This is a genomic window from Faecalicoccus pleomorphus DSM 20574 (assembly GCF_000420345.1).
GTDB classification, from domain to species: Bacteria; Bacillota_I; Bacilli_A; order Erysipelotrichales; family Erysipelotrichaceae; genus Faecalicoccus; species Faecalicoccus pleomorphus.
This window is the reverse complement of the sequence record NZ_ATUT01000011.1, coordinates 1-57,671: the sequence shown is the minus strand read 5'-3', so window position 1 is coordinate 57,671 and position 57,671 is coordinate 1. Positions and strand designations below refer to the sequence as shown.

At 38.9% G+C, this 57,671-nt stretch carries 58 protein-coding genes and 1 pseudogene; 17 read left to right on the top strand and 42 right to left on the bottom strand.

The window, feature by feature from the left end; genetic code table 11:
- Nucleotides 1-48 precede the first annotated feature (48 nt).
- The 5 genes from G413_RS0106240 to G413_RS0106220 all read right to left on the bottom strand — a co-directional run bounded on the left by G413_RS0106240 (nucleotide 49) and on the right by G413_RS0106220 (nucleotide 4,580).
- Nucleotides 49-933, bottom strand: a complete 885-nt coding sequence (locus tag G413_RS0106240; RefSeq protein ID WP_022790062.1) for an ROK family protein — start codon at nucleotides 931-933, stop codon at nucleotides 49-51.
- Between the two features lie 4 nt (nucleotides 934-937).
- Nucleotides 938-1,387, bottom strand: coding sequence for a PTS sugar transporter subunit IIA (locus G413_RS0106235; protein WP_022790061.1), 450 nt, complete (start codon nucleotides 1,385-1,387; stop codon nucleotides 938-940).
- A gap of 15 nt (nucleotides 1,388-1,402) precedes the next feature.
- Nucleotides 1,403-2,065: an HAD family hydrolase gene (locus tag G413_RS0106230; RefSeq protein WP_022790060.1), complete on the bottom strand. Its 663-nt coding sequence runs from the start codon at nucleotides 2,063-2,065 to the stop codon at nucleotides 1,403-1,405.
- A 62-nt stretch (nucleotides 2,066-2,127) separates the two neighbouring features.
- Complete coding sequence (locus G413_RS0106225) at nucleotides 2,128-3,558, bottom strand: PTS transporter subunit EIIC (RefSeq protein ID WP_022790059.1); 1,431 nt, start codon at nucleotides 3,556-3,558, stop codon at nucleotides 2,128-2,130.
- Between the two features lie 20 nt (nucleotides 3,559-3,578).
- Entirely contained in the window at nucleotides 3,579-4,580 is a 1,002-nt protein-coding gene (locus G413_RS0106220; protein WP_022790058.1) for a Gfo/Idh/MocA family protein, read from the bottom strand.
- Between the two features lie 236 nt (nucleotides 4,581-4,816).
- Between G413_RS0106220 and G413_RS0106215 the strand changes: the two genes are divergently transcribed.
- The 8 genes from G413_RS0106215 (at nucleotide 4,817) to G413_RS0106180 (ending at nucleotide 12,711) form a co-directional block, all read left to right on the top strand.
- Nucleotides 4,817-6,736, top strand: a complete 1,920-nt coding sequence (locus G413_RS0106215; protein WP_022790057.1) for a BglG family transcription antiterminator — start codon at nucleotides 4,817-4,819, stop codon at nucleotides 6,734-6,736.
- A gap of 97 nt (nucleotides 6,737-6,833) precedes the next feature.
- Nucleotides 6,834-7,847 carry a 3-dehydroquinate synthase gene (aroB, locus tag G413_RS0106210; protein WP_022790056.1) on the top strand — a complete coding sequence of 338 codons (1,014 nt, stop codon included), beginning with the start codon at nucleotides 6,834-6,836 and terminating at the stop codon, nucleotides 7,845-7,847.
- On the top strand, nucleotides 7,837-8,952 hold the full coding sequence (gene aroC, locus G413_RS0106205) for a chorismate synthase (protein ID WP_022790055.1): 1,116 nt from the start codon (nucleotides 7,837-7,839) through the stop codon (nucleotides 8,950-8,952). Before aroB ends, aroC begins: the two co-directional genes overlap by 11 nt.
- Nucleotides 8,942-10,207 (top strand): 3-phosphoshikimate 1-carboxyvinyltransferase, encoded by a 1,266-nt coding sequence (gene aroA / locus G413_RS0106200; protein ID WP_022790054.1) that lies wholly within the window; start codon nucleotides 8,942-8,944, stop codon nucleotides 10,205-10,207. The genes aroC and aroA overlap by 11 nt, the downstream gene beginning before the upstream one ends.
- Complete coding sequence (locus G413_RS0106195) at nucleotides 10,204-11,040, top strand: prephenate dehydrogenase (protein WP_022790053.1); 837 nt, start codon at nucleotides 10,204-10,206, stop codon at nucleotides 11,038-11,040. Before aroA ends, G413_RS0106195 begins: the two co-directional genes overlap by 4 nt.
- A gap of 17 nt (nucleotides 11,041-11,057) precedes the next feature.
- Nucleotides 11,058-11,369 (top strand): TIGR04076 family protein, encoded by a 312-nt coding sequence (locus G413_RS0106190; RefSeq protein WP_022790052.1) that lies wholly within the window; start codon nucleotides 11,058-11,060, stop codon nucleotides 11,367-11,369.
- Nucleotides 11,366-11,875, top strand: coding sequence for a flavodoxin family protein BilS (gene bilS / locus G413_RS0106185; protein WP_022790051.1), 510 nt, complete (start codon nucleotides 11,366-11,368; stop codon nucleotides 11,873-11,875). The genes G413_RS0106190 and bilS overlap by 4 nt, the downstream gene beginning before the upstream one ends.
- Nucleotides 11,872-12,711: an NAD(P)-dependent oxidoreductase gene (locus G413_RS0106180; RefSeq protein WP_022790050.1), complete on the top strand. Its 840-nt coding sequence runs from the start codon at nucleotides 11,872-11,874 to the stop codon at nucleotides 12,709-12,711. Before bilS ends, G413_RS0106180 begins: the two co-directional genes overlap by 4 nt.
- Nucleotides 12,712-12,736: 25 nt before the next feature.
- On the opposite strand, the gene G413_RS0106175 is transcribed toward G413_RS0106180, so the two are convergent.
- On the bottom strand, nucleotides 12,737-12,988 hold the full coding sequence (locus tag G413_RS0106175) for a hypothetical protein (RefSeq protein ID WP_022790049.1): 252 nt from the start codon (nucleotides 12,986-12,988) through the stop codon (nucleotides 12,737-12,739).
- A 242-nt stretch (nucleotides 12,989-13,230) separates the two neighbouring features.
- On the opposite strand from G413_RS0106175, the gene G413_RS0106170 reads away from it, so the two are divergent.
- Entirely contained in the window at nucleotides 13,231-13,953 is a 723-nt protein-coding gene (locus tag G413_RS0106170) for an Rpn family recombination-promoting nuclease/putative transposase (RefSeq protein ID WP_276329710.1), read from the top strand.
- Between the two features lie 261 nt (nucleotides 13,954-14,214).
- Nucleotides 14,215-16,092 carry an ATP-dependent zinc metalloprotease FtsH gene (gene ftsH, locus G413_RS0106165; protein WP_022790047.1) on the top strand — a complete coding sequence of 626 codons (1,878 nt, stop codon included), beginning with the start codon at nucleotides 14,215-14,217 and terminating at the stop codon, nucleotides 16,090-16,092.
- 34 nt (nucleotides 16,093-16,126) lie between these two features.
- Here the strand turns inward: ftsH and G413_RS0106160 are convergent, their stop codons facing one another.
- From G413_RS0106160 to G413_RS0106135, 6 genes are all read right to left on the bottom strand, one after another.
- Nucleotides 16,127-17,074, bottom strand: a complete 948-nt coding sequence (locus tag G413_RS0106160) for a type I phosphomannose isomerase catalytic subunit (RefSeq protein WP_022790046.1) — start codon at nucleotides 17,072-17,074, stop codon at nucleotides 16,127-16,129.
- Nucleotides 17,075-17,204: 130 nt separating this feature from the next.
- Nucleotides 17,205-17,858 carry a potassium channel family protein gene (locus G413_RS0106155; protein ID WP_022790045.1) on the bottom strand — a complete coding sequence of 218 codons (654 nt, stop codon included), beginning with the start codon at nucleotides 17,856-17,858 and terminating at the stop codon, nucleotides 17,205-17,207.
- A 1-nt stretch (nucleotide 17,859) separates the two neighbouring features.
- Nucleotides 17,860-19,206 (bottom strand): TrkH family potassium uptake protein, encoded by a 1,347-nt coding sequence (locus tag G413_RS0106150; protein WP_022790044.1) that lies wholly within the window; start codon nucleotides 19,204-19,206, stop codon nucleotides 17,860-17,862.
- Nucleotides 19,207-19,402: 196 nt separating this feature from the next.
- Complete coding sequence (locus G413_RS0106145) at nucleotides 19,403-21,037, bottom strand: putative manganese-dependent inorganic diphosphatase (protein ID WP_027969086.1); 1,635 nt, start codon at nucleotides 21,035-21,037, stop codon at nucleotides 19,403-19,405.
- Nucleotides 21,038-21,094: 57 nt separating this feature from the next.
- Nucleotides 21,095-21,799 carry a YoaK family protein gene (locus G413_RS11100; RefSeq protein ID WP_022790042.1) on the bottom strand — a complete coding sequence of 235 codons (705 nt, stop codon included), beginning with the start codon at nucleotides 21,797-21,799 and terminating at the stop codon, nucleotides 21,095-21,097.
- Entirely contained in the window at nucleotides 21,800-22,303 is a 504-nt protein-coding gene (locus G413_RS0106135) for a GNAT family N-acetyltransferase (RefSeq protein ID WP_022790041.1), read from the bottom strand.
- 319 nt (nucleotides 22,304-22,622) lie between these two features.
- Here G413_RS0106135 and G413_RS0106130 point away from each other — a divergent pair, with 319 nt between their 5' ends.
- Together G413_RS0106130 and G413_RS0106125 are read left to right on the top strand one after the other, a co-directional pair.
- Nucleotides 22,623-23,345 (top strand): ABC transporter ATP-binding protein, encoded by a 723-nt coding sequence (locus G413_RS0106130; protein WP_022790040.1) that lies wholly within the window; start codon nucleotides 22,623-22,625, stop codon nucleotides 23,343-23,345.
- The gene (locus G413_RS0106125) at nucleotides 23,338-24,978 is read left to right on the top strand and encodes a hypothetical protein (RefSeq protein ID WP_022790039.1); all 1,641 of its coding nucleotides are present in this window, start codon (nucleotides 23,338-23,340) and stop codon (nucleotides 24,976-24,978) included. Before G413_RS0106130 ends, G413_RS0106125 begins: the two co-directional genes overlap by 8 nt.
- A gap of 60 nt (nucleotides 24,979-25,038) precedes the next feature.
- On the opposite strand, the gene trxA is transcribed toward G413_RS0106125, so the two are convergent.
- Both trxA and G413_RS11095 read right to left on the bottom strand, forming a co-directional pair.
- The gene (trxA, locus tag G413_RS0106120; RefSeq protein ID WP_022790038.1) at nucleotides 25,039-25,347 is read right to left on the bottom strand and encodes a thioredoxin; all 309 of its coding nucleotides are present in this window, start codon (nucleotides 25,345-25,347) and stop codon (nucleotides 25,039-25,041) included.
- A gap of 31 nt (nucleotides 25,348-25,378) precedes the next feature.
- Nucleotides 25,379-26,260: a Cof-type HAD-IIB family hydrolase gene (locus G413_RS11095; protein WP_022790037.1), complete on the bottom strand. Its 882-nt coding sequence runs from the start codon at nucleotides 26,258-26,260 to the stop codon at nucleotides 25,379-25,381.
- A 167-nt stretch (nucleotides 26,261-26,427) separates the two neighbouring features.
- On the opposite strand from G413_RS11095, the gene G413_RS0106110 reads away from it, so the two are divergent.
- Nucleotides 26,428-26,805 carry an SdpI family protein gene (locus G413_RS0106110; protein WP_022790036.1) on the top strand — a complete coding sequence of 126 codons (378 nt, stop codon included), beginning with the start codon at nucleotides 26,428-26,430 and terminating at the stop codon, nucleotides 26,803-26,805.
- A 140-nt stretch (nucleotides 26,806-26,945) separates the two neighbouring features.
- On the opposite strand, the gene purF is transcribed toward G413_RS0106110, so the two are convergent.
- A complete protein-coding gene (gene purF, locus G413_RS0106105; protein WP_027969085.1) occupies nucleotides 26,946-28,325 on the bottom strand; it encodes an amidophosphoribosyltransferase in 1,380 nt (459 codons plus the stop codon).
- Between the two features lie 125 nt (nucleotides 28,326-28,450).
- Here purF and G413_RS11090 point away from each other — a divergent pair, with 125 nt between their 5' ends.
- The gene (locus G413_RS11090) at nucleotides 28,451-29,584 is read left to right on the top strand and encodes a PTS sugar transporter subunit IIC (protein ID WP_022790034.1); all 1,134 of its coding nucleotides are present in this window, start codon (nucleotides 28,451-28,453) and stop codon (nucleotides 29,582-29,584) included.
- Nucleotides 29,585-29,663: 79 nt separating this feature from the next.
- Here the strand turns inward: G413_RS11090 and G413_RS12310 are convergent, their stop codons facing one another.
- From G413_RS12310 to G413_RS0106020, 18 genes and pseudogenes are all read right to left on the bottom strand, one after another.
- Entirely contained in the window at nucleotides 29,664-30,248 is a 585-nt protein-coding gene (locus G413_RS12310; protein ID WP_276329715.1) for a Fic family protein, read from the bottom strand.
- 12 nt (nucleotides 30,249-30,260) lie between these two features.
- Nucleotides 30,261-30,734 (bottom strand): Fic family protein, encoded by a 474-nt coding sequence (locus G413_RS12305; RefSeq protein ID WP_211210463.1) that lies wholly within the window; start codon nucleotides 30,732-30,734, stop codon nucleotides 30,261-30,263.
- Nucleotides 30,735-30,856: 122 nt separating this feature from the next.
- Complete coding sequence (locus G413_RS12300) at nucleotides 30,857-31,192, bottom strand: AEC family transporter (RefSeq protein ID WP_276329716.1); 336 nt, start codon at nucleotides 31,190-31,192, stop codon at nucleotides 30,857-30,859.
- Nucleotides 31,166-31,303, bottom strand: a pseudogene (locus tag G413_RS12480) (helix-turn-helix domain-containing protein); the annotation flags it as partial. The gene G413_RS12300 and the pseudogene G413_RS12480, both read right to left, overlap by 27 nt.
- A gap of 220 nt (nucleotides 31,304-31,523) precedes the next feature.
- A complete protein-coding gene (locus tag G413_RS0106085; protein ID WP_022790032.1) occupies nucleotides 31,524-32,183 on the bottom strand; it encodes a hypothetical protein in 660 nt (219 codons plus the stop codon).
- 145 nt (nucleotides 32,184-32,328) lie between these two features.
- The gene (locus G413_RS0106080; RefSeq protein WP_022790031.1) at nucleotides 32,329-32,997 is read right to left on the bottom strand and encodes a hypothetical protein; all 669 of its coding nucleotides are present in this window, start codon (nucleotides 32,995-32,997) and stop codon (nucleotides 32,329-32,331) included.
- A gap of 82 nt (nucleotides 32,998-33,079) precedes the next feature.
- The gene (locus tag G413_RS0106075; RefSeq protein WP_022790030.1) at nucleotides 33,080-33,943 is read right to left on the bottom strand and encodes a patatin-like phospholipase family protein; all 864 of its coding nucleotides are present in this window, start codon (nucleotides 33,941-33,943) and stop codon (nucleotides 33,080-33,082) included.
- 62 nt (nucleotides 33,944-34,005) lie between these two features.
- Nucleotides 34,006-35,235 (bottom strand): pyridoxal phosphate-dependent aminotransferase, encoded by a 1,230-nt coding sequence (locus G413_RS0106070; protein ID WP_022790029.1) that lies wholly within the window; start codon nucleotides 35,233-35,235, stop codon nucleotides 34,006-34,008.
- Nucleotide 35,236: 1 nt separating this feature from the next.
- The gene (locus tag G413_RS0106065) at nucleotides 35,237-36,307 is read right to left on the bottom strand and encodes a chorismate mutase (RefSeq protein ID WP_022790028.1); all 1,071 of its coding nucleotides are present in this window, start codon (nucleotides 36,305-36,307) and stop codon (nucleotides 35,237-35,239) included.
- Nucleotides 36,308-36,340: 33 nt separating this feature from the next.
- Nucleotides 36,341-38,014, bottom strand: a complete 1,674-nt coding sequence (locus G413_RS0106060; protein WP_022790027.1) for a hypothetical protein — start codon at nucleotides 38,012-38,014, stop codon at nucleotides 36,341-36,343.
- A 48-nt stretch (nucleotides 38,015-38,062) separates the two neighbouring features.
- Complete coding sequence (locus G413_RS0106055) at nucleotides 38,063-38,482, bottom strand: hypothetical protein (protein ID WP_022790026.1); 420 nt, start codon at nucleotides 38,480-38,482, stop codon at nucleotides 38,063-38,065.
- Between the two features lie 92 nt (nucleotides 38,483-38,574).
- Complete coding sequence (gene tsaD / locus G413_RS0106050; protein WP_022790070.1) at nucleotides 38,575-39,576, bottom strand: tRNA (adenosine(37)-N6)-threonylcarbamoyltransferase complex transferase subunit TsaD; 1,002 nt, start codon at nucleotides 39,574-39,576, stop codon at nucleotides 38,575-38,577.
- 12 nt (nucleotides 39,577-39,588) lie between these two features.
- Nucleotides 39,589-40,023 carry a ribosomal protein S18-alanine N-acetyltransferase gene (rimI, locus tag G413_RS0106045; protein WP_081637632.1) on the bottom strand — a complete coding sequence of 145 codons (435 nt, stop codon included), beginning with the start codon at nucleotides 40,021-40,023 and terminating at the stop codon, nucleotides 39,589-39,591.
- On the bottom strand, nucleotides 40,020-40,619 hold the full coding sequence (gene tsaB / locus G413_RS0106040; protein WP_022790025.1) for a tRNA (adenosine(37)-N6)-threonylcarbamoyltransferase complex dimerization subunit type 1 TsaB: 600 nt from the start codon (nucleotides 40,617-40,619) through the stop codon (nucleotides 40,020-40,022). Before tsaB ends, rimI begins: the two co-directional genes overlap by 4 nt.
- Complete coding sequence (gene tsaE, locus G413_RS0106035; protein ID WP_022790024.1) at nucleotides 40,612-41,064, bottom strand: tRNA (adenosine(37)-N6)-threonylcarbamoyltransferase complex ATPase subunit type 1 TsaE; 453 nt, start codon at nucleotides 41,062-41,064, stop codon at nucleotides 40,612-40,614. The genes tsaB and tsaE overlap by 8 nt, the downstream gene beginning before the upstream one ends.
- The gene (locus G413_RS0106030) at nucleotides 41,061-42,407 is read right to left on the bottom strand and encodes a replication-associated recombination protein A (RefSeq protein WP_022790023.1); all 1,347 of its coding nucleotides are present in this window, start codon (nucleotides 42,405-42,407) and stop codon (nucleotides 41,061-41,063) included. Before G413_RS0106030 ends, tsaE begins: the two co-directional genes overlap by 4 nt.
- Nucleotides 42,408-42,538: 131 nt before the next feature.
- Nucleotides 42,539-44,107: a hydroxylamine reductase gene (hcp, locus tag G413_RS0106025; protein WP_022790022.1), complete on the bottom strand. Its 1,569-nt coding sequence runs from the start codon at nucleotides 44,105-44,107 to the stop codon at nucleotides 42,539-42,541.
- Nucleotides 44,108-44,122: 15 nt separating this feature from the next.
- Nucleotides 44,123-44,455 carry a cupin domain-containing protein gene (locus G413_RS0106020; RefSeq protein WP_022790021.1) on the bottom strand — a complete coding sequence of 111 codons (333 nt, stop codon included), beginning with the start codon at nucleotides 44,453-44,455 and terminating at the stop codon, nucleotides 44,123-44,125.
- 85 nt (nucleotides 44,456-44,540) lie between these two features.
- Here G413_RS0106020 and G413_RS0106015 point away from each other — a divergent pair, with 85 nt between their 5' ends.
- Nucleotides 44,541-45,218, top strand: coding sequence for a Crp/Fnr family transcriptional regulator (locus tag G413_RS0106015; protein ID WP_022790020.1), 678 nt, complete (start codon nucleotides 44,541-44,543; stop codon nucleotides 45,216-45,218).
- A gap of 15 nt (nucleotides 45,219-45,233) precedes the next feature.
- On the opposite strand, the gene G413_RS0106010 is transcribed toward G413_RS0106015, so the two are convergent.
- The 5 genes from G413_RS0106010 to G413_RS0105990 form a co-directional block, all read right to left on the bottom strand.
- Nucleotides 45,234-46,640: a DUF438 domain-containing protein gene (locus G413_RS0106010; protein WP_022790019.1), complete on the bottom strand. Its 1,407-nt coding sequence runs from the start codon at nucleotides 46,638-46,640 to the stop codon at nucleotides 45,234-45,236.
- Between the two features lie 98 nt (nucleotides 46,641-46,738).
- Complete coding sequence (gene iadA / locus G413_RS0106005) at nucleotides 46,739-47,869, bottom strand: beta-aspartyl-peptidase (protein WP_022790018.1); 1,131 nt, start codon at nucleotides 47,867-47,869, stop codon at nucleotides 46,739-46,741.
- Nucleotides 47,870-47,900: 31 nt separating this feature from the next.
- Nucleotides 47,901-49,370 carry a 4-alpha-glucanotransferase gene (gene malQ, locus G413_RS0106000; protein ID WP_022790017.1) on the bottom strand — a complete coding sequence of 490 codons (1,470 nt, stop codon included), beginning with the start codon at nucleotides 49,368-49,370 and terminating at the stop codon, nucleotides 47,901-47,903.
- A 329-nt stretch (nucleotides 49,371-49,699) separates the two neighbouring features.
- Nucleotides 49,700-52,237 (bottom strand): heavy metal translocating P-type ATPase, encoded by a 2,538-nt coding sequence (locus tag G413_RS0105995; protein WP_340140031.1) that lies wholly within the window; start codon nucleotides 52,235-52,237, stop codon nucleotides 49,700-49,702.
- A gap of 4 nt (nucleotides 52,238-52,241) precedes the next feature.
- On the bottom strand, nucleotides 52,242-52,538 hold the full coding sequence (locus G413_RS0105990) for a metal-sensing transcriptional repressor (protein WP_022790015.1): 297 nt from the start codon (nucleotides 52,536-52,538) through the stop codon (nucleotides 52,242-52,244).
- A 91-nt stretch (nucleotides 52,539-52,629) separates the two neighbouring features.
- Here G413_RS0105990 and G413_RS0105985 point away from each other — a divergent pair, with 91 nt between their 5' ends.
- The gene (locus G413_RS0105985; RefSeq protein ID WP_022790014.1) at nucleotides 52,630-53,253 is read left to right on the top strand and encodes a lactate utilization protein; all 624 of its coding nucleotides are present in this window, start codon (nucleotides 52,630-52,632) and stop codon (nucleotides 53,251-53,253) included.
- A 320-nt stretch (nucleotides 53,254-53,573) separates the two neighbouring features.
- On the opposite strand, the gene G413_RS0105980 is transcribed toward G413_RS0105985, so the two are convergent.
- Complete coding sequence (locus G413_RS0105980; protein ID WP_022790013.1) at nucleotides 53,574-53,792, bottom strand: cation transporter; 219 nt, start codon at nucleotides 53,790-53,792, stop codon at nucleotides 53,574-53,576.
- Between the two features lie 226 nt (nucleotides 53,793-54,018).
- Here G413_RS0105980 and G413_RS0105975 point away from each other — a divergent pair, with 226 nt between their 5' ends.
- A complete protein-coding gene (locus tag G413_RS0105975) occupies nucleotides 54,019-55,902 on the top strand; it encodes a heavy metal translocating P-type ATPase (protein WP_022790012.1) in 1,884 nt (627 codons plus the stop codon).
- 85 nt (nucleotides 55,903-55,987) lie between these two features.
- Here the strand turns inward: G413_RS0105975 and G413_RS0105970 are convergent, their stop codons facing one another.
- The 3 genes from G413_RS0105970 to G413_RS11080 form a co-directional block, all read right to left on the bottom strand.
- Nucleotides 55,988-56,392, bottom strand: a complete 405-nt coding sequence (locus G413_RS0105970) for a helix-turn-helix transcriptional regulator (RefSeq protein ID WP_162138398.1) — start codon at nucleotides 56,390-56,392, stop codon at nucleotides 55,988-55,990.
- 8 nt (nucleotides 56,393-56,400) lie between these two features.
- Nucleotides 56,401-56,769: a hypothetical protein gene (locus G413_RS0105965; RefSeq protein WP_022790010.1), complete on the bottom strand. Its 369-nt coding sequence runs from the start codon at nucleotides 56,767-56,769 to the stop codon at nucleotides 56,401-56,403.
- Nucleotides 56,770-56,911: 142 nt separating this feature from the next.
- Nucleotides 56,912-57,671 (bottom strand): InlB B-repeat-containing protein (locus G413_RS11080; protein WP_037614439.1); only part of this gene is annotated, 760 nt, incomplete at its 5' end.

The window sequence follows — 57,671 nt, the reverse complement described above, 5'->3', positions numbered from 1 at the left end:
TCAAGCACGGAATTCAAAAAGAACCTGTTTGTTTCAACAGGTCCCATTTTATAGTTCTTGTTTACGCCAATATGCATAAGCTCCAGCCATACCAGCCTGGTTTTGTAGAGTTGCAAATTTCAGAGTTGTATTCCTATACATCTCTTCGTTCAAAAATTTCTGCATATATTTTTGCATAATAGGCTCTAAATACTCTTTTTGAGCCATAATTCCCCCACCAAGAACCACTACCTGAGGATTGAATAAACAAACACAGTTACTGATGCCTTGTATGATGTTTCTACAAAGTACATCAATAGCCTCTACGCACATTAAATCACCCTGCTTGGCTCTTTCAAAGATGATTTTGCCGTTCAGTCCTTTTTGAGATGTCTTTTCCTCTACATAATGCACCAAAGCTGTCGTGCTACCTGTATTTTCAAAATGCTTTCCATTCAGCCACATATACCCAATTTCTCCGGCACTACCACTATAACCATGATATACTTGCTCATCAATGATCAATGCTCCACCTACACCTGTGCCGATTGTTAACATCAACGCACTTTGTGCACCCTTAGCTGCTCCAAAAACTGCTTCTCCTAACGCTGCAGCATTTACATCATTTTCCATCCAGCAAGGAATGCCAAACACACGCTCATAATAGTCTTTTAAGCCCATTCCTGTATATTCCGGTATGTTTTCATTCGCATAAATGATTGAACCTTTCTGCGCATCCACCATACCTGCAGTCGAAATAGCAATTCCTTTGATTTCGTAAGTCTTTTGATTTTCCTGAATGATTGATTCTACTTTTTTTAAAATACCCGGGCCCTTTATAACCTTGGCATCTGTATCTACTTCACCACGTTCTACAAATGTTAATTCACTCTTTTTTTCATCTATAAGTCCATATTTTATAGATGTTCCTCCAATATCAAATGTTATGATCATAAATTTATTCTTCCTTCATTTCATTGAGCAGTCTCAAAAATTCTGAGGCATTTTTTGACTCTACAAGTTTATCAACATTTTCTTCATCCATCAACACATTTGCTAATTCACTGATTAACTCAAGGTGACTATCAGCATCTACTGCTGCTAATGTGATGACCAAAGAAACAGGATCAAATTTTTCACTTCCAAAAGGTACAGGAGGATTTAATGTTGTAAAATGCACAGATAACTGATTTACTCCACATTCCGGTCTAGCATGCGCTAAAGCTACGTGATTGCCTAGTACGATATATGGTCCAATCTTATGTACAGTTTCAATCATTGCATCAATATAACTGTTTTCTATTTTTTTTGTTTCCAGCAAATACTGTGCTGATTTACGTATGGCATCTTCCCAATCTGCTGCATGAACTCCAATACTTATATTTTCTTCTGAAATCTTTTCCAGCATCTGTTTATCCTCCCTTTATTCTTTTTTTAAAAAATCTGATTCAATTTCGCTCAAATCTATATCCTTTAAAGAGTTAACCATTTTATAATAGCCAGTAAACGGACTATCTTTTGTAATCATGTTAGGAACGATCAAACACGGCATAGAAGCTCTTTGCGCCGCAATAAGCCCATTCAAAGAATCTTCAATAGCCAGACATTCCTCCGGCTTACAATCCAATAATTCAGCTGCTTTAAGGAAAATATCAGGTGCCGGCTTTATATTCTCGCTTAATTCAGCAGTCGAAAAAGCATCAAAATAGTCCAATAAGCCTAACCTTTTTAACTGTGTAACAGGCTTTTTCTGCGTTGCCGAAGTTGCAATTGCTAATTTTAATCCCTCTGATTTGGCCCGTATAATCAACTCTTTAACACCTTCCATCGCCGGAAGGCGATTAGTTCTTTCAATATATTCCTGTGTTGCTTCTTTTTCAAATTCTTCAATAGGAACATGATCTCCCAATTCTTTTTTAATAAATCGAAACAGGTTCTGACTGTTGGCTCCCACACACACTAAATAATCATTGACTTTCAAATCATAATCATATGTTTTTTTTAGCCATTCTTTGTATATATAATACCATTCTGCTTCTGTATCTACAATGACACCGTCAAAATCAAAAACAAGTGCTTTTAACATATTTTCCCTGCTTTCTTCAATGAAAGGCAAGAATCCAAAACCGGAGGATCCTTGCCTTTTGTTTATTTATTTCTTGATGAAACGATATTATTCACCAATTCGTCATATTCCGGTGCATTCAGATAGTCTTCAATAGAAATAATTTTGATATCCGGCTGTTTTTCGTGAGCTACATCTTTTAATGAAACATGCGTTACGATAATATCTGCATCCTCTCTAGGAAGATCCATGACACGAGCATGTTCGACACCAATATCAGTTATACCAGCTTTCTTCAACTTTTTCGCAATAACGCTGGCTCCCATAGCTGAAGACCCCAATCCGGCATCACATACATAAAGAACCTTTTTAATAGCACTATAATCAACCTCTTGTTCCTTATCTTCAAAAACAGAAGAGATTCTAGATTTCTTACCTTTCAAAGATTCCATTGTCTTAGCTGCTTCTTTTAAGCTCTTGTTAACTTCCGCTTCATCTACATCTTTAGAGCCTTTTAAAATAATAGAAGCTACAATACCACTGGCAGCAGCCGAGGCAAGAACAGCTAATAAGATTTTTAACTGATCGCCGGCTGCAGACATCATCATGATTGTGATGATACTTCCTGGTGAACTAACCCCTACTAATCCTACTCCAAATAACGTAAACAGGAATGTTCCTACGATACCTCCGGCAATAGCCGCAATAACCAATACCGGTTTCATTAAAATAAATGGGAAATAAATCTCATGAATACCACCAAAGAAATGAATCACCGTGGCTCCATATGCATTTGCTTTGGAATTTCCTTTTCCAAACAGACAGTAGGCTAACAGAATTCCCAAACCTGGTCCCGGATTGGATTCCAATAAGAACAATACAGATTTACCCAATTCATCCAACTGAGTAGTTCCTAATGGTGTCAAAATTCCCTGACCAATCGCATTATTTAAAAATAACACTTTAGCTGGTTCAATAAAGATAGCTGTCAAAGGCAACAGATTGTTGTTTTCCAAAGCCGACACACCAGCTGCAAAGAAACCGGAAAGTGATGTAATGGCTGGTGCTAATACGACACAACCAAATACCGCAATAATGGCACCCAGAATTGCAACTGTCAAGTTCCCAATCAACAACTCAAATCCAACAGGAATGTGCGGTTCAATCACACCATCCACTTTCTTCAATATCCATGCTGCAATTGGAGAAATGATCATCGCTCCTAACAACATCGTAATATTCGCACCAATGACAACTCCCATAGTAGTAAAGGCTCCTATAACAGCTCCTTTTTCACCATAGACCATCTTCCCTCCGGCGACACCGATCAGTACCGGAAGAAGATAAGTCAATACAGGAGTTACAAAACCACTTAATGTATCATTCGCAAGCCAAATTCCTAAAGCAGTTAAGATACCCCATCCCATAAAGGCACCCAGGTTAGGAAGTACCATGGCACTTAACTTACCACCTAGACGCTGCGCTTTCACACGCAACGAGACATCGTTTGACATATACTCTCCCTTCTTGTTAATTATAATTCAACTTCTTTACCTTCTTTGATTGATCTTTCAATTGCATCAACTACACGCAATGCATCATAAGACTGTTTAGGTGTAATAATTGATTTTGTGTTAGAAGCCACATTATTAACAAAAGCCATAACTTCTTCAGCTAAATCTCCACAAACTTCGCCATTGACATAATACCAGTGACGGCTATCCGGATATTCAATTCCTTTTTCGGATACAAAACGTACACCATAATCACAAGAATCAACGTAAGCAACACCCTTTGTTCCCACTAATTCAACTTTATCATCAATGATTGTTGGGGAATTTTCTGGCAATGTCCAACAAGCTTCCATGCATGCAACCGTACCATTTTCATAGGTTACAATGGCATAAATAACATCATTCATACCATTTTCTTTCAACAATACACTACGGTTCTTAGCAAACACTTTTACTGGCTGGCATCCAATCCACCAGTTCAGATAATCAATATCATGAATCATTACATGCATGCTCAAATCACTAGCTCCGATATAACGTCTTGGACCAATGATTGGTGAGTTTCTACGCACATAACAGTGGATGATATCGCCTAATTCGCCGCTATCCAAACGTTCCTTGATCATCGCAAAACGTGGATCAAATCGCAACAAGAAACCTGTTGAAAACACTTTGTCATAGTCTTTTGTGATTTCATATAAAGCTTTTCCATCTTCTAATTCTTTCGCTAATGGTTTTTCCAAAAGAATATGCTTATTTGCTTTTACCGCTAGCTCCACAGCTTCTCTATGTAAATTGTCTGGTAACACAATACTTACAGCTTCAATACTATTGTCTGCTAAAAGATCTTTATAATCCTTATATAAAGCAACACCTGGGAATTCAGTTTTCAACTGCTCTCTTCTTGTATCATTAAATTCACAAAGCGCAACCAGTTCTACCTGTGGCAACTTCTGATAAATCTGCGCATGGTAGGTTCCCATCTGTCCTACTCCGATAACTCCTACTTTAATTGTACTCAACGTAATTCCTCCTCTTTGCAAAATATGCATCTTGCGTTAGATTGAAAGGCCTTTCATTTTCTGATTTCATTCTATTCTGTTTAATGTTTAAATAAAAGACAAGCATTTACCGTTTGAAATGGCAATAATTTATAATATATTCTATTTTAAAATTGCCACTTGAGTTGGCAATGACTTATAATGCTATCTTTTTTCACAAAAGTTATAATAAATATGGATGATTAGGAGGTGTGTCTGTGTTTTCTTATAATCGCTTACAAGAAATTTTTACTTTCCTCGCTTCTCAAAAAGGACCCATTTCCCCTGAAGAACTAGCTAGAAAATTTCAGATTTCCAAGAGAACTTTACGCAATGACATCCGCATCCTCAACGAAGAACTGGCACCATGGAATGCTAAGATTTTGATGAAAAGAGGGAATGGTTATATTTTGGAAATTCCCGAAGATTCATTGATCCTATTGCAGAATGATACAACGCCAGATGGAAGTTTAGATTCCGTAGATAAAAGAATTAATCACATTATCATCTATATGCTTTATTCAGATGATTTCAAAACACAAGACGATCTTGCCAATGAAGTATTTGTAAGCATCAATACGATTATTAGCTATCTAAAGACTGTACGTTTGATTCTTCAAAAATATGATTTAACCCTCAAAAATAAACCCAATGTAGGCTACAAAATTGAAGGCTCTGAAATGAATAAGCGAAATTGCATCATAGATTTGATCACATCCAATTACAATGCTTATGTATCCAAGTTTTCAAATGAGCAACAGGCACTTCTAAAAGATTTAGAATTTGAGCAGATCCAAGAGCTGGTCACAGACTTCAACAAGAAAAATGGCATGCACTTTTCCGACTACAATCTTAGAAACCTGATTCTTCATATTGCCTTATCCGTATCAAGAATTCAGGCAGATCAAAATATGGAGAGCCATGACTTTTCTGTAGATAGTCAGACTCAAAATCTTCTTTCACCATTGATTGAATGTATAGAGTCCACATTTCATACTCGTTTTAGCGAAAGCGAAAAAAACTACATTTATTCGCATTATATATCCAATACCAATGAGCTTTTAAACAACCATGCGAATATTGATTATGTACATCAAATTGTTTCTAGTATCATCAACATGATCTATGAGCTTTATCATTTTGATTTAAGATCTGACTATATTTTGGAAAGAGATTTAAACCATCATCTTCAGTCCATACTCAATACACATTATTTAGATTTACATAAGAAGAATCCTTTATTGAATACGATCAAAAATAACTATATTCTTTCTTATGAAGTTACTGAAACGGTAATTAAACAAGTTTTTAAGAATGAACCTTTTGATCTCAGCGATGATGAAATCGGGTATATTTCCCTTCATATCGGTGCAGCTATTGAACGATATTTTGATTTAAGGAATTCAAAACATAAAAAAGTAATTATTCTCTATGATAATGGCTATGCAACTGGGAGCTTTTTATCCGCCAAAATCAGCAAATTATTTTCAAATAATATTGATATCATCAAGGTGGCACCTTCCAATGAATTGGAAGATATGGATTTAGAATCAGTGGACTGCATAATCTCTACGGTTCCCTTATCTAATACAAAGATTCCATGCGTAACTGTTGAAATGCCCTTATTAAGAAAAGATATTGAGAATATCACTCGCGCTCTTACTATGAGCAATATGCATCCTGTAGATCAAATTCAAAACTTTTTTGATCCTAAGTTATTTGTTCACACACGTGTCCACAATAAAAAAGAAATTATTCATATACTCTGTGAACTCCTTCGAAATGCCGGATATGTAGGTGAACGTTTTGAAAAAAGTGTATTTGAAAGAGAGAACAAGATTTCTACAGTAATGGATGGAGTCATTGCGATTCCCCATCCTTTGGAAATGTGTTCGCTTAAAAGTAAGATAGCTATAGGAATATTGGATGAACCTATTCATTGGTCTGGTAAAGATACAGCACAAATTATTTTAATGTTAGGGTTATCCGATGAATCTAAAAAAGATATTGAAAAGCTCTACGATACCTTTGTAGAAATGATGCACAATCCACAACTTCAGAGTTTATTATTGAAAACTGAAAATCTAAATGATTTTTTACAAATCTTAAAAGACCACATTTCATTAGATAACTTTTAAGGACTCAAGCAGTCCTTTTTTTCATTTGTTTTGAAAATCTTTCATTCTTTACATCATGAATCCATTTTCATGGTATCATAATGCAGAGGTGAAACATATGAAAATGACAGTGAATCTTAAAGATCGCTCTTATCCGATCTTAATTGAAAGTGATGCTCTTTCTCATATAGATACAATACTCGATGTTAATCGAAAACTGGCTTTGATTGCCGATGATGCGATTCCAAAACAATGGATACAAAAGATCAAAGACCAGTGTCCAAACAGCTTTGTGATTCGTTTTCCTCAGGGAGAAGCATCCAAGTGTTTTTTACAATATGAAAATCTATTAAAACAATGTATTGATTATGATATGACAAGAAAAGATGCGATTGTGGCTATCGGTGGTGGTGTGACCGGTGATTTGGCAGGATTTGTGGCCTCCAGTTATATGCGTGGCATCGATTTCTATAATATTCCCACTACTTTATTGGCACAAGTCGATTCCAGTGTAGGCGGTAAGGTAGCCATCGATGTAGCTTCTTATAAAAATATCGTTGGTGCTTTTCATCAACCAAAAGGTGTAATCATTGACCCGGACGTTCTCTCTACGCTGTCTCAAAGACAAATTCATAATGGACTTGTGGAAGCCTTAAAAACCGGGTTGATTCAAGATGAAAAGCTTGTCGAACTTTTTGAACAAGAACCACTTGATATTCCACAGATTATCGAACGTTCCATCAATGTGAAAAGACAAGTTGTTGAACAGGATGAAAAAGAAAGTGGCTTGCGAAAGATCTTAAATTTTGGTCACACTATTGGTCATGCGATCGAAGGTGCCTATGGGCTCGATACCTATCTGCATGGAGAGTGTGTAGCAATGGGAATGTTGTTCTTTATTGAAGATCAGCCATTAAAAGAACGTGTTTTATCGATCTATAAACGACTCGATCTGCCTAAAGTTCCCGATTATGACATTGATACTTTAATGAGCTATATTCAACACGACAAAAAAAGCAGTGCGCAAACGGTCAGTATTGTAAAAGTTAGACAGGCCGGAACTTTTGAGATTGAAGAGATGACATACGAACAAATCCGAAACGTATTAGAAAGAGGTCCCTATGAAAAATAGTATCGGAAACAATATCACAATGACGATCTTTGGTGAAAGTCATGGCCCTTGTGTTGGTGTAACCTTAGATGGACTTCCCAGTGGTTTCAAGATCGACTTAGACTTTTTATATGATGACATGGAAAAACGTAGAGCCGTTGGCTTGATTTCTACGCAACGCCATGAAGAGGATCATCCGGAGATTGTATCTGGTTTTTTCAACGGTTATACAACGGGTACGCCTTTAACTCTGTTGATTGCCAATAAAGACCAACATTCAAAGGATTATGAAAAGATCAAGGGACGATTGCGCCCCGGCCATGCGGATTATACTGCCTTTGAACGATACAATGGTTATCAGGATTATCGTGGTGGTGGTCATTTTTCAGGCCGGTTGACCGCTTGTATGGTAGCTGCGGGAAATATTTGTAAACAAATCTTAATGGCAAAAGGTGTACAGATTGGCTCTCACATGGAACAGTTATACAACTTAAAAGACATTCCTTTCAGTTCAGACATCAACGTTTTAAATGAACAAATTCAACAGGTCAATCAAATGAAGTTTGCCGTATTGGATGCAGCCATGGAAGAGCCGATGAAAGAGGCTGCTTTACAGGCACAAAAAGAAGGCGATTCAATTGGCGGTATTTTAGAAACAGCCATCACCGGTTATCCGGCAGGAATCGGTGATCCAATCTTTGGAGCATTAGAAAGCACATTGACACAGATTTTATATTCTATTCCCGCCGTCAAAGGCGTCAGCTTTGGTTTAGGCTTTGGCTTTGCGAATTTAAAAGGAAGTCAGGCAAACGATCCTTTTTATTTCGATGGCCAGATTCGTACAACAACGAACAACAATGCCGGAATCAATGGAGGAATCTCCAACGGAATGCCAATCCTCATTCATACTTGTGTCAAACCGACTTCTTCCATTTATAAAGTACAAAATTCCGTCGATTACTCAACCAAGCAAAATGTAAAGCTGCAGATCGTCGGTCGTCACGACCCCTGCATCATTCATCGCGCCCGTATCGTCGTTGATAACATGTTAAGCTTTGGTTTATTAGATGCCTGGATGTCAAAAGCGGCCCTGACACCCTTTGAAGGAGAACAGTATGAAAGTTAAGATCTATCCGTCCAAAGTGTATGGAACCGTTACCATTCCCAGCAGTAAGTCCATGGCCCACCGTGCTTTGATTTGCGCCTCATTAGCTAAAGGGTGCAGCACACTTTCTGGTATCATGCCTTCCAAAGATATTGAAGCTACCATTTCGTGCATGCAGGCATTAGGTGCAAAAATCGAAAAAGTAGAGGACAACTACATCGTTCATGGAACCAACTTACAAGTACAGGTACAAAACATCCTCTGTGATTGCCACGAATCTGGCTCCACATTGCGTTTTTTGATTCCAGTAGCTTCCTTAACAAACCAAAAAGTGACTTTTATCGGACAAGGACGACTGATGAAACGTCCTATGGATATCTACCAAACTTTATTCGACCAGCAAAATCTTTCCTTTATACAGGAAGAGGATCATATTGAAATTAAGGGTGCATTAAAAGAGAACCACTATACGATTCCAGGCAATGTATCCAGTCAGTTTATCAGCGGACTTTTATTCACACTTCCTTTACTTCCAAAGGAAAGTACAATAACGATTCAAGAACCGTTTGAATCCAAAAGTTATGTAGATTTGACCCTGCAAATGTTAAAGAATTTCGGTATTACGATTCATCAAAAAGGAAATACGTATAGCATTCCCGGCAGTCAGCACTATCAGGCAAAAGATGTTCACGTGGAAGGCGATTATTCCCAAATGGCTTTCTTTGGGGCGTTAGCTTCTCTACAAAGTGAATTAACGATTACGAATATGGATCCTGACTCCATGCAGGGAGATAAAGCCATCTTACAGCAATTACAAAATGCCGGTGCCAAGGTATCCATCAAAAACGATCAAATTACCGTTACCCATCAACTGTTACAGGCACAGACCATTGATCTGGCCAATTGTCCGGATCTTGGCCCTATTCTTTGTGTACTGGCAAGCTTCTGTAAAGGATACACGCACTTTATTCACGCAAAGCGATTGCGCATCAAAGAAAGCGACCGCATAGAAGCGATGGAATCGGAATTAAAAAAGTGGGGTGTAGATATTTCATCTACCGAAGATACGATCACCATCTATGGTAAAGAAGCCTATGATCGCAAAGACGTTATCATTGATGGACATAATGATCATCGTATCGTGATGGCAATGAGTGTTTTCGGCCTTTGTGCAAAACATCCTTCTGTGATTCAAGGTGCTGAAGCCATCACAAAAAGTTATCCGACTTTTTTCGATGATATTCTTAAAATCCATGGAAAGGTGGAAACTGTATGAAAACAATCGGAGTCATTGGACTGGGTGTCATGGGAGCCAGCTTTGCCAGCCGTTTAAGCCATAAAGGCTATACGGTTTATGGTTTTGAACGATCCCAGGAAACACTGGATATTGCCTTACAAAAGCAGATCATTCAAAAAGGTACGACCGAACCGAAAACCCTGTTAAAAGAATGCGATCTGATCATCATTGCTCTTTACCCAACACAGATTTTGCCTTGGATCAGACAATACCAGCAGACCTGCAAAGATAAAGCAATTCTCATGGATATCAGCGGTGTCAAAAGTAATATCATCAAACCGGTACAAGCCATTTTAAGAGAGGATTTAGAGCTCATCAGCATTCATCCCATGTGCGGTAGAGAATCCAGAGGCATACAGTTTAGCGATGAAACCATTTTTGATCAGGCCAACTACATCGTTGTACCAACTGACCAAAATACACCGGAAGCGATCGAACTAGCCAAACAACTAGGGGTGATTTTAGGTGTTAAAAACATCAGTACCCTCAGTATTGAAGAACATGATCGCATGATCGGCTTTTTATCCCAGTTGACCCATGTGATTGCGGTCAGCCTGATGAACACGCATGAAAATGCGCATCTTGTAGAATATACCGGTGACAGCTTCCACGATCTGACTCGTATTGCCGAAATCAATGAAGATCTATGGAGCGAATTATTCTTATTAAACAAAGAAATTTTATTAGATGAAACAGACCAGTTTATCGCTTCGATCCAACACTTTAGGGATGTCTTGGATCAGGAAGATGCCGAAGAAATGAAACGTCTGTTTATTCAATCCACAAAACGAAGAAAGCTTTTTAATCGATAAGGTGGTACAATACCCTTATGAAAAAGATACGTATCACAGCTTTAAAACAGACGATCTATACCGATTTGATTCAAAAATATGAAAACCCGATTCAACATGCCTGCCCTATTTCGGAAGGACAAACATGGATCGTTTCCAACGCACTTTGCCCATCAGACTTTTGCCAAAGCGCCTGGCAAAACTTATACCCCTATGTTTTTGCCTTAGCACATGGCGCAACAGATTTTTTTGATGGATGGATGAAGGATTCAAGATCGGCTTTGATCAGCTGTAACGATGGATTTCGTCCCGTATCTTTTCTTTTAGAAGTTATGGAGGAAAAAGCGTGAAAATATGTATTTATTACGACAGCATAACCGGCAATACCAAAAAAATTGCCGATGCGATTTATGAAACTTGTAAAGATGAGGTCTTATATTGCGGTAAACCACAGAAATTACAGGAAGCAGATTTATATTTTATTGGTTCCTGGACAGATAAAGGAAATTGCTCTTCTGTGATACAAAATCTTTTATCTTCTTTAAAGAATAAAAAGATTGCGTATTTTGGTACATGCGGTTTTGGAGGATCATCAGAATATTATGCTTCTTTGTATCAAAGAGCCAAAAATCAGATTGATGCTTCGAATGTCATTTTAGGACATTTCTTTTGTCCCGGAAAAATGCCGGAAGCCATTAAGGATCGTTATGTGAAATTATTACAGGAACATCCAGAGGACAAAAAGCTGCAAGTCAGTTTAAAAAATTTTGAAGAGGTAAAGACCAGGCCCAATACAGAAGATCTAAACAAGGCACAAAGTTGGGCCAAAGAAATGATAAAGGAGGCTTTACAATGAAAATTGGATGGATCGGTGCCGGAATCATGGGAAATCCCATGGTGCACCACTTATTGAAGAATGGACACGAGGCACATGTGTATGCCAGGCATCCACAAAAAGTACAAAATCTGATTGAAGAAGGCGCTGTTTTAGAAGAAAGTATTGCTTCTTTGGTGCAGCACAGCGATGTGATTTGTACCATGGTAGGCTTCCCCAGTGATGTAAAAGAAGTGTATGGCACAATTTTCGAACACATTGAACCCGGTAAAATTTGTATCGACTTTACTACATCTTCACCATCTCTGGCTGTTGCGTTAGCACAACAAGGAAAAGATAAACAAGTAACGGTACTTGATGCACCTGTTACCGGTGGTGATGCCGGCGCCAAGCAGGGAACCTTAACAATTTTGGTCGGCGGTCCAAAAGAAACTTTTGATCAGCTACAGCCTGTTTTCAGCGCATTTGGTAAAGATATCTTTTATTGCGGAGTAGCCGGAGCCGGTCAAAAAGTAAAGATTGCCAACCAAATCATGATTGCCAATACACTGCAGGGTATTTGTGAAGCTATGACCTATTTAAAGAGCCAAGGCTGCGATCCTGCTTTAGTCATTCAAAATCTGCAAAATGGAGCTGCTGGTTCCCGTCAGTTAGAACTCTTAGGACCAAAAATGCTTCAAAATAATTTTGATCCAGGCTTCTACATCAAACACTTTGTCAAAGATTTAAGAATTGCCCTGGATCAAAAAGAAGTAAAACTGACCGGCGTAGAAAATGTGATTCAAGAATACATCACTCTGATGGATCAAGGATATCAGGATCTAGGTACGCAGGCTCTGATTAAATATTTTCAGTAAGAACCACTCGCTGGTTCTTTTTTCTTTACCGAGTTCCCCGAAAATAAATCAATAATGTCAACAATGGAACCAAGGCACAGAAAAAAGCTGAATATTTTTCATACCATTTTTGATGATGATAAAAAGACCAGCCAAGCCATCCCACATCTCCAACTAGACAACATATCGCCAATCCGATATGTAACGTTGACATATGCGTATTACAAATCCATGTATAGATAAAAAAGATCAAGTTCAAGATAAAAAACATTATGTAACGATATACATCCTTCTTCATAGAAATCATCCCCTTATTTGCCCATATACTATATGCGTTTTCTGTGTTTTCAGTACTGTTTAAATGTGTGAAATTATCAAATCTGTCAAACATAAGAATTGTTTTCTCTGGCTTAAAACACGATATAAAAATATTCGTCAATTTTTTTAATAGTTTTCCTGATTTTTTTCGTATCTAATAGTGAGGCTATTATTACTAGTATGTGAAATCTTTATGTACCTGCCTTCTTTTACTGCTTTGTTTTGATAGCTGATAGATCAGAAATTGCGAACCAAAAACATCCCCGCATGGATCTTCTTGTCTCTTTTGATGACGGCCGTCTGGCCAATATCGAAATGCAAGTGGTTTACGATCCAGAAGAATTCTTTTATCGCATGTTCTATTATGAAATTCGTTTAGCATCCAGACAAGTACTTAAGGAAAAAGAACCCTATTCGAATTTTCATCCTGTTTATCAAATCGTGATCACAGATTTTATCATTTCTTCGGAATATGAAAAGCTGGTGGAACAGTTTGAACAAAGAAACTGGAAAGGACAGGCTTTAAAATACGCCGGACAGTTAATGCAGCTGATCTTTGTTCAGCTTCCCAAAGTTCCTTTGATGAATGTAAAAGACATGAGCTTACTTGAAAAGTGGAGTTTCTTTCTGAAATACTTTGAAGACGAAGGAAAACAGTCTATAATCAAAGAAGTAATCAAGCAGGAAGAAGGAATCGCCATGGCAGACAGGATCATCAAGTATATGAGCCAGGAATGGATCGATCAGCTCAATGAAGAATTCGAACAGTTGAGTATCAATGACAGCATTCGAATGGAAAATGCACGAATCAAACGGGCAAAAGAGAAAGGCCGTGAAGAAGGACAGAAAGACCTAATAAAGCTATTATCCCAAACAATGACTGCAGAAGAGATTTCTAAAGCAACTCAAAAACCATTAGAAGAAATACAAAACATATTGAAATAAACTTATATTGTATTTTTTCAAAATCAATCTCTACTAAAAATTGCCAGGCAGAAATTTAAAAACTGCCTGGCCCTTTTTATACAAATTGAACAAAGATTTTTATGGATAGAACTCTTTTCTATCTATTTTTTACCCTAGTGTCCAACAAAATTTATAGATATCTTCTTTACATTATGTGAAATTATCTTTTCTTTAGCAAACCAATTGACAGAGTGCTAAAAAGATTTATAATGATATCAATTCTTTTAGGAGGATAGATTCATGAACAATCAACCCAAACGATCCTTATATCGTTACTATGCCATTATATTAATTATTATCCTGGCTTTAAATTTTATTGTGATGCCTCTGTTCAATTCCAGTCGTATGGAATCAACAACATATTCTGACTTTTTAGATTCGATTGAAGAAAAAGATGTTGAAAATGTACAGATTGAAGACCAGACGGTATATTACACATTAAAAGGTGAAGACAACAAAACCTATGAAACCGGATTAATGAACGATGGTGATCTGGTAAATCGACTTGATGCTTCCGGCGCTAACTTTACACAGGTCATCCCGACACAGATCAATCCGTTTGTCTATTATCTCTTAACTTTATTTTTGCCGATATTCATCTTCTGGTGGTTTGGACGACGCATGTTTAAGAAGATCCAAAGCAAAACCGGAAACGAAAGTATGTCCTTTGGCCAGGGAGGCTTTGGTTTTGGAAATTTAGGAAAATCCAATGTAAAAGTCTATGAAGGCAAAAAGACCGGAAAGACATTCCATGATGTAGCCGGGCAGGAAGAAGCCAAAGAAAATTTAAAAGAAATCGTGGATTTCTTAAACAACCCGAAAAAATATAAAGAAATTGGTGCACAGATGCCTAAAGGTGCTTTGTTGGTTGGCCCTCCGGGAACCGGTAAAACTTTATTAGCCAAAGCAGTAGCCGGTGAAGCCGGTGTTCCTTTCTTCTCTATTTCCGGTTCTGAATTTGTAGAAATGTTTGTCGGTCGTGGAGCTGCCAAGGTCCGGGATCTATTTAAACAAGCACGTGAAAAAGCACCTTGTATCGTATTTATTGATGAGATTGATACCATTGGTAAAAAACGAGATGGTGCCGGATTATCCGGAAACGATGAGCGAGAGCAGACATTAAACCAGCTGTTAGCGGAAATGGATGGATTTGACGGATCGAAAGGTGTTGTCTTATTGGCAGCAACCAACCGTCCGGAATCCTTAGACCCGGCTTTGACAAGACCGGGAAGATTCGATCGTCGAATTCCTGTAGAACTACCAGATTTAGCCGGACGAGAAGCAATTCTTAGGCTCCATGCAAAAGATGTGAAATGTTCTCCAGAAATTGATTTTAATGTAATCGCAAGAGCCAGTGCCGGTGCCAGTGGAGCTGATTTAGCCAATATGGTCAATGAAGCTGCCTTATTAGCCGTACGAGACAGACGAAAGATGGTTGTTCAACGTGACTTGGAAGAAGCTATTGAAATCGTCATAGCCGGTGAACAGAAAAAAGGAACGGCCATTTCCAATAAAGAGCGTATGATCGTATCCTATCATGAAATTGGCCATGCCTTAGTCGCTGCCAAATGCCAAAACAGTGCGCCGGTTCATAAAATTACGATTATCCCAAGAACCAAAGGGGCTTTAGGTTATACCATGCAGGTTGAACAAAATGAACAATATCTGGTATCGAAAGAAGATGCTTATCATCGATTGATGATCTATACTGGTGGTCGATGTGCCGAGGAACTGATCTTTAATTCTATCACAACCGGCGCCAGCAACGATATTGAGCAGGCCACCAAACTGGCACGTGCCATGATCACACGCTACGGTATGAGCGATAACTTTGGCATGATGGCTTTGGAAACAGTAAACAATGCATACTTAGGTGGCGATACAAGCCTGCAGTGTTCGAATGAAACCGCAACTAAAATCGATGAAGAAGTAGCCACTTTAATCAAAAAAGCCCATGATGAAGCTTATCAAATCTTATTAGACAATAAGATGAAACTGCATGAACTTGCCAAATATCTTTATGAAAAAGAAACCATTACCGGCGAACAGTTTATGTATATTTTAAATAAACCGGTAGAAATTCCGACTTCTTTAAACAATACGGAAACTAACGCATAGGCTAAGAGCTTTGAGGTTTTTTCAAAGCTCTTTTTTAAACATTTTCATTACGATAAGATGCTAGGAAAAGATCCATCTTTCCTTCAAAATGCATCCATCCCATATCAGCTGGAACCAGTATTGTTTCGCCTTGTCGAATAGGGATATCATTGATTGTCCCCTGCCCTTTTACACAGGTATAGAAGGCAAATCGATCATGAAGAAATTTCCCCTTTTCATCGATCTGTAAGCGAAATAATGTATATAATCCGGGTTCATCCCCATATCGTGTGACTTTACAGCCAAATTCAAAAGAAGACGGAAACATTTGAAACTCAATCCTCTTATCCGGAATATTGACATTTTCAAAAACCTCCTGCGGTTGAATCTCTCTTTTCTTACGTGTACCTGGATCAATACGATCATAATCATACAAGCGAAGTGTCAAATCTGCATTTCGGGATATATTGTATGTGAGCACTCCTTTTCCTATCGCATGCAGCGTACCGGTAGGAATATCGATAAATCCATCTATTGGTGTAGAAAGATAGCGTAACAGTTTTTTCCATTCTTTCTGCCTTGTCCATTCCATAAATTCTTCTTTCGTGTTGGCCCAATGCCCAAATTCAATATATCCATCTTTTGGCGCATCTAAAATGACCCATGCCTCCGGTTTCCCTCGACCGCCGTTATACGCTTTGGCAAATGTATCATCCGGATGGATTTGAATAGAAAGATCTTCCATGGGATCTAAGATATTGACACGAACTGTCAACTGTTTAGTCTCACATTCAAACCATTCTGGCTTCTGATCATACAATTCCGACAATGTACAATTCATTTCCGGCACTTCACAATCCGCATGTCCCGGCAATGCCACCACATTATAGACTTCCCCTAAAGGAGATACATCTGTATCATAGTGAAATTCTTCTTTTAGCCGGGTACCTCCGCCCCACATTCTAGGCTCATAATGTGGCATGATTTTAACGATCTTTTTCATGAGCTTAATTCTCTCCTATATTCTCATCTTTATCTCATTTATATCGTATTTATCACACGTTGTACATTCCTTTTTTCTATGATTTTATAAAAAGAAAAGCCGTGATCTTGTACGATCATGGCTTAATCTATTACTTAAATTGTCCTACCACTCTATCGATATCTTTTTGAAGCCCAATAACAACAAGATGCTCATCGGCTTCAATGACATGACCGGCACCTGGAAGCATATCCAGCTTTCCTTCTTTTTTCGTGCTGATGATGCTCAGACTGTACTGACGTCGAATATCAACTTCACCGACTGTTCTTCCTACCCACTTCGGTAATGGTGGAATTTCATAGATGGAGTATCCTTGTGAAAGCTCTACATAATCAAAGACATTGTTCATACTGCAGCGAACCGCCATTTTCTCCGCAATATCCCGGTTTGGATACACGACTTCATCCGCTCCGTTTTTCAACAGGAATTTTGCCTGAATATCACGATCCGCTTTACTAATGACTTTCTTGGCACCCAAAACCTTTAATTGATCCGTAATCTCCAAAGAGCTTTGAAAGCTGCTTCCGGTACAGACAAAACAAATATCATAGTTGTTGACACCTAAAGAGCGAAGTACTTCTTCATCCGTACAATCACCGATTTTTCCATCTGTTACAATTGGCAACAACTTTTCTACTACTTCGGCATCCTGATCAACAACCATAACTTCATTGCCTAATTTTGCCATTCGAGTGGCCAAATGACGTCCAAATCGTCCTAATCCGATAATCAATACTGTTTTCATCTTAACCTACCATCACTTTCTCTACCGGGTTTTGTACGGCCGGCACACTTTTCTTTTCAAAGAAGCTATACGCAAAGGACATGGATCCTATACGTCCTAAATACATCATCAAAATAATGATCACACGGCTGACCGGCACAAGGTCTCTTGTGATTCCAGTCGTCATTCCGACAGTGCCTAAACCGGAGAACACTTCAAAAGCCACATCCAACATATTCAAATCCTGTATTGCACAAATCGTCATGATGGAAACTAACGCCAAGGTCATCGTCATGATCAAAACATTACTGGATTCTCGTACGGTATCCTTGGAAACCTGACGTTTAAATAAGTTACAGTCATGATGACCACGTACACTGTTAAACCAAGAAGAGAACAAGACCGCTACCGTTGTCGTTTTGATACCACCGGCTGTTGATCCGGGGCTTCCTCCGATATACATCAGCACGCACATCAATAAAGCACTGCTTTGTCGTACCACACCGAAATCAACTGAATTAAAACCGGCTGTACGTGCTGTAACCGAACTAAATAAACAACATAAAATCTGTTCATGAATCGGACGTCCTGCCAGAATCGCATCTTTTTCAAATAAATAGAATAGGAACGCCCCTCCAAAAATCAAGATAAATGTTGTGACGAGTACGATTTTTGTATGTAAACGATATTTCCTAAAATGCCATTTATGTTCCAAAAGATCGGCCCATACGATAAAACCGATACCACCGATGACAATCAATGACATAATGACCATATTGATTAGTACATCCCCGGCATATGTTTCCAGGGAACTATAAGCCCCAAAGAAGCTCCCCAGAATATCAAAGCCGGCATTACAGAAAGCCGATATGGAGTGAAAAATACTCATCCACAAGCCTGTCTGTAGACCAAATTCCGGAATGAAGCGAAACATCAGTAAAACTGCACCGATCGATTCAATGATTAAAGTTCCCATCAAGGCTTTTTTAACCAGTCGGATAACGCCACCAACCTTATCAACGTTAAGACTATCCTGCAGCAGTCCACGAGTTCGTAAACTGATCTTTTTATTCAAGAACATCGAAAACAAAACACCCATGGTCACAAAGCCCAGTCCACCAATCTGAATCAATGTGATGATGACTAACTGCCCAAAAAAGTTCCAGTGTGTTCCGGTATCTACCACAACCAATCCGGTCACGCAAGTCGCACTCGTTGAAGTAAATAAGGAAGACAAGAAATCTGTCGATGTGCCACTTCTGGATGAAATGGGAAGCATCAACAACAGCGCACCAATCAAAATCACCAGAAAATGACCGATGGCCAAAGTCTGAGCATGGCTAAATCGCCTCTGAATTTTTTTAAACATATCTCTTCTCCAAATTCTCTATATCTAGCGTGAACCACGTTTCTTCTTATATACATATAATGTATATAGCACGGCATGGATATAAACAAATAGAAGAAAAACCGCTAGAATTTCCATCTTATTTTACACCACACAAAAATATCACAAAAGATATTAATGTTTAATTAGTGTTCTGTTCTTTCGCATTAAAATTGTATTAAGATTTTGTGATCACATCTGTCAACATCGGTACGATCTGATTCTTCCGCGATAATATGTTTTTTTGTACTATATGTCCATTTTTATATGATGGGAAGGCTTCTTCTACCCAGTGTTTTTTAGGGCCTGAGGCGAAAAAGACTGAACCATTTTCCAATATGCTTGTAAAAACACCTACACATACATCCAATCCTCTTTGTTTAACAAGCTTGGAAAGCTCTTGTTCGATTTCTTCATCCAAACCTAGCACATAGTCCACACAAGGTATGATTACTTGCGAAATCATCAGCTTCTGATTACGAATCTCAAAGTACTTAATATCGGTATTGACCAATTGTTCCACGCTTTTTCCGGAAATATCGGAGCTGACTGTAAACATATCGGTCGCAAAGGCATCGATATCCAAGGAAGCGAACGCCGCCAGCATGTTGGCCACTTCAATATCCTTTTGTGTTGTCGTTGGCGACTGGAACTTCAAGGTATCAGAAAGAACCGCTCCCAGAAGCAGACCAGCCAGATCTTTGGGAATCGGAATCTGGTTTTCTTTAAAGATCTTGGCGACGATCGTTGCGGTACTGCCTACGATTTCATTTCGGAAAGATACCGGCTTGCTTGTCGCAAAGTCACAGATCCTGTGATGATCCAATACTTCCACCAGTTCGGCCTGCTCGATTCCTTTGACCGACTGTGAAAATTCATTATGATCGACCATAACGATCTTCTTATTCGTATAATTCATCATATGATAACGGGTCACATAACCGATTGGCTGATATTTTTTATTCACGACAGGATACATGCGATAACGCGTCTTCAGCATCTTTCTGGAGACATCTTCGGCAAGCTCATAATCGGAAAATGTAACTACTTTTTTCGTCATGATCAATCCGATTGGCACAGAAAAATACAAATAACGTGAAGTATTCATACTTCCATGGCCCGATAGAACAAGCTGGCAATGATATTGTTTTGCCAGTTCAACGACTTCCGGCTGTACCTCTTTTGTCCAAACCATGACAAGCATACCGGCGCCTTTTCGAATCAAGTCAGACTGTGCCTGTGGATCGTCTCCGATAATAACGATTCGATCCTGAATATCATAGTTCTTAACATGATTTTTCGTTAATGCGACGATTGATACTTTCCCGTTGATATGACGATTTTCATCTCTATAAACCAATTTTCCGCTGATTGTTTTCACAATATTTTCAACCGGCGTTTCCTTTAACAGATCGATACCCTGAGCCGTATCACCCAAACCTACAAAGGAGATATCGCTGCGTGTAACTATTCCGATCAAAACACCATTTTCATCCGTTACCCCAAAGCCTTGCCCTTGTCCACTCTGCATCAGCTGCAAAGTCTCAAAAATCGTTGTTTCTGGATTTAGATCGACCGGATGATCCAGCTGCATTTCCTTTAGCTGGATTCGTGCATCTTCTAATAATTCCGGTTCTTCAAAATGAAAACGCTCCAACAAATAACGTGTTTCAGTATTCAAATTTCCCAATCGACATGCCTTGGCGGGAATACCCATCGCTCTTTTTAAAAAGGCATACCCAATCGCCGATGCCACACTGTCGGTATCGGGATGGATATGTCCTGTAATGTATAATGGTTCCTGTTGCATCATCAGCCCTCCATTTGATTTCATTATAGATTTTTTCTATAGGTTTTACAATGAAGAGTGTTAATGCCCGGAAGGGATCTTTTGAAAATCGCGATGATCTTCTTTAATATCACCACATGCCAAAAGTATAAAAGTCACCAAAAGAGGTAGTAGTGCAATCCAGATAGCTCTTTCCTGTAACCACAAACAGGCAGCTGCTTCAACGATACCTCCGGCCAAGAAACTCAAAAGCATCGATAAATGCGCCAACCCTTTCGATAACGCTTTGATATCTCTTTTTTTGATGTAGTGGATCAAGCCAAGTCCTGTCTGTCGCAGATGATTGGTACAAAATGTAGTAGCCATAGGAATACTTTCTGCCTGGCGGAATGTATTATACTGCATCGAAGCAATAAAGTTGATCATAACTTGCACAACATGATGGTTGACCGTCAACGGAATCCAGCCAACGATAAACAACACGAAGATCTCAAAAGCCACCAGATAGGTATCCCAGCGAAACAGATGAATTCGTTTTACCGGATTTGGCAACAGTTCGGAAAGGATCATTCCCGCAAAATAAGCGGTGATCGGAATCAGATAATACAAACCCTGCGAAAACTTTCCAGTCCCTAAAGAAACTCCCATCATCACAAAGTTTGCGGTTTGCGCATTACAGAAGACACCACCACGTAAAATAAATGTATAGGCGCCCATCATTCCTGCCGCAAACATCAATAAAATGAAGACTTCCCTGCGCTCACAGGCAAGATATTCTTTTTTCATTTAGAGCGTGTACTCCAGGATATAATCATCCATTACATATCCGTTTCCGATATCTGTCACATCCTCATCCACTTTTTTAAATCCCCATTTCTTATATACATCTAAAGAATGACGATTCTGCTTATTACATGTCAGATAAATCGAGTTATACTGATATTTCTTGGCATGCTCTTGAATATAGGCAAACATTTTAGAAGCATACCCACATCCTCTGGCTTCCTTCTTTAAATAGATCTTACTTAAAAACAACTGTGTTTCTTCATGCGCTAATGCGATATAGCCAACAAGACCTTGATCATCCTTTACCATAAAATAATGATAGTTATGATGTTTTTCCAGATCTTTCATCGCATCAAAGCTACAGAATTTTTCCACCATATAATCAATTTGTTCATCACTTAACAAAAATGGAAAATACTCATGCCAGATGGCATTAGCCAGATCAGCCGTTTGATGAAGCTGCTCATCATTTATACAAGGTTCAATCAATAATGTGTTTGACATATTCTCTCTCCTTTTTTACGTTGTCTATTGTACACCAAACTTTATATCCATAACAGAACGATCTATTCTTTCTTTATCCAATTGTGTTTGAACTGAAATTCCATAAACGCACTTAACTCAACCATTTGAAAAAGATTTATATCTTATATTCAATATATTCTACGTATTGTGATCCATTTAATGCACTTATAGCATGTAAATAGGGAATATAAACTAAATTTAACTGTACACACTAACTAAATATTAATATAATCTTAATTAATGCCTGTATTGCTTACCCCCCCCCGGTGGTATAATACGGCCAAGGAGATTTAGAAGTATGATTGAAATTAAAAATGTGACAAAACGTTTCGGTGAAAAAACAGCGGTGAACCAACTGACTGTTGACATTCCTACCGGATGCATCGTTGGCTTTATTGGTCCTAACGGAGCTGGTAAAACAACAACGATTCATATGATGACAGGCGTATTGACACCGGATGAAGGAACCATCACTTTAAACGGAAAAGACATCGTAAAAGATCCGGTCAATGCCAAACGTGAATTTGGTCTGGTACCGGATTCTCCGGATTTGTTCTTACGTTTAAGTGGTATGGAATATATTCAGTTTATGGCAGATATCTATCACATCGATACAGAAACCAGAAATGAGCGAATTCAAAAATTTGCCAAAGATTTCGGTATGGAAGATGCCCTAAGCGATCGCATGTCCAGCTATTCCCACGGTATGCGACAAAAAGCCATTCTGATTGCCACGTTGGTATGTAATCCTAACATCTGGATCTTGGATGAGCCAATGACTGGATTAGACCCTGCTTCTTCTTACTTATTGAAAGAGATGATGAAAGAACATGCGCATAATGGCAATACCGTTTTCTTCTCCACCCATGTTTTGGAGGTTGCGGAAAAGCTATGTGATAAGATCGTCATCATCAATCATGGAAACATCTGTTTTAACGGTACACTGGATGAACTAAAAGAACTGCATAAAGACAAGGATTCTTTGGAAGAAATCTTCCTGGAGGTTACACGCAATGCGTGATTTTCTGACAGTGACCAAAGCCTTATTTAAGGCCAATTACGGAATGGATCTAAAATCCAAACAAGGTAAAAAAGGAATCGCGGTCGCAGCCGTACTGGTTGTCTGCTTACTGCCCACATTTGCCTTACTGTTTAATATGTTTCAAACTGGTTTTGCGACTCATACCGTCGATTTATTGATCATGGAAATGGGCTTTGCGATGATTTGTTTTTTGATGTTGTGGACAGCCTTGTTTATCTTTCCATCGATCTTTTATTTTTCAAATGATTTGGAACATTTACTGGTACTTCCCATTACACCCAGAGTCATCGTTGCCAGTAAGTTTGTGATCGTCTATGTATCCCTGCTGCTAGTAAGCTTATTAGGGATGGTACCAATGTTAATTGCGTATATCAGCGCCGGAAATGTGAATATTTTATCAATTGTATTATTTATCCCTCAGATTCTTTTAATTGGGGCACCGACCGCCTTTGTCGCAAGTATCTTTTGGATGATCATATTAAGACTATTGCCATTTTTTAAGAATAAAGATCGTTTCAACATGATCACCGGAATTCTATCGATCGGTATTGCCGTATTGATCGGTATCGGTTCCAGTCAGCTAGGTGCTAACGTAGAAAATCCTATGTTCTTAATGGATATGCTTCAAAACAATCCTGAAAATCTATTGAAGATCGTTCGTATTTTCGCCAATGTGCCTTTTGCCGCCAGATCGATCGTGGAAGTATCCTTTATAGATTTTTTGATCACACTGGCCATTACACTGATTTTAGGAGTTGTTTTTGTCATTTGTGCCGATAGGCTGTATTTAAGTGCCGCAAGAGAATCCAAGGTTTCATCAGCCGGAAAAAAGAAAAAGGTTTCTTATCGAAATCAAGGTTCTGTCAGCTGGAGCTACTGGAAGGTTGAATTTTTACGATTGGTTCGAACCCCTGCCTATATGGCTAACTGTGTTTTATCCGCTTTGGTCATGCCGGTCATGTTTATCGTGATGGCAATCGTCACGCCGGGTATGAGTGAAATTAAAGAAATGTTAACAAGTCAGGCTATCAACATTCAAGATTTAGTCAATCTTCCTTTGATCCTGGTGATTGCCGGAGCAGCCGTTGGTTTCTTTGCTGGATCGTTAAACGGAATCAGTGCTACTGCCTTTTCACGAGAAGGAAAGAATTTAGACTTTGTCAAATATATTCCTTTTGACTTTACCAAACAAGTCATGATCAAAGGTTCGGTAGGAACACTTTTCTCGGTATTAACTTGTGTTTTGATGTTGTTTAGTGTTCATATGATCTTGCCTTATCCAATTTGGTACGATTTATTCTTCCTTTTAGGCAGTATTTTGACAACCGTTTTAGTCAATGCGATTGCGATTTTTGTCGATGGTATTCATCCAAAAACCGACTGGGAAGATGAAACCAGTGCCGTTAAAAACAATATGAACGTTGTTTTAGAGTTCTTGATCAGCTGGGCTATCCTTGCGGTAACCGTAGCACCATTCTTCTTATTTGGTTTAATGGCAAGCTGGGAAATGTATTCTATCATTATGTTGGTTATCATCTTATTGATTACGATCGGTTTTGTGATCATCACACCAAAAGTCATATTGAAACATTTGATGCAGACAAGCAAATAGCTGTCTGCATTTTTCTTTTCCATAAAAAAAGTGCCATTACGAGAATGACACTTTCTTTGATTATAATGCTTTTTCGATACCGGCAACAAGCTGTGCTTCCGGCATATAACCAGAGAATGCGGTAACCTGCTGTCCTTTTTTAAACAGGATCATTGTCGGCACAGCCATAACACCGTATTGTTGAGCCAATTCTGGGCTTTGATCCACATCGACTTTTACGATCTTCACTTTACCTTCTAATGTACTAGCCACACTTTCCAATACCGGGCTTAACATTTTACATGGCCCACACCATGTTGCGAAGAAATCTACTAAAACCGCATCTTCCTTCATGTATTCATTAAATTGTTGTGCATTGATAATTTCCATATCCTTCACCATCGCTTTCTATAGTCTTATCTTACAGCTTTGCATGGCGTAAGTCTATTTCTTTGCCCATCAAAAGCGCATCGATCGTTTTGCCGATCCCATTGTTCAAATTCGTATCACAAATCACATTGGCTACAGCTTTAACTTCCTCCATCGCATTTCCCATGGCAACACCGATTCCTACGCTTTCGATCATCTGAATATCATTCTGGGCATCTCCAAAAGCCATGATCTCATCCATGGTAAAGCCACCTCTTTTACAGATCTTTTTTAAAGCGCTGGCTTTGGATACGCCCTTTGGCATGATTTCCAGCCATTCCGGTCCAATCAAAAGCACATCATAATCTGATAAAGCCTGTTTTAGATCGTCTAAATGTTTTTCAAAGAACTGTGCAGTATGCACCATAATGACTTTATTGATATCTTGTGTCAACTCAATTTCTTTATAAGGAAGATCGATAAAGTTACGATTTGGCCCCCCTTTTTTTAATCCATAATCCATCGGTTGTCCTGATAATTTTTCGCGTTCGATTTTTTTCTGACGATTGGCTTCCGAAATATAACTATAAAAATCATAGCCACAACAAAATATGCCTTCAATATCAAACTGCTTACAGACTTGTTGGATCTTTAGTCCATCTTCCGGTGTTAATACATCATCCAAATCATATTCTTTCTTTTCAAAATCATAGATGATCTGTCCATTGACCAAAGCCAAATAATGATTTCCTTGCTCCAAGCCTAAGGGTTCATAGACAAATGAAGTTCCGTTTTTATCTCTTCCACTGGCAATGACGATATGGATTCCCTGCTCCATTGCTCTTTGAATGGATTTCTTAGTACGTGGATCAATTTCTTTTTGATCAGTCAATAATGTTCCATCTAAATCAAAAGCTAAACACTTGATTGTCATAGTTGTATCCTTTCCAAATCTTAATTTTCGTTTCTATTATATCATTTTCTATTCGAAAACCTTTTTTGTTTCTTTCCATTTTACAATCATTTTAATGCCATTTTAACTTTACCAGACTATGAATCGGTACTACTATACTCCTAAGAAAACTACGGAGATATTTTAAAATGGGATATTGGATTTTTATGTTCGTTATGGATCTGTTACTTCCCGTTACCATGATTGGTTTGGGAAGATATTTTTCCAAGCATGCACCAAAAGAAATCAATCCTCTATTTGGCTATCGTACAGAAATGTCAATGAAAAATGAACAGACATGGCAATTTGCCAATCATTATTTTGGTAAAACATCTTATCGTTTCGGCTGGATTCAATTACTCATCACAATACTTTTTATGTTGCCGGCCATCGGTAAAGACACAACGTTTATCAGTATTGCCGGTCTGATCTTAATCGGTGTTCAACTGATACCTTTATTCATTTCCATAGCAATCACAGAACATGCCCTGCATAAGAATTTCGATTCTAATGGGATGCCCATATAATATTCCACAGATACTGAAAGTTTTTTCGATTTGCTTGATTCGCTTAAATAGATCCACTATCATAAATAGATGAAAAAAGAGCTATGCCAAATGAAGTGAAAATTCCATTTGCATTAGCTCTTTTTTAGTTTATTCCTCGATTATTTTTCCAGCACCTTCTGATACGAATATAGCGGTGTGCAATAGTCCCCGTTAAAGCATGCGACACATAAACCAATTTCTTTTGCCACTTGTTTAAGTTCTTCCACTTCCATATATTGTAAAGAATCAGCTTCAATGTATTTTTCAATCTCATCCTTATTCATATGAGCCCCGATCAATTCTTCTTTTGTTGAAGTATCCACTCCATAAAAACAAGGATGTGTAATGACCGGAGAAGCAATACGCACATGAACAGCCTTGGCACCGGCCTCCTTTAACAGACGAACAATACGGCGAGATGTAGTCCCTCGTACAATGGAATCATCGATCATGACAACACTTTTTCCTTTGACAACACTGGTCACAGGGCTTAGCTTCATACGAACTCCACGATCACGCATGGCTTGTGTTGGCTGAATGAAAGTACGACCTACATAACGGTTTTTATATAATCCTGTTTCCAAAGGTATTCCGGAAGCCTCCGCATATCCAATGGCAGCGCTTAACGAAGAATCTGGAACGCCTATGACAATGTCCGCCTCTAAGCCTACATCCTTTTTAGCCAGAACGGCTCCTGTTTTTTTGCGAAAGGCATGCACGTTGATTCCTTCTACAACACTATCCGGTCTTGCGAAATAAATATATTCCATAGCACACATATGATGTGTAATATCTTGTGTATATTGATACTTCTTGACTAGCCCTTTTTTGAACTCCACCACTTCTCCCGGCTTTAAATCAGTTGAATCATAGATTCCCATAACTTCAAAAGCACACGTTTCCGAACTGATCACATAACCATCTTTAAACGCTGCATAGCTTAAAGGACGAAGTCCATGTCGATCTCGTACCGCATAGATGGAATCTTCATCCAGCACAAGAAAAGAGAATGCTCCTTCTAATCGTCTTGCGGTCTTGATGACCTTTTCCAATAGTGTTCCTTTTTCTTTCTGAATCAGATGTAACAGCACTTCACTGTCACTGGTTCCCTGAAAAATGGCACCTTGATTTTCCAGTTCCAATCGCAATTCTTTTTCATTGACGATCTGCCCATTGTGTGCCACAGCCAAAGAACCTAAATGGCCTTTAGACACAATCGGCTGAATATTTTCATTTTCCTGTCCTCCAGCTGTCGAATAGCGCACATGTCCAATAGCCAGATCCCCTTCCAACTGATTTAATTTATCTTTTCTAAAAACATCGACTGTTAAACCTTTTCCCTTTTGCACATGGATCTCTTTTCCATCACATACAGCCATACCGCTGGCTTCTTGTCCACGATGTTGAAGAGAGTGTAATCCATAATATGTTATACTCGAGGCATTTTCGATTCGATACGCACCAAATACACCACATTCCTCATGAAGTTCATCAAACATAACGTTCTCCTTTTTTTGCCCGTCCATTATAGCATGTTCTTGTAGGATGGTATGATGTTTTCCTGATTTTCCCCCTTTCCAATTTTGTGTTTCTTATTATACTAAAAGTGAGGAGAGATGATTCTATGCTTGAAAAATGTAAACACAGCCTTTCTGTTTTTCTGGATGTTTTAGCATCCTGCCTGATGCCTTTAATTCCGATGCTGATTGCCGCCTCAATGTTTAAGACCTTGGCAGCTATTTTAGGGCCGGATATGTTACACTGGATCGATGCTTCGAGTTCTTTGTATGTCCTCTTTACCTTTGTCGGGGATGCCGGTTTTTACTTTTTCCCGATCATGATTGGTTATACAGCAGCCAAACGCTTTAACTGTAATGTCATCTTAGGAATGTTTATAGGTGCCATCATGTTGCATCCAACATTTGTGCAAATGGCTGAAACTGGCAGTGCCTTTGATGTGTATGGTATTCCCTGCCATGTACAAAACTATTCCTCTACAATCATCCCGATTCTGTTATCGGTCTTTGTATTTTCATATATTGAACGCTTTTTCAATAAACATATACCACAGACATTATCTGCCATTTTCGCCCCCACCTTATCCATTGCCATAATTCTTCCTATTGCCCTTTGTATTTTAGGCCCGATTGGTTCCATTTTAGGTGAATACATCAGCAATGCCCTGATTTCATTAGGTAATATGGGCGGTCTTGCCACAATTCTTTCCATGGCATTGATTGCGGCCCTTTGGGAATATATTGTTATGGCTGGGATGCATTGGCTATTTATTACAACAATATTTATGATTCTTGCACAGGACGGCGTAGAATCGGTCGTTGCCCCTTCTGTTTTACTGGCCGCCTTCACCGTGGGTGGAATGTGTCTGGGTGCCATGCTTCGAATTAAAGACAAAGAACAACGAGCCTTGGCATTTTCTTATATTATCGCCCAGATGATCGGCGGTGTGACTGAACCTGGTTTGTATGGAATTGGGGTACGATACAAAAGACCGTTTATCGGCATGATGGCTGGTGGAATTGCCGCCGGTTTATTCGCATCCATTGTCGGATTACAAGTTTATAATTTCTTACCCGTTGCCAGTTTCTTAGGCTTACTGAGTTTTATCGGTGGTAGCACCATGAACTTAGTGTATGCCATTATAGGAGCTGTCATTGCCTTTGTGGTTTCCACAATTGTAACCTATATATTAGGCGTCGATGAATCCAAAAATGAGAATAAAGAAGTAATTAAACAATGATTTTGTATCATCCATGAAACAAATTGACCTAATTTTTATAAAAAAAGTATCATAAATTGCGATTTATGATACTTTTTTCTTACTTTCCTACAAATAAGTCATAAATTTTCTTATATTTATATCCTTTTTTCATTACGGAATCATCTTTCGTAATAACTTCTAATTCTTCCAACCGGTTGATGATCCGTGATACGGTAGCTTTTGATACACCGGTCAAATCTTCAATTTCTTTTTTTGTGAAAACAATTTGAGACATGATGATCGGCATAATTTTATAAACCATACCACTATGAACTTGTTCTATGGTCTTCATATCTTCCTCATAAATCGTTTTAATCTTATGTAGTCTCAATATAAAAGCATTGCATTGATCAATGGTACATTGTGAGAAAAATTTTAAATATCCCCTGTAGTTTCCTTGTCTGTACTCCATCAAATATCTTTGATACGAAGGTTTGTAAACCTCTAAGATTTCAGACATAAAAAGAATTGGTTTTTGTTTCTCCAACATCGCCATTTGTACCGGTATCAAAGCACGACCTAATCTTCCGTTTCCATCGCTATAGGGATGTATTGTCTCAAATTGTGCATGTGCTAACGCAATATTGACTAATAAAGGATCAATAAACGCATCATTCATATACTCATATAAATTCTGTAACAGCGTATAAATTTCTTATGGCACCGGAGGAACGAAAATAGCACCTTCGATTCCTACACCTCTAGGCGCAATCCAGTTCTGGGTAGAGCGAATCTGACCTGGCTGTCGATCATTTCCACGCACACTATCCAATAAGATTTTATGCATTTGATTTACTAAATACATATCGATCTTTTTGCCTTGTATAACTTGTTGATAAGCAAACTCAATCGTTCGTTTCAAATTTTGAATTTCCCGGCTATCATCCGTTGGCTTTAAATATTTCAAATAATACATTTCATCCTGTGAAATCTGCGTTCCTTCAATTTGTGTGGATTTATAACTTTCATTCAACAAAGCAGAATCTAGGAAAAAAGAAGAATCGAAATTCAAATTATCAAACAAAGACTTATATTCTCCGTATCTTTGACTGGCTTCACTTAAAAGATTTAATAATTCTTTATCAACTTTATATTCAACAGGTAGAATTTTTGCCTGAAAAGGTTCCAAAACAATCACCTCAATTCATATATGAAATAATTATACGTGATTTTTTAAAAAAGTATCATAAATTGCAATTTTTGATACTTTTTTATTTCTTATATATGAATTTTAAATCATTTTGATACAATTTACCACAATAAACGTGTGATACTCAACACCAATGGAATACTAACGAGAGATAATAAAGTAGAAAGACTGACAATGCGCGCACCATATTCAAAGTCTCCCGCATACATTTGCGAAAACATCGCAAGCATGACACCAACGGGTGTGCTGTTTGCAATTAATAAAGTCATTCGAATATCATAAAAATGTATAAGTAATAACATCATAAAAATAGCTGTGCATAAAGGAACGATAATTAGTCTGAAAAAACTGACTTTATACCCTTCCAGAGATGTAAAGATATGTACACTTTTACTATTGGCCAAATAAAGACGTACATCCAACTTATCACCCTGCACTTTCAGTCCATAACCCGGGTGACTGATTAATTCCAAATTGTATTGACTTAGTTTATTACGGACTTCTTTCAAACATCGAGAAAGGGTAGATTGGTCGATATAAAGACGATCACATAGTGTTTCAAACTATGTCATGGCGATCACCTCATTTTAACCGCTAAAATCAGGCCATCTATGTTAACGAGGTTTAACGCTCCCCGGTTTAGCGACCAGGATTACCTGTGTTGATCTGTCTGGATTTATTTTAAATCTTTCCTTTATGCAAACCATGAATTTAAAATTCAACACTTAAAAAGCCTATTGAAGTTATGATTAATAGACTTTTACAATTTTATGACTGTGCTTCTTCAGAGATCTCTGCCGCTTTAATTTTCCATTCATTTTCATCCTGAACTAAATCAAAACGCATCTGGTATTTCTTTTGTTCTGCACCGGTAAACAAAGTTTCCATTCTATCAAACATATAGCCGCCGATATCCTGCATCATTGCCTCCATCATGGCATCTTCTCCTTGATCATTGTAAATCTGCATCAATCGATTCAAATTTTCATTGGCATAATTCTGCGTATAAGTTGTTAATTCACTCTCCATAGCCGTAAAATCAATATTTTCATAATCTTTTCCATCGATATCAACTAATACTGAAATCGTATCTTCTTCCATTTTTGTATCATTGATCTCGTAAGATGTAATCGCCGCTTTTACCGCATTTGTCGCAAAATCATTGGCTTCCTGTTCAAATGTATCACCCATATCCAAACTATCTAACAGACTTTCCATATACGAATCCATATTATCAATACCTAAAGGATCAATATAGGAATCTGTTGTGTATTCTTCTGCTTCATCTAAATTTCCATTTTGAATCGCATCCAAATACCCACTGACAACATCGGTAGCTGCTTGTATTTGTGCTTCATTATTATTTCCACAACCAGCTACGCCTATGGCAAATGCCATTGCCACAAACAAAGATACTAATTTTTTCATAATCTTTCTCCTTTATTTATCTCAATTATATCAAAATATAGCGTATTTGTAAGCGTATTCAACGAATAAAATGTTCGGATTCTGTAAAATATACACTTGATTTATACACTACTCTTTAAAAACAAAAAAATAGGCTTGAAACCTCTTAATTCATAATTTCTGATTTTGTGATCAGCCATTCATCGTTCTGTTTTTCAACACGTAATCGTACCTTATACGTGATATCCGGTAAGTCTTCTTTGACATGTTTTTCCAATAATTCAAACAAAGGTTTACTCAGTTCATCTAAAATGACTTTATAAGCCTCCTGCTCGCCTTTTTCTTCATACAATGCCGTTAAACGATCTTGATTTTCTACAAGATAAGACTCCATATATGTATTCGCATCTTCATCTAAGTCCGCAGGATCAAAAGAAGCCAGATCTTTTCCTTCAAAATTAACCTGAACATCCACGACTCCCTCTTTTTGCCATTTGGCCTTTTCTATGTCATACGTATTCACGATTTGGTTCATCACTACATCCATAAACTGATGAAAACTTTTTTTAAATTCCTCACCCGTGTTCATAGAAGCGTTCATTCCTAACATCAAACCTGACAAAGCCGGTTCTATCTCTTCCAGTCGCAACGGATCCTTATAGTCTGATGAAACATAATCGGATGCTTTGTCAAATTTTGCAGACTTCAAATCTTCAAAATAATCGGCCACAACTTCCTTTGCTTCCTGCATCTGCACTTTTTCAGAGCTTCCACAGCCAAATAACAGAATACCAAAAGCACATACCAATACCGCAGATATTATTTTTTTGATCATAATATGTTTTTGATCGTATCCAATTTAAAAGATCGATACGTACCCTTTCTAACATCATTGTACTAAATGACTCATAAATAAATCAAGTCACGATATGAAAGGTTTTACGCTGCATAAATTCCATCAATTTTTGGATCTGCTTTTGTCCCTGTTGATATAAATCTTCCAGACAGTTTTCATCCATTGTCAGTGTTTTCATATTTCCAATCGTATCCGGTGCCAAAATACAAACCTTATTTTCTTTTTCCATCTCTTGTATGCGTTCCAAGCTCTCATTATAAACATAGGCTCTTTGGCTTAAACTGTTTCCGGAATTTCGATAAGTTTTCCTTAAAATTTTAGAGGTCAAATTATCTTTTTTCGGATTTCTTTTTTCTTCTTTTGGTCTTGTCAGGATCACAACAACTTTATCGCATCCTTTTTGTAAGGCTCTTCCAACAGGTATCGGATCGGATATTCCACCATCAAAGTACAAGGCATCATAAATCGGATATGGCTGGCACACAATAGGCATGCAGCTGCTTGCCTTTAGGATGTCATACTGATCCAAAGGCATATCTTCTTTTGAAAAATAGACTGGTTTGCCTGTGCTGGCATCCGTACAAACGACTTCAAATTCAGTAGGATCCTTGGCAAATGTTTCATAATCCATTGGATCTTCACCATTACTGTTAGCTAAAGTACCATAAATATAATCCAGATCTAAATAGTTTTTCTTATGAATCCAGTTGGACAAAGACATATATTCTTTGCGTTTGGCATACTGGGTATAAAAGCGCTTGTTTCTTCCTTTTTGACAGGACAAAAAACTGGCAAGATTGGCACTGCCGGCCGATACACCGATCGCATAATCAAATTGAATTTGTTTTTCTAAGCAGGCATCCAGTACACCGGTACCGAAAATATCGCGCATACCACCGCCTACATCAATAATTCCCCATTTCATATTTTCTATTATAAACAAAAAAACAGATAGACACATTTATTTTTTTGTCTATCTGCATTCTTTTATTGAATTGTATCTAAAATATCTTTCATTTTCTTGGCCAATCCCTTGATTTTATCAAGAGATAAAGAACATACCGCAACGCGAATTCCTTTGTTGACCTTTACCGTATAGATATGATTTTTCATCAAAGCTTCATGATAGGCATCTCTTGTCGTATTGTCCATTGAAAGTGTCACAAAGAAACCTTCTTTATATGGATAATGTTTCAAGCCGACTTCATTGGCTTCTTTGACAAAAAGCTCACTGCGCTTTTTTAATAAGGCAACATACTGTAAACGCTCCTGGTCATATTCTTTTAAATGATGATCTATCACATCGACAAAGGCAGCCATAGCACCGTTGTTGATGTTTGACCATGTAGCTCTGGCATCTTTTTCAAAGACAATTTTTAATTCCTGTACGATATCTTCCGTTTGTGCCATAACGATGGCAGCACCACAGCGAAGACCGTAGCTTGTCATAGATTTGCTTAAACTAAAAGCTACGATCACTGCCATATTTTCAGAAATATCATCAAAGACAGAGAAATATTCTTTAGCCAATTTTTGTCCATAGGCAAAATCAATATACGCAATGTCATTCAACAAAACAACTTTATGCGTTTTAGAGCATTCATTCAAGAACGCAATCACATCTTTCCATTCCTGTGAAGATAGTGAATATCCGGTAGGATTATGGCATGGATCATTGATGACGATCACCAGCTTATCCTGTTCTTTCATAACTTGTTCACAAGTTTCTTTAAAAGAAGTCAGATTAAAGTGATCTTCTTCAAACAACGCATATGTTTTAACAGATAGGTTATTCATCTGTGCCATTAAGTTATAGCTTCCCCATGCGATTTCCGGCAGGATGACAGTTTGTCCGACATCCAGACATTCCTGAATGGTCATTGCCACAGCTCCGGTACCACCCGGTGTCGCAATCACTTCATGATGTAAGTGGCTATTTCCGTTTAACACCCACTTATAAACACGATCTTTAAAATCATCATTTCCGGTAAAGCTTGCCGCATACGCAGCCAATACTTTGTTGTCCAGACTTTTCAACGAAGAAAATACACTGTCTAAGGCAACCAGACTTCCTTGTTCGTTATACAAAGAACCAATTGTCGCATCCACAACATTTTCTTCTCCGATCTTTTCTTTATCTTCTTTTGCCTTTTTCACGATAGAGAATACAGTATCGACAATCGGTTGGCGATTTACATTTTCTTTGACAAAGCTCATCTTATTTCCCTCCTAACGCATAAGTTCCTAAAACCTTTAAACTCTCGCAATTTTTTTCTATATCCTTTAAACATGCCTGGGCATTGTTTAAATCTCCATCCATCTCAATAAAGAAGAAATATTCAAATGGTTTCCCTTTGATCGGCCTCGATTGAATACTTTCCATGTTGATGTGATAGCGGGCAATGATCTCAATGATTCTTGCTAAAGAACCACTCTGGTGTTTAACGCTTAAAATCACGCTAAAACGATTACCCTTGTTCATAGGCTCTAAACCAATGACCAGAAAACGAGTTGTGTTTTCGGTATGTGCCTCAATTTGTGAAGCCAGTACCTTTAAGCCGTACAACTGTGCATTTTCTTTGGCGCCGATAGCGGCTTTGGTCTTATCCTGTTCACTGGCAACGTATTGGGCAGCCATGGCTGTGTTGGGATAACTGACTGTCTGCACGCCTAATTCCTTTAAGAAATCCTTGGCTTGCCATAATGCCTGATCTTTGGAATAAACCCATTCGATATCTTTTAATGTCGCATCCATTGTTCCTAAAAGACATTGTTCTACCTTTAGATCATAGATTCCCTGAATATAGACCGGATACTCCAATAAAGCATCTAACACTTCTCCTACCGAGCCGGAATTCGTATTCTCAAAAGGAATGACACCATACTGCGCCTTCTTTTCCACAACGCTTTTGAAGACTTCATCAAAGTTTTTAAGATTCAGCTTCCGATTTTCCGGATATAAACGCTGTGCCATGATTTGAGAAAAAGCTCCCTGTACACCGGCATAGGCAACAACATCTTCACTTAAAAGTGTTTTTTGATAGTCTTTTGAATTCTCCATCACATAATGTAGAAACTCTTTATAAAAGAGCTTGTAATCCGGATTTTGAATATGCTCCAGATTTCTTTCTATGACTTCCTGTTCTCTGGATGCATCGAAGACCGGAAGTCCATTTTCTTTTTTATAGGCCAGCACTTCCTGAACCGCATTCATTCGCTTTTCATACAAGGCTGCCATTTCCTGATCGATCTGATTGATCGTTTTTCTTGCGTTTTCTAACTTATTCATAGTGATATTTTAGCACAAAACCATACAATTGACTTATTTGGTTTCAATCGATTGAATCAGATTGACATCTTCCTGCGGACTGTATGTGATCGTTACGACATTCTGTGCCTTTAAAAAGGCGGCTACATCCTCATTTTGATCCGTGATCGTAAACTTATAACGATTATGTTCAGTATCTGTCAAAAAACACTTTGTCGTATCTTCAATAGCTAAGATCTGTACACTTTCGATTGTGATGTCTTTTGTTTCCAATTCATCCTTGTCAATTGCTTGTGTCCCTTCCAAGGCCAGGAACTTCTTTTTTAGATTCTCAAATCCCTCATCGGATGCGATCGTTGCGACTTTTTGATAATCGCTGGCATCTACCATCGCATACATTTTGATCAAGCCGCTGTCATCTTTTAAAGCCATCATATAGACCGGTGAACCATTGACATTGACCAAAAGCGGGAAGGTAGATGTATAGCCATAGTTTTTTACTTCGCCTTCTGCCGAAGCCATGGCGCTGGTTTCATTGGCACCCGGTGATGAGATCTTCATGGCTTGATGCGTTCTTAAATTGACTAACACAAAGCCTAGATTACTGGAATCTTTATTAGCCGATGTGATACCGGAATAAATATAAATATCCCCATCCTGTGCCAGATAGTTGTAGCCTTCGCTGGTATAAGTGACATTTTTTTGACCGATAACAGAGTTAATGAAACCATCTTGCAGGGAGCCATTTTGATTCACCTGTTCTGTGACCAAGCTTTCCGGATAAATGCGATCGACCCAGGTTGGCGCATCGAGCACATCATCGTATTTTGTCGATTCTCCTGTGATCGGATCAAATAAAACAACACCGGAAACCGTTTTTCTAGTTTCAAAAGCGGCATAATCATACGTTGTGCAAATATACCATGGGTGTCCTTCTTCATCGATTTCAAAAGAGGGTTCCCCAAAAATCGTAGTTGGATACTGCATTTGCAGCTTACGATATAGATCATGATTAAAATAACCGGAAGGAACATACTTCATTCCATCCAATCCCAAATCTTCCAGTTTCACCAGCTCAGCTTCTCCGGTAACAGAATTGACCAGAATATAGGCAGGAATACCTTCTTCTTGATTTCCCAGATACTTAAAGAAACCAGCATATTCAAGCGGTGTCACGCGATAGACGCTGTCTTTATAAGAAATCTGTGTATATTCTTCACTGACTTCAAACTGAGAAACAAGCTCCGGCATCTCACCCATTACACGGTCGCCTAAAACGATCGTTGAATCGCGATCGATGATCGGTGTCTTAGTAAAATCCACTTCTTTTACTTTATCAAAATCAACATTTTCAATCTGAATACGATCGGCAAAATAAGAAGCCATAAATACCGGATTGCATACGGCTAAAGAGCCAAGTACCCAAATAACAGATAGTCCTAAAATGATCTTTAAAGCCGTCATTTTAAAAGACGATTTCCCATACGAAATCAATGATTTCTGAAAGAACAAAGATACAATGCCAACCAATACAATTACATAGATCACATAGGCAAAGCCAGTAACCGTCTTATAGCTAATGACCGGATGGAACACATAATAACCGATAGCTCCGGCGACAAGCCAGAAAATCAATAAGATGATCTTTTGTTTTGTGGATAAATCTTTGGTGAAGGAAGGTCCTTCATATTTCCAGTTAAAGTTGGTCTTAAAATGCTTATTCTTCATAACAATCTCCCTAAATCATATATATTGGATCGCATCTTTTTTCTTCTTTTATCGATAGCGTAACAGATCTTCACGAATCTGTCGTACTTGAATGATCGCGTTTTCTACTTGCGCTTTCGCATCTTGGATCTTACTTTGTACCAGCCAATCCGCGATAAGTCCATCAAAGAAATAGTCGGCAAAGGTCAAAAAATCTCCAATCTCCAAACTTAAATGAAGGCGTTGATCGACATCCGCCAATTCTTTACGAAAACTCTGCAGCGCTCTTTTGGCCCTTTCCATTTCATAACGGGCATCGTCCATTTTCGAATGCTTAAAAAAGGTCGTTAGCGCACCTCCGCCAAGCATATCAAACAATCCCCAGTTTTTGGCACTTTGAAGATAGGCATCGGCTTGTCTTAAACATGCCAAAGCATGATTGGCCGCCTGAATCGCTTCTTGTATTTCCTTATTTAATTGATCTTCCATATTCATCACCTATATAACATTCTATCAAAAAGAATTCAAATCACACAACCTTATAAAAAAGCCTTACCACATAGGGTAAGGACAATATAAAACTATTGAATAGGCCAGCTGGCATCTCCGGTCAAAGTTTCATCGCCTCTTCGTCCGGATACATAAGCAATCGTTCCGGCCACTCCGATCATTCCGGCATTATCTGTACAACAATACATCGGTGGCACGGTAAAGGTAATATTTGGATATTCCGTTTTTAATTCTTCGATCTTCTCACGAAGTCTGGAATTGGCACTGACACCACCACCTACGACAAAGTGACGAATTTCGGGATGATCATCCAAAGCCGCATGAATCCTGGAAAAGATTTCATCCAATGCACATTCCTGGAAAGAACAAGCCAAATCATTCAAATCATAAGTCTTTCCCTGTCTTTCCATACGTTTGGTAAATTGAAGAACACTGCTCTTTAAACCAGAAAAGCTGAAATCGTAGCGCCCCTGTGTTTTCGGCTTTGCCAACTCATAAACCGGTTTTCCTTCTTTGGCCATTTTATCGATCTTGGGACCGCCGGGATAGCCTAAGCCTAATACACGGGCCACTTTATCATACGCTTCGCCAATCGCATCATCCTGTGTTTCTCCCAAGATTTCAAAGCTGGTTTCATCTTTCATATAGACCAATTCCGTATTCCCACCGGATACGACAAGAGCCAATAAGGGATATTTCATATCCACTACCAACTCATTGGCATAGATATGAGCGGCCAAATGATGTACCGGTATAAGTGGCTTGTGATAGGCGAAAGCCAGCGTCTTGGCAGCCTGCACACCGACATGAAGACAACCAATCAGACCCGGTCCTTTGGTCACCGCAACGGCATCCACATCCTCCATCGTACATCCGGCTTCCTTTAAAGCGGCTTCAATACAATAGGAAATATTTTCAATATGGATACGACTGGCAACTTCCGGAACGACACCACCAAATTCTTTATGTACATCGATCTGACTGGCCACGATCGATGAAAGTACTTCTTTTTTATCTTTGACAAGAGCCACTGCCGTTTCATCACAGCTACTCTCAATTCCTAAAATGATCATAGAAACTCCTTTCTATAACGCCATAGACATCACTACGGCATTTTCTCCATCCGGATAATAATTCTTCGATACATTGACAGGAATCAAACCCAGCTTTTCATACAGCTTTAAAGCCGCCTGGTTAGATTCTCGCACTTCTAATGAAAGAAACTCGCTTTGCGCTTCTCTTGCCTGCTTACATAAAGCATCCATAAGATATGTCCCATAGCCTTTCTTTCGACAGGCAGGATCAATACCGATACGAGCCAGCTGAGCAATCTCAAATGTGATCCATAAAAAGGCATAACCGACGATGTGATCATCTTCTTTTAAAAGATAACCGGTACTAAATGGATTTTCCTGAAGCTCATACAAGCACTGTTCTTTATTCCAAGGTTGTTTAAAACATTGTTTTTCCAGTTCAACAACGATATCTAAGTCTGATTCCTTCATTTCTGTTATATTCATACTTTGTAGGAATCACTTTCTTTTAAATAGTCCGGAACCAGGGCGTGAATGTTTTCTACTTTTTCATAGTAGGGTTCCAGTTCGATGAAATTCTTTAAGAAATCCACTTTCTGTACATCCTGTCCAATCAAATCCGCATCGCCCAATACGATTCCCGTATTTGTTTCGATAAATTCTTTGACTTCATCCAGTGTCAGGATCTGTGTATTTCCCTGAATTTGTCCATCTTCCACGTGTGCCACATAGGCTCTTTGACTGCGGGCATCCAAAATCACATTGGCCTGTTTTTCGATACCGGCATACAACTGCATCGTTGAGACCGTATATAATTCTTTGTGCATCTGTGAACACAGCACTTTGGCAATGGTCATCGCAATACGAATGCCGGTATAAGAACCCGGTCCTTTTGTAATGATGACACGATCAATATCTTTATAGTCTAAATTTGTTTCCTTTAAAAGCCGATTCAGCTCCACAAAAATCGTTTCACTTTGTTTCTTAAAGGCTTCTAAGCTAATACCGGCCAACAGCTCTTTGTCTTTATAAAGCCCTAAAACCAGCTGCTTATACGCACTGTCCATACATAAACTAATCATGATATCCCTCCAGGATCGACTTGGAAACATCTCCCTTGGCTTCCATAGTGATCACTCTGTTTTCATCGATTCCTTCTTCAAAAGAAAGAGAAAGTCTGTCTTCCGGCAACTGGTCTTGAATAAACTGTGACCATTCGACGACGGTAATTCCTTCATCAAAACAATCTTCAAATCCAAGATCCTGACTGGCTCCTTCCAGACGATAGGCATCAATATGATGTAAAGGCTGCCCATTGCCCTGTGTATAAGATTTTAAGATCGTAAACGTAGGGGAATTGATTGTACTTGTCACCCCTAACGCTTTTCCAAAGGCCTTGGTCCAGGTTGTTTTACCGGCTCCCAGATCACCATCCAGCGTGATCACCACATGTTTATTCTGACACAGCCTGGCGATAGCTTGCGCCAAAGCTTGTGTTTCTTCTATCGAATGAATTTCTATTCTCATTTTTTTGTTCCTTTCTGTTGTCTGATTTTATGATAATTGGCTTTAATGGCCTTGATTTGGGCCAATCGTTTCTGCACTTTGACCTCAGAGCCCTGATTACTGGGATGATAGTATTCCTTACCGATCAAGGCATCCGGAAGACAGGTCATATCTGTCATATGAAACGCATAATCATGACTGTATTCATAGCCATCACTATAGCCCAAATCTTTCATGAGTCGAGTTGGCGCATTGCGAATGTGTAAAGGAACCGGCTGATCTAAGGTTTTGATCGCATCCACTTTAACGGTGTTGTAGGCTACCTCCAAAGCATTGGACTTCGGTGCTAAAGCTAAATACACGACCGCATGCGCTAAATGCACATTGCATTCCGGCATTCCCAAAAAATGTGCCGCATGATACGCCGCTACAGTAATCTCCAAAGCCCTGGAATCAGCCATACCGATATCTTCACTGGCCATACGCACCAGACGCCTTGCGACATAAAGCGGATCTTCCCCGGCTTCCAACATACGCGCCAGCCAGTACAAAGCCGCATCCACATCGCTGTTGCGCACACTTTTATGAAGAGCGGAAATCACATTATAATGCTCTTCCCCATGTTTATCATATAATAATGTTTTTCTTTGCAGGCACTGTTGAAGAATTTCCTTCGACACATGGATGCCCTCAATATCGCTGGGTGAGTTATTTACGACCATTTCCAGCGTATTTAAACAAATTCTGGCATCTCCTCCGGCAAAGGAAGCAATCGCATCAACTGCCTCATCATCGATCTCGATATCTAAATTTGCCAACCCTTTCGGGGAAGTTAAGGCACGATGAACCAGATCGATCAAATCTTCCTTTTCTAAAAAATTCAACACAAAGACCTTACACCTTGACAATAAGGCGCTGTTGACCTCAAAGCTTGGATTTTCCGTGGTTGCTCCAATAAGGATAATACTGCCTTTTTCCACATACGGTAAAAACGCATCCTGCTGCGCCTTGTTGAAGCGATGAATTTCATCTACGAACAAAATCGTATTCTGGCCTAAATTCTTCCGTAAATCAGCCTGTTTCATCACTTCTTTGATTTCTTTGATTCCGGATGTGACCGCACTGAAATCGACAAAATAACTCTTCGTCTGATGGGCGATGATTCTGGCCAGTGTTGTCTTTCCTACACCGGGCGGTCCCCAAAAGATCATAGAAGTCACTTTGTCATTTTCGATCATTCTCCATAATAGATTTCCTTTGGCAACCAGTTGTTTTTGTCCTACATATTCCTCTAAAGATTCCGGACGCATTCGATCGGCCAAAGGACGGATATCTTCTGCCTGTAATAAACCTTCTTGTTCCATAGTGTTTTTATTATAGCACAATCAAATTCGAGTGCTTCAAAAAGCACCTCGTTATCAAAAAATTCCTTTCCATAAAAAAAGATCTACCCTTTCTTCAATCATTCATAAGAAAAGATAGATCTTGTTCTCCTCTATCCCACGATACCTTGTAGATCATCCTGCACCGTAGTAATTGGTGCAATATGATAGTTTTCTACCAGATAGTTTAATACATTCGGTGATACAAAGGCCGGTAAGGTTGGTCCCAGCTTGATATTTTCGATACCCAGATAAAGAAGGGTCAACAATACGCAAACTGCTTTTTGTTCATACCACGATAAGATAATGGAAAGCGGCAATTCATTAACACTGCAGTTAAAGGCTTTGGCCAAAGCCAGGGCCACTTGTACGGCGCTGTAAGAGTCGTTACATTGTCCCATATCCATCAATCTTGGCAATCCGGCAACGGTTCCTAAGTCTAAATCGTTAAAACGATATTTACCGCAAGCCAATGTAAGGATCACACTGTCTTTAGGTGCCTGTTCTACGATCTGTGTATAGTAATTTCTTCCCGGTTTTGCACCATCACAACCACCAACTAAGAAGAAACGAGAAATTTTTCCTTCTTTAACCGCCTGTACAACTTGATCGGCCACACCTAATACCGTTCCATGGCCAAATCCTGTGGTGACTGTCGTACCGCCATTGATACCGGTAAATTGTGTATCTTTTTCATAACCGCCTAATTCCAAAGCTTTTTCGATCACCGGTGTAAAGTCTTTATCTTCTCCAATATGCACTAATTCCGGGAATGAAACAAGCTCTGTGGTAAAAATACGGTCTTTATAGTTGGCACGTGGCGGCATCAGACAGTTTGTGGTGAACAATACCGGTGCCGGAATGTCCATAAATTCTTTCTGTTGATTCTGCCAGGCGGTTCCGAAATTTCCTTTTAAATGCGGATATTTCTTTAATTCAGGATAACCATGCGCCGGAAGCATTTCTCCATGTGTATAAATATTGATCCCTTTATCTTTTGTCTGTTCCAAAAGTTGTTTTAAATCATATAGATCGTGTCCGGATACTACGATAAACGGTCCTTTTTCAACCATCAATGGTACTACGGTCGGCTCCGGTGTTCCGTAGGTTTCGGTATTGGCCTGATCCAACAAAGCCATGCACGTATAGTTGTGTTCGCCTACTTTCATCACATATGGCAATAAGGATTCCATACTGTTATTTTCTTTGATGGCGCGAAGGCCTTCAATAAAATACATATCCACACCGGAATCGGTATACCCTAACACACGGGCATGATAGGCATAGGCTGCCATGCCTCGAAGTCCAAATAAGATCAACGATTTTAAAGAACGAACATCTTCATTATCATTCCAGATTTGATTCATATCATAATCCACAGGAACCTCTGATAAAGTTGCCTGTTCCTGGGCGTGCACCTGATCGATCAAAGCCTGCACTGTCTCTTCATTAAAGTTGACATTGGTGACAGTTGTGAATAAACAATCGACAAACAATTTTCTAACCGTATCTTCTACATTCTCTTTGCCTTTTAGGGCATCGGCAAAACTGATCAGGGCTCCAGTCAGTTGATCTTGCAGACGGGCAACGGCTGCGGGTTTTCCGCAAACACCGGCTTGTGCCATACAACCGGTACATCCGGCTGTCTGTTCACATTGAAAACAAAACATTTGATTTTCCATTTTTATTCCTCTTTTCTAAAATACAACCACTAACATCATCTTGAAGTTCTCTTTGGCAAGCACCGCATGAGGATGACAAGCCGGCATGACGATGGATTCGCCTTCCTTCAATTCATAGTCTTTTCCATCGATTGTGATAAGACCGACACCATCTAAACCGGTTACAAACGCATCGCCCTTCGATTCATGAGTACTGATCTCTTCTCCTTTAGAAAAAGAAAACAGTGTGATACTTATCGCATCATTCTGCACCAATGTTTTCGAAATGATTTGGCCTTGTTGGTAGGCTAATTCTTCTTTCAAACGAAGCACCTGTGATTTTTCAATATTCTTTAAAAGACTTTCCATAGGCATCCTCCTTGTCTTACTGAAAACAGAGTACTACAATAAAACAAAATAATATGTTGTTTTAACAACAAAAAGGATGATTTTTATGAATACAGCTTTCTTATCCAAAACGCTATTATTTCAAGGAATCCGGGAGCATGAGATCGAAGCCATGTTGAAATGTTTAGGGGCCCATGAAAAAGAATATAAAAAAGGGCAAACCATCTATCAGGCCGGACAAACAGTTAAAGATTTAGGACTGGTTTTAAGCGGTGGCGTCAATATCGTTGTCTATGATTACTGGGGCAACAGTACAATCTTTAGTCATATAGCACCTGGTCAAATCTTTGCGGAAACCTATAGTGCCATGGGTAAGGAAGAATTATTGGTTAATGTCATAGCTGATCAAGACAGTCATATCTTATTTGTCGATACATACAAACTTATGACGACTTGTCAACACGCCTGTCCTTACCATCAGCGGGCTATCCACAATTTGATTCGCATCTCTGCGCAAAAAAATTTGAATTTATCCAAACGAATGTTGCATACAGCACCCAAATCGATTCGTGGAAGACTGGTATCTTATTTATCTGAACAAGCTCTGCAGCATGGAACCAATCGATTTTATATTCCTTTTTCCCGCCAGCAGTTAGCTGACTATCTGGGTGTGGATCGCAGCGCTTTATCCAATGAACTCTCCAAGATGCAAAAAGACGGACTGCTTCAATATCATAAAAATGAATTTATCTTAACTTCCTGGGATGAAAAAAATCTGGCATGACACCAGATTTTTCTTTTACTTCGTCTGTTTTAAAAAATGTTCTTTGGCAAAATCCATTTCCTGTACAAATTCTCCGGTTCCAACATAGTCTCCGTTCGCATCACGAATGGCCATATATCGTACCAGTAACGTTTTGCCCATCTTTTCCATCCATACATCGACCGAATCTTTTCTTCCATTTCTGAAATCATCGATGATCTTACGAACCATCGGTTCAATTTTAGGCGGGTGGCAAGAAAAAACTTCTCGATCGATTGCCATATTCGGTCGTTTAAACAATTTATAACCTTCATTAAAATACCGATTGATATTTTGTTCATCGACAAAGGAAATTTCCATAGGGATCGTATTCAATAACGCCTGCAGTTGTTTTGGATTCATATGCCCACTCGGTAAGATGATTTCCTGATCCTGCAACTTCATTTCCCCCTGTTTTGTTCGAGCTTCTTCCCAAACCGGGATCGTATCCATAAGACATGGTTCATAGCCTAATGAATCTTTATAAATCTGCTCCCATTCATCTTTTGTGAAGTTTTCGGCACATAAAGGAAATAAAATATTGTTTTCTTTATAGATCATCTCCTGCGCTCTTTGAATGGTGTTTAGATACGTTTCTTTCCAATCCGCATCCATCGTTGGATTTTTAGCTAAACGGCGAAGCTGATCACGAATTTCATCATCCACACCCCACATGACATCTGATGGACCTGATATACCATAACGCACCTTTAATAATGGATATAAAAGATCTCCCTTTTTCGCATAGTGAATGGAGATATCTCGAAGCTGGTTCAACAACTCCAGGGTTTCTTTGGCATTTTCTATCTGTTCCTGTGCCTTTTCTAAAAGCTTGTCAATATAGACATTTTCTAAGGCAAACGTAGAGAGAGGATGACCGGGAATGGCAATCAGTGTATCCGCCTTTTGGTGATGTAACGAATCCTCTACCGCTTGTTCGGCCTGATCGATTTTTTCCTGTCTTGTCGCTCCGTGAAACAGAGCGGAATGTACATCACAAAGCTGCTGCACTTCCCAGTAAGGCACACCGGACATGATCATTTCCTGCTCGGCCTGCATGATTTCAGAAGCATCCACTTCTTTAAAGTTGTGCACAAAGTCAGCACGTACACTTTCTAAGTCTTCTCCTTCATTCAATCGTTGGATATAACTTTTTAATAAAGCCTGACGATCCACATAACCTTCTACTTCAAAACCGGCTTTCTGTAAAGCTTCGACAATCAACTTTAAATCAATCCCTTTGATTTTGGCGCCATTTAAAAGTGTCATGACACATCCTGCCGTCTGCATGGCTGTTTGTTTCGTAATTTCGGTAAATCCCAGTTGATATAAAATATCAATCACTTCCGGATACTGCGTACAGATTTCAAATACACTTTTCTGTAAATCAATTTTCTTGTCCATAAATATTCTCCTTGTATTCTTATTCATATTATAGGAGAACTCGATTATAAATCACGTTGTTTGAACAACAAAAAGATTAGTTTTCTCTAACAATTGATCTAAAACATCTCTTTGGTCAATAATTTTCCATTTTTCATCAAAATATTGCCCTGTGCAATTACTGTATCTAAGTTTAAATCTTTATCCCACAACAGAAGATCGGCATCACTGCCCTTTTGAATCACGCCTTTTTTTGGATAAAGCTCTAATGCTTTGGCAACATTACGACATCCTAACGCCAAGGCATCCTCCATGGACCAGTTTTTCTGTTTAACCAGATAGACGATCTGTTTATATATCGTATCGACATCCGATACGCCGATTTGTAAAAGATTTCCCCGGGCATCATATTTTGACCAGCTGCCCTGGCCATCAGAACTCAAAGTCACCTGATCCATACAGACACCTTCTTCCTTAATTTTCATCAATGCCTGATATACACCTTCTGTAGAATCGCAAGTGATATCGATCGTTCCCCCTCTTTTCGCAAAACTGATGGCTTGTTGTAGTAAGGCGGGATTACGATTGACATGCGTCGGCTGAAATGTCTTAATAGGAATATCTGTTTGATCCAGAATATCCATTACCATTTGTAAGCCTTGTTTCTCATCGCCTAAATGCAGTGTCAAAATCCCGGCTTTTTTTGACAACATGCCCGCCACGCGAACATCACTTGCCAGATGCATCAATTCTTCTGATGTAACATGACTGGATCGATGATCGGATAAGGCCAGTTTGCAGCCGATGATTTCTTCAATAAATACAATATCTTTTTGAACCGAATCTGTAATCGTAGTACTGGGATACCCGTAAGCACCTGTCATACAATAGACAGATATCCCCTGTTCTTTTAAGGCCTTTGCCTTGGCAACTAGATTCTCGACACTTCGTGTGATCCCATCGGTTCCTAAAAGGCCAACGACTGTCGTTAATCCACCGTAAATCAAACGGGATGCCGTCACTGCCGGTGCCTGTGTACAAAAGCCACCTTCACCACCGCCTCCGGTGATATGTAGATGACGATCGATCAGTCCGGGCGTTAGTATTTTACCGGTCGCATCGATACAATCTATACCATTTATGATTGGTAAAGTCTTACTTACCGCTTCAATTTTTCCACCGGCGATCCATACATCCTGAATGCCTTTATCTTGTGGTGCATATACATGTGCATTTTTAATTTGTAACATACGAACATCCTTTCATAAAAAAGACACAGATCTAACGACCTGCATCGATGATCCATGGCTTTGTTTTTAAAAGCTCCTGTGGAAATGTCTTAAAATCTTTTAGTTTCCATGTCCAATTATGATCACTGACCGTTCCCGGAAGGTTGATTCTAGCTTCTTCTTTATAGCCGCAAATATCCCAAATCGGTAAGATCGCAAGATCTGCTTTTGTATCCAGCGCATAATGACAAACAATATCATAGAACGCCCGTTCCGTATAGCCTCTTTTTTTAAAGAAACGGCGTAAACTGATGCGGCGATTCGAATCATATTTTCCATATTCTTCCATGATCGTTCCATTATCATGCGTTCCGGTATAAACGACCTTGTGCTTTGGCAATGGTTTTCTTAATAGCTTGGATTCCATTTTAAACAACAAAACTTCCATGCCCGGAATATGATTGGCTTCAGCCAGTTCGGTCACTTCTTTTCGAATAATGCCCAGATCCTCGGCAATCAATTCTACATTTGGACGTGCCTTTTTGATCGCATCCAAAAGCTTTTGGGCCGGTCCCAGCACCCATTCTCCTTCAATTGCCGTCGGACAAGAAGCCGGGATCTTCCAGTATGTATCAAAAGCGCGGAAATGATCAATTCGTACTTTGTCAAAGTATCGAGCGGTCCAGCAAACTCTGTCACACCAGAATTTAAAACCATCTTTTTCCTGTGCCTCAAAATCATAGATTGGCATACCCCATCGCTGCCCTGTTTCACTGAAATAATCCGGTGGACAGCCTGCCACAAATTCTGGCTTGCCATCTTCATCCAACAAAAAATACTCCTTATTGCCCCATACATCGGCACTGTCATAATCGACATAAAAAGGAATATCTCCCATGATCTCTAATCCTTTTTGATGGGCATAGTCAACAACTTCCTGAAATTGTTTATAAAAGACAAACTGTAAAAAGCGATAATAGTCCATCTGGTCTTGATAATCTTCCAGATCAATATCATGTTCCTCTGAGAAATTGCGGTATTCTTCATCCCATTCATTCCAGGAAGCTCCCTCATGAAGTTCATGAAATAATTGGTAAGTTACCCAATCATCCAGCCAAAAGGCTTCTTTCAAGAACAAATCATATTCACTTTGAAACAAATCTATATTTTTCTTAAAGGCTTTGTAGGCACGTTCAAAATATTTTTCTTTAAATTCCTTTACTTGTGGATAATCCACAAAATTTTTAAACTTATTACAATTGATCACCGAGCTTTGGGTCAAAAGTCCCCACTCGCTCAAACGGTCAATGTTGATATAGATAGGATCGCCGGCAAAACTGGAAAGTGTCTGATATGGTGAATGCGTAAATCCTGTCACCTGTAACGGCAACATCTGCCATACTTTATATCCAGCTTCCACGATACAATCGATCATTTTTAATGTCTTTGCCCCAAAGTCTCCAATGCCCTGATTTCCCGGCACAGAAAACAACGGACATAGAAGGCCTGCCTTTCTGTCCATATTCTGTAACCCCTTTCAATACGTCAATTCTAACACATTTTAAGCTGTTTTGGGGTAAGAAAAATAGGTTTTTCTAACTTTTATACAGCTATGTATATTTACATAATATAAATATAGTTTATTTATTTACATATTTATAAATTTGTAAATAAATGAATCCAAGAATGACAAAAAATGAGCTTGTACTCGCCTGTTCTTATATGTATGCACTAGATAAAACTCATGATTTCCGATAAAGAATCGATTGTGTAATCTGCTTTTGAGACGTCAAATTTCTCACAAAAAAAGAATCTTGCTCGAATAAATCAAGAAGATTCTCTTTATCATTCTTACTCTACTGATACAGGTGTATATCCTGCATCTTCAACCGCTTTTTTCAGAATATCCTCTTTTACATCGGCTTCCATTTCGATCTTAGCCGATCCACTCTCCAAATCTACATCCGCTTTGATAACACCGGTTACATCCTCCAAAGCTTTTTTTACATGAGCCACACAATGTTGGCACATCATTCCTTCAATTTTCATTGTTTTTGTCATTTTTTCTTCCTCTACTTTCTTTTCTTGTTGTTTTGTTTCTTGAATTTCCATTACAATTTCTGGTTTAAACCAACGTAAACGTAAGGCATTGGTACATACACAAACAGAGCTGAGCGACATGGCCGCACTTCCGATCATCGGCGATAAAAGCCATCCAAAGAACGGATAGTAAATACCGGCAGCCAATGGGATTCCTAACGCATTATAGAAAAATGCCCAGAACAGATTCATATGAATATTTCGAATCGTTTTTCTGCTTAAATCGATGGCTGTATTGACATCCAGTAAAGAGCTTTTCATCAATACAACATCGGCACTGTCAATCGCAATATCCGTACCATTACCAATCGCAATACCGATATCTGCCCGCATCAATGCCGGTGCATCGTTAATACCATCACCAACCATGATGACCTTGCGCCCCTGTCCTTGCAGAGTGCGAATGACATTTTCCTTATCGGTTGGCAACACATCACTAATTACTTCATCCACCAACAGCTCTTTGGCAATTGTCTGAGCTGTTTTCTGATTATCACCCGTCAACATCACCACATGCATTCCTTTTTCTTTGAATGCTTGAATGGCGGCCTTACTTGTTTCCTTGATCGTATCGGCTACATTGATCCAACCGATCACCTTTTGTTCCTGTACAAAGATCAGTGGTGTCCAGCCCTTACCGGCGGCTTCTTCAATCGCATGTACGATTTCATCTGTAAACACAACACCTTGTTCCTTACAGAATTTATAGTTGCCGGCCAATAGGTGTTTCCCCTGTACCACACCTTTGATTCCTTTGCCACTGATCGATTCAAACTGATCAACCGGCAGTAAATCAACTTTATTTTCTTGTGCATGATCGACTACAGCTTTGGCCAAAGGATGTCCGCTGCCTACTTCCAAACTGGCTGCTAAAGCTAGAAACTGCCTTTGATCCAAATCGGTCACAACTTGTTGCACACTAGGCTTTCCGCTGGTAATCGTCCCGGTCTTATCTAATACGATCGTATCCATATAAGCCATATTTTCCAAAGCTGCTGCATTTTTGATCAAAATACCATACTCTGCCGCTTTCCCGGTCGAAACCATAATGGCAACCGGTGTTGCCAACCCCAGAGCACATGGACAACTGATTACTAGGACAGCTACCGCATTCGATAAGGCAAACTCAAAAGTTTGGCCCACAAGAATCCATACGATTCCTGTGACGATCGCAATACCAATCACGATGGGAACAAAGATACCGCTGACTTTATCCGCCACACGAGCAATCGGTGCTTTGGAATTTCCGGCTTCATCCACCAGCTTAATGATTTGTGCCAATGTCGTATCTTGTCCGACCTTAGTTGCTTCAAAGATAAAAGAACCATTCTGATTCAAAGTGGCTGATATAACTGTATCTCCAACTTCTTTATCCACCGGTACACTTTCTCCGGTGATAGCACTTTGATCCAAGACTCCATTACCGGAAAGAATCGTACCATCTGCCGGAACTCGATCTCCCGGACGAATGACAACATGATCATGTGGCATCAGTTCACTGGCTAAGATCATCTTTTCTTTGCCATTGCGAATCACACATGCATTTTTTGGACTTAGATCCATCAACTTATCCAACGCATCGCCCGTTTTTCGCTTTGATCGAGATTCCAAATATTTTCCTACACTTACTAATGTAACGATCATGGCAGCCGACTCAAAATATAACGCATGCATGGAGTGATGTACCATCATCATATCACTATGTCCAAATCCATAAGCCATACGATATAAAGCGTATAATCCATACACAAAGCTGGCCCCGGAACCAATGGCGACCAAGCTGTCCATATTCGGTGCCTTATGAAACAAAGACTTAAAACCATGAATGAAGAAATGTCTTTGAATGCATAAGATCAACATGGAAATCAACACCTGACTCAAGCCGGAGATCATCGCATTTTCTTCACCGGCCAAAATAGGCAGTCCCAACATTGGTCCCATCGCAATCAACATCAAGGGGATCAATAAAAGAATTGAAACCAAAAGTCGATGAAACGAAGCATCTTGTTCTTTTTTCGCATCTGCTCTTTTTTGATCCCATTCTTCCTGAAATGAAGCATCTTCTTTCTTTGTTCCTTTTTCTCTTGCCACATATCCGGCATGCTCTACCGCATCACAAATCGATGCCACGCTGGTCTTGGCTTCATCATATTCCACTCGCATCGAATTTGATAATAAAGAAACATCTACATTTTCTACACCATCCAGCTTGGAAACGGCCTTTGTGACATTGGCCTGGCAAGCTGAACATGTCATTCCTGTCACATCAAACTGTTTTTTCATCGACATCCCTCTATTTCAATTTTTTAACTAACATCATGACTTCTTCCATGACCTCCGGATCTTCTTCTTTTGCCTTTTCCCGCACACAAGTTTCCAGATGATCATGAAGGATCAAATAGCCTAAAGACTGTAAGGCACTCTCCAATGCCGAAACCTGAATCAAAATATCGCCACAGTAGCGTCCTTCATCTAACATTTTTTCAATACCTGTCAGTTGCCCCATCATACGATGCAGACGATTTTTTAACATTTTTACCTCCGTCTGCGGACGCGGTGTATGTTTTTTATGTTCTGTATTTTCTGTCATATTCATCACCTTTCGTTAGAATTATATACCTATATAGGGTATATATCAAGTGATATGATGCGCTATAATAACAATACAGGGAGGTGCGATCATGAATCCTAAACAACTATCTTTTCAAAATACGGCCCAAACCATTATCAAAAATCTAAATAAGCGTAATATGCAGGGCTACTATTGCGCCACAAAAGAAGAAGCTTTACAAAAAGCATTACAACTGATGCCGGCTAAAAGTTCTGTTGGCTGGGGTGGCTCCATGACTTTGGATGAAATCGGACTTTTGGATGTGATCAAACAGGGCGATTATAACGCCATCGATCGAACACAGGGCGATCCAAAAGAACAGGCTTCTAAGATATTTCTGGCTGATTACTTTTTAATGAGCACCAATGCGATTACTTTAGATGGAGAATTGATCAATATCGATGGTCGGGCAAACCGCATTTGTTATCTATGTTATGGACCGGAGCATGTATTGATCATTGCCGGTATGAATAAGGTGGTACCAGATGTTGAAAGTGGCATCAAGCGTGTTCGGAATATGGCTACACCACCAAATACCACAAGACTTCATAAAGATACACCTTGTGCCAAAGTTGGTCGATGCATGGATTGCCTGGCTCTTGACTGCATCTGTAATCAAGTTTTGGTGACCAGAAGAAGTGGGCAGGCTGGCAGAATTTCTGTAATTCTTGTAGGCGAAGAACTGGGATATTGATTCCATCAAAGAAGCTATAACAATTGATTGGTTTCCAGTGTTATAGCTTCTTTCATTTTTTTGTACTTAATATTCATAAACTCTTTATAGGATCAAATTAGACTAACTTAAAATAGCTATAGTACATTATTCTTATATTCCTCCATCATTATGGCTGCCATAATCGTTTCTATTCATTAGTATTATGCCAAGAAAAAAAGATCCATAAAAATAAAGAAATGTTGTTTCTTTAACGTTCGAAAGAATACTTTTCTTCATCTATAAGAGTTATACAAAAGAAGCCATCCGCTCTATCGCTGATGACTTCTTATCAATGCTACCTAGAAAAATATCTCACAATCCGATTCCACTTTTTTACAGTTCTTTAAGACCTGCTCCATAACGCTGGAAACATCTGCATTTTCTTCAAATTCTACTTTCATTTTTAATGTCATGAAGTTGACAACTGCATCCTTAACACCTTCTGTTTTCTTGGCTGCATCTTCCATCTTATTGGCGCAATTAGCACAATCTACATCAATCTTATACGTCTTTTTCATAAAAATCTCCTTTAGTTTATTAATTGAGCAATCATTTAATTGATAACTATAATTTACCTTATTTAGAAAATTATGCAAGTATAAACTCATCTTTTTGTTAAAAAATAGTTTTCTTTTACTTCCATGAAAAAAGAATAGATTTTACTTGATTCTTTATTAGAATGATGTATAGTATAAGTGTCAATTGAATAGTTGTTCAATCATTATATTGATCGGGGGTTTCCTTATGAATAAGAAACAGAAAAAGATGTTGGTTCGTATTCTATTAGCAGCTGCTTTTATGATCGGATTACATTTTATAGAAATAGAAGGATGGTATCGTTTTATCGCCTACATGATTCCTTATCTGATCGTTGGTTATGATATTTTGATCAAAGCTGGAAAAGGAATTTTAAACCATCAGGTTTTTGATGAATGCTTCTTGATGGCTGTCGCGACTTTGGGAGCCATAGCGCTTGCCATTTATGATAACGGGGATTATACCGAAGCAATTGCGGTTATGTTGTTTTATCAGATCGGTGAATTGTTCCAAAGTTATGCGGTTGGTAAAAGTCGCAGAAACATCAGTGATTTAATGGATATTCGTCCGGATTATGCCAATATAGAAAATAACGGGACATTGGAAAAGGTGGATCCGGATGAGGTAGAAATCGGCAGTGTGATCGTTGTACAGCCGGGAGAAAAAGTTCCGATCGATGGCATTGTCCTAGAAGGAAACTCCAGCTTAAATACCAGCGCTTTAACAGGGGAAAGTCTGCCTCGCGATATCAAAGCCGGAGATGCGATCATCAGTGGATGTATCAACATGAGTGGTGTTCTAAAAATTAAGACGACAAAAGAATTTGATGAATCCACAGCTTCCAAAATTTTGGACCTTGTAGAAAATGCCAGTTCCAGAAAGTCTAGATCGGAAGCATTTATTTCCCGTTTTGCCCGTATTTATACACCAGCCGTTTGTTACAGCGCTTTAGCTTTGACTATCTTACCACCCATCGTTCGTATGTTAGGCATGAATTTAGATCCAGAATGGCATGTATGGATGTATCGTGCATTGACCTTTCTTGTAATCAGCTGCCCATGTGCCCTTGTCATCAGCATTCCTTTAAGTTTCTTTGCCGGTATCGGTGGTGCCAGTAAAGCTGGTGTTTTGGTAAAAGGATCCAATTATTTAGAAACATTATCAAAAACTAAAATCGTTGTCTTTGACAAGACCGGTACATTAACACAGGGCGTTTTTGAAGTCAGCGGTATTCATCATAATCAAATTGAAAATGATAAGCTGATTGAGATTGCAGCTTTGGCAGAGAGTGCCTCTTCGCATCCTATCAGTAAAAGCCTACAGCGCGCCTATCACCATGAAATTGACCGCTCCCGCGTAAAAGATATTCAGGAAATCAGCGGTCATGGTATTGTTGCCAAAGTCGATGGACAAGATGTCTTGATTGGAAATACAAGACTTATGGAAAAATACCACATTCCTTATAAAGAATGTCATCATACCGGAACGATCCTTCATATGGCCATCAACGGTCAATACGCAGGACACATTGTCATTTCTGATATGTTAAAACCAACTTCTTTAAAGGCAATGCAGGCTTTAAAAAGCTGTGGAATCGAAAAGTTAGTCATGTTGACCGGCGATATTAAAAAAGTGGCCGATTCAATTGGTCAAAAATTAGGATTAGATGCCGTTTACAGTAACCTTTTACCAGGTGATAAAGTAGAAAAAGTAGAAGAGCTTTTATCGTCCAAACCAGAGCACGCAAAACTGGCCTTTGTTGGGGATGGCATTAATGATGCTCCCGTTCTATCAAGAGCCGACATTGGAATTGCCATGGGTGCCATGGGAAGTGATGCGGCCATCGAAGCAGCGGATATCGTCTTAATGGATGATGATCCTATGCAAATTCCAAAGGCTATCAAAATATCAAAAAAATGTCTTCGCATCGTTTATGAAAACATTGTATTTGCCATCGGTGTAAAACTAATCTGCTTACTATTAGGGGCGTTAGGTTTAACGAATATGTGGATTGCAATCTTTGCCGATGTCGGTGTTATGGTTATTGCCGTATTAAACGCAATACGAGCTTTATTTGTCAACAAACTATAATTACATACAATAAAGAACAGGTATACCTCTGAAGGGATCGTCCTGTTCTTTTTTCATGGGTTCTAAACGAATTCACTCCAGATTTTTATAATAAAGACTTTATATATTCACTCGGACTCATACCAAAATAGTTTTTAAACTTTCGTGAAAAGTAATACAACGAATGATATCCCAGTTGATATGCGATTTCAGAAATTGTATATCCATGCTCCTGCAACAAAAGTTTTGCCCTTTTCATCTTGACATCTGCAATATACTGTTTTGGTGTCAAATCTAAAGCATTACGAAACATACCTTGTAATGAACTTCTGGATACGAAAAAAATACGACACAACTCTTCTACACTTATATCCTTATCCATGTGATTCTCTATATATAAAAGAATCGGTTCCAATTCATCGTCTGTTACAAGCCCTCTAGATTCCTTCTTAGAACTTCTTTGTCCCCATAAAGCTTGAATCAAAATCCTTTGAAAGATGACTAATGACATTTCTGTATTCATCCATGAATCAAACTGATTTCCTTTATAAACCGTTTCATTTCCAAACGCATTTGTTGAGAAGTGAGTATAATCTTATTTTTAAGATTCTCCGGAATGTTCGTTTCCATTTCAAAAAATATCGTTAAACAGGAACAACCTGAAAATGCATCAGTGTACTGACTATGTTTTTGATTAGGATAATACACCATACATTGTGAAGAATGTAAAATATATTCTTTATTATAGACAACCGTATATAGTTGTCCGCTATCTACATAGGTAAATTCAAAATAAGAATGAGAAGATGATAAAAACTTATAATTTGGTTTTCGATGTTGATAAAAACAAGTCAAAATTTCTTTAACTCTAATACAAGATTGAATCATACAGCATTCTCTTCTTTATATACAAAGGTATTCCCTCCCTTTAAACATTGTCAATTTATAGTTATATATTTGTTGTGATTAAATTTTTGACCATAAGAAAAGGATGAAAGCATTTAGCTCTCATCCTTGTTCAAAGAAGTAATTAGTTTTTTCTTCTTTTCTTTAATGCAGCTAAGATTCCCAGTCCAGCTAAAGCACTGGTAGCCAGTGATGCGAAGATACCTACGTTTGTAGCTGTTGCGGTATCTTCACCATCTGTACTTTCAGAATCTTCATTAGAATCTGAATCTTCTGGTTTAGTTAAATCTTGATCATCGTCTGCAATTCCATCGCCGTTGCTGTCTACTCGCCATGTCGCTGTGAATGTGACATCCTGCGCCGGCATCATGAATTGACCATCTTCGTTGACGTCTACATCCTCTGTCGTCCATCCGCTGAATACATAGCCGCTTCTTGTTGGAACCTGTGTGCTAACCGTCTGTGTGGTATTCTTCAATACATTCGGTTGCGCTGCTGGCATATTGCCAACTTCTTCGTCGGTTCCGGCTTCATAGCTGATCGTGTATTTCGTTTCATCTTCGTCCGGTTTATTGTCATGGTTCTTGTCTTCTTTCCATGTTGCTGTATACGTTTCATCGTCCGCCGGAACAACCACGTTGCCCTCTTCATCGGTCGTCAATGCTGGTGTCCATCCGTCAAAGGCCCAGTCATCTCCTTCGGTATCGACAACACTTGGAACGCTCATTTCCAGTCCTGGTACAAGGTTGGTCAGGCTGGCTTCGCCGTCGATCGTACCCTTGCCACTGTCTTCTTCCGCAATCTGGAATGTGACATCGACATACTGTTCTTCGTCCGCAACACCGTCGTTGTTCTTGTCTGCCTTATACTGTGCGGTATAAGTC

What these genes read in the sequence shown, in the direction of transcription:
- G413_RS0106240 (WP_022790062.1), bottom strand. Translation starts at nt 933, where the DNA reads ATGATCATAACATTTGATATTGGAGGAACATCTATAAAATATGGACTT.
- G413_RS0106235 (WP_022790061.1), bottom strand. Translation starts at nt 1,387, where the DNA reads ATGCTGGAAAAGATTTCAGAAGAAAATATAAGTATTGGAGTTCATGCA.
- G413_RS0106230 (WP_022790060.1), bottom strand. Translation starts at nt 2,065, where the DNA reads ATGTTAAAAGCACTTGTTTTTGATTTTGACGGTGTCATTGTAGATACA.
- G413_RS0106225 (WP_022790059.1), bottom strand. Translation starts at nt 3,558, where the DNA reads ATGTCAAACGATGTCTCGTTGCGTGTGAAAGCGCAGCGTCTAGGTGGT.
- aroB (WP_022790056.1), top strand. Translation starts at nt 6,834, where the DNA reads ATGAAAATGACAGTGAATCTTAAAGATCGCTCTTATCCGATCTTAATT.
- aroC (WP_022790055.1), top strand. Translation starts at nt 7,837, where the DNA reads ATGAAAAATAGTATCGGAAACAATATCACAATGACGATCTTTGGTGAA.
- aroA (WP_022790054.1), top strand. Translation starts at nt 8,942, where the DNA reads ATGAAAGTTAAGATCTATCCGTCCAAAGTGTATGGAACCGTTACCATT.
- G413_RS0106195 (WP_022790053.1), top strand. Translation starts at nt 10,204, where the DNA reads ATGAAAACAATCGGAGTCATTGGACTGGGTGTCATGGGAGCCAGCTTT.
- G413_RS0106190 (WP_022790052.1), top strand. Translation starts at nt 11,058, where the DNA reads ATGAAAAAGATACGTATCACAGCTTTAAAACAGACGATCTATACCGAT.
- G413_RS0106180 (WP_022790050.1), top strand. Translation starts at nt 11,872, where the DNA reads ATGAAAATTGGATGGATCGGTGCCGGAATCATGGGAAATCCCATGGTG.
- G413_RS0106175 (WP_022790049.1), bottom strand. Translation starts at nt 12,988, where the DNA reads ATGAAGAAGGATGTATATCGTTACATAATGTTTTTTATCTTGAACTTG.
- ftsH (WP_022790047.1), top strand. Translation starts at nt 14,215, where the DNA reads ATGAACAATCAACCCAAACGATCCTTATATCGTTACTATGCCATTATA.
- G413_RS0106160 (WP_022790046.1), bottom strand. Translation starts at nt 17,074, where the DNA reads ATGAAAAAGATCGTTAAAATCATGCCACATTATGAGCCTAGAATGTGG.
- G413_RS0106155 (WP_022790045.1), bottom strand. Translation starts at nt 17,858, where the DNA reads ATGAAAACAGTATTGATTATCGGATTAGGACGATTTGGACGTCATTTG.
- G413_RS0106150 (WP_022790044.1), bottom strand. Translation starts at nt 19,206, where the DNA reads ATGTTTAAAAAAATTCAGAGGCGATTTAGCCATGCTCAGACTTTGGCC.
- G413_RS0106145 (WP_027969086.1), bottom strand. Translation starts at nt 21,037, where the DNA reads ATGATGCAACAGGAACCATTATACATTACAGGACATATCCATCCCGAT.
- G413_RS11100 (WP_022790042.1), bottom strand. Translation starts at nt 21,799, where the DNA reads ATGAAAAAAGAATATCTTGCCTGTGAGCGCAGGGAAGTCTTCATTTTA.
- G413_RS0106135 (WP_022790041.1), bottom strand. Translation starts at nt 22,303, where the DNA reads ATGTCAAACACATTATTGATTGAACCTTGTATAAATGATGAGCAGCTT.
- G413_RS0106130 (WP_022790040.1), top strand. Translation starts at nt 22,623, where the DNA reads ATGATTGAAATTAAAAATGTGACAAAACGTTTCGGTGAAAAAACAGCG.
- G413_RS0106125 (WP_022790039.1), top strand. Translation starts at nt 23,338, where the DNA reads ATGCGTGATTTTCTGACAGTGACCAAAGCCTTATTTAAGGCCAATTAC.
- trxA (WP_022790038.1), bottom strand. Translation starts at nt 25,347, where the DNA reads ATGGAAATTATCAATGCACAACAATTTAATGAATACATGAAGGAAGAT.
- G413_RS11095 (WP_022790037.1), bottom strand. Translation starts at nt 26,260, where the DNA reads ATGACAATCAAGTGTTTAGCTTTTGATTTAGATGGAACATTATTGACT.
- G413_RS0106110 (WP_022790036.1), top strand. Translation starts at nt 26,428, where the DNA reads ATGGGATATTGGATTTTTATGTTCGTTATGGATCTGTTACTTCCCGTT.
- purF (WP_027969085.1), bottom strand. Translation starts at nt 28,325, where the DNA reads ATGTTTGATGAACTTCATGAGGAATGTGGTGTATTTGGTGCGTATCGA.
- G413_RS11090 (WP_022790034.1), top strand. Translation starts at nt 28,451, where the DNA reads ATGCTTGAAAAATGTAAACACAGCCTTTCTGTTTTTCTGGATGTTTTA.
- G413_RS0106085 (WP_022790032.1), bottom strand. Translation starts at nt 32,183, where the DNA reads ATGAAAAAATTAGTATCTTTGTTTGTGGCAATGGCATTTGCCATAGGC.
- G413_RS0106080 (WP_022790031.1), bottom strand. Translation starts at nt 32,997, where the DNA reads ATGATCAAAAAAATAATATCTGCGGTATTGGTATGTGCTTTTGGTATT.
- G413_RS0106075 (WP_022790030.1), bottom strand. Translation starts at nt 33,943, where the DNA reads ATGAAATGGGGAATTATTGATGTAGGCGGTGGTATGCGCGATATTTTC.
- G413_RS0106070 (WP_022790029.1), bottom strand. Translation starts at nt 35,235, where the DNA reads ATGAGCTTTGTCAAAGAAAATGTAAATCGCCAACCGATTGTCGATACT.
- G413_RS0106065 (WP_022790028.1), bottom strand. Translation starts at nt 36,307, where the DNA reads ATGAATAAGTTAGAAAACGCAAGAAAAACGATCAATCAGATCGATCAG.
- G413_RS0106060 (WP_022790027.1), bottom strand. Translation starts at nt 38,014, where the DNA reads ATGAAGAATAAGCATTTTAAGACCAACTTTAACTGGAAATATGAAGGA.
- G413_RS0106055 (WP_022790026.1), bottom strand. Translation starts at nt 38,482, where the DNA reads ATGGAAGATCAATTAAATAAGGAAATACAAGAAGCGATTCAGGCGGCC.
- tsaD (WP_022790070.1), bottom strand. Translation starts at nt 39,576, where the DNA reads ATGATCATTTTAGGAATTGAGAGTAGCTGTGATGAAACGGCAGTGGCT.
- rimI (WP_081637632.1), bottom strand. Translation starts at nt 40,023, where the DNA reads ATGAATATAACAGAAATGAAGGAATCAGACTTAGATATCGTTGTTGAA.
- tsaB (WP_022790025.1), bottom strand. Translation starts at nt 40,619, where the DNA reads ATGATTAGTTTATGTATGGACAGTGCGTATAAGCAGCTGGTTTTAGGG.
- tsaE (WP_022790024.1), bottom strand. Translation starts at nt 41,064, where the DNA reads ATGAGAATAGAAATTCATTCGATAGAAGAAACACAAGCTTTGGCGCAA.
- G413_RS0106030 (WP_022790023.1), bottom strand. Translation starts at nt 42,407, where the DNA reads ATGGAACAAGAAGGTTTATTACAGGCAGAAGATATCCGTCCTTTGGCC.
- hcp (WP_022790022.1), bottom strand. Translation starts at nt 44,107, where the DNA reads ATGGAAAATCAAATGTTTTGTTTTCAATGTGAACAGACAGCCGGATGT.
- G413_RS0106020 (WP_022790021.1), bottom strand. Translation starts at nt 44,455, where the DNA reads ATGGAAAGTCTTTTAAAGAATATTGAAAAATCACAGGTGCTTCGTTTG.
- G413_RS0106015 (WP_022790020.1), top strand. Translation starts at nt 44,541, where the DNA reads ATGAATACAGCTTTCTTATCCAAAACGCTATTATTTCAAGGAATCCGG.
- G413_RS0106010 (WP_022790019.1), bottom strand. Translation starts at nt 46,640, where the DNA reads ATGGACAAGAAAATTGATTTACAGAAAAGTGTATTTGAAATCTGTACG.
- iadA (WP_022790018.1), bottom strand. Translation starts at nt 47,869, where the DNA reads ATGTTACAAATTAAAAATGCACATGTATATGCACCACAAGATAAAGGC.
- malQ (WP_022790017.1), bottom strand. Translation starts at nt 49,370, where the DNA reads ATGGACAGAAAGGCAGGCCTTCTATGTCCGTTGTTTTCTGTGCCGGGA.
- G413_RS0105995 (WP_340140031.1), bottom strand. Translation starts at nt 52,237, where the DNA reads ATGTCGATGAAAAAACAGTTTGATGTGACAGGAATGACATGTTCAGCT.
- G413_RS0105990 (WP_022790015.1), bottom strand. Translation starts at nt 52,538, where the DNA reads ATGACAGAAAATACAGAACATAAAAAACATACACCGCGTCCGCAGACG.
- G413_RS0105985 (WP_022790014.1), top strand. Translation starts at nt 52,630, where the DNA reads ATGAATCCTAAACAACTATCTTTTCAAAATACGGCCCAAACCATTATC.
- G413_RS0105980 (WP_022790013.1), bottom strand. Translation starts at nt 53,792, where the DNA reads ATGAAAAAGACGTATAAGATTGATGTAGATTGTGCTAATTGCGCCAAT.
- G413_RS0105975 (WP_022790012.1), top strand. Translation starts at nt 54,019, where the DNA reads ATGAATAAGAAACAGAAAAAGATGTTGGTTCGTATTCTATTAGCAGCT.
- G413_RS0105970 (WP_162138398.1), bottom strand. Translation starts at nt 56,392, where the DNA reads ATGTCATTAGTCATCTTTCAAAGGATTTTGATTCAAGCTTTATGGGGA.
- G413_RS0105965 (WP_022790010.1), bottom strand. Translation starts at nt 56,769, where the DNA reads ATGATTCAATCTTGTATTAGAGTTAAAGAAATTTTGACTTGTTTTTAT.